The sequence below is a fragment of the Xanthomonas codiaei genome, from assembly GCF_002939785.1.
Taxonomy (GTDB): domain Bacteria; phylum Pseudomonadota; class Gammaproteobacteria; order Xanthomonadales; family Xanthomonadaceae; genus Xanthomonas; species Xanthomonas codiaei.
Window position 1 is genome coordinate 1 of record NZ_MDEC01000006.1, and the last position, 57,671, is coordinate 57,671.

At 66.7% G+C, this 57,671-nt stretch carries 45 protein-coding genes, 1 other RNA gene and 2 pseudogenes (1 of these 48 running past the window's edge); 25 read left to right on the forward strand and 23 right to left on the reverse strand.

What is annotated here, in order from left to right; genetic code table 11:
• Positions 1 to 33 precede the first annotated feature (33 nt).
• Both XcodCFBP4690_RS22680 and XcodCFBP4690_RS05830 read right to left on the reverse strand, forming a co-directional pair.
• The gene (locus XcodCFBP4690_RS22680) at positions 34 to 189 is read right to left on the reverse strand and encodes a hypothetical protein (protein ID WP_167394488.1); all 156 of its coding nucleotides are present in this window, start codon (positions 187 to 189) and stop codon (positions 34 to 36) included.
• Positions 190 to 1,107: 918 nt separating this feature from the next.
• Positions 1,108 to 1,332 (reverse strand): hypothetical protein, encoded by a 225-nt coding sequence (locus XcodCFBP4690_RS05830; protein WP_244183577.1) that lies wholly within the window; start codon positions 1,330 to 1,332, stop codon positions 1,108 to 1,110.
• Positions 1,333 to 1,526: 194 nt separating this feature from the next.
• Between XcodCFBP4690_RS05830 and XcodCFBP4690_RS05835 the strand changes: the two genes are divergently transcribed.
• The 3 genes from XcodCFBP4690_RS05835 (at position 1,527) to XcodCFBP4690_RS05845 (ending at position 4,767) form a co-directional block, all read left to right on the forward strand.
• Entirely contained in the window at positions 1,527 to 2,333 is an 807-nt protein-coding gene (locus XcodCFBP4690_RS05835) for a MipA/OmpV family protein (RefSeq protein ID WP_104540066.1), read from the forward strand.
• Positions 2,334 to 2,710: 377 nt separating this feature from the next.
• Positions 2,711 to 3,394 (forward strand): response regulator transcription factor, encoded by a 684-nt coding sequence (locus XcodCFBP4690_RS05840; RefSeq protein WP_208622705.1) that lies wholly within the window; start codon positions 2,711 to 2,713, stop codon positions 3,392 to 3,394.
• Positions 3,391 to 4,767 (forward strand): sensor histidine kinase, encoded by a 1,377-nt coding sequence (locus tag XcodCFBP4690_RS05845; protein WP_104540067.1) that lies wholly within the window; start codon positions 3,391 to 3,393, stop codon positions 4,765 to 4,767. The genes XcodCFBP4690_RS05840 and XcodCFBP4690_RS05845 overlap by 4 nt, the downstream gene beginning before the upstream one ends.
• Before the next feature lie 98 nt (positions 4,768 to 4,865).
• On the opposite strand, the gene XcodCFBP4690_RS05850 is transcribed toward XcodCFBP4690_RS05845, so the two are convergent.
• Positions 4,866 to 6,350 carry a GGDEF domain-containing protein gene (locus XcodCFBP4690_RS05850; protein WP_104540068.1) on the reverse strand — a complete coding sequence of 495 codons (1,485 nt, stop codon included), beginning with the start codon at positions 6,348 to 6,350 and terminating at the stop codon, positions 4,866 to 4,868.
• A 283-nt stretch (positions 6,351 to 6,633) separates the two neighbouring features.
• Between XcodCFBP4690_RS05850 and XcodCFBP4690_RS05855 the strand changes: the two genes are divergently transcribed.
• Positions 6,634 to 7,641 carry a zinc-dependent alcohol dehydrogenase family protein gene (locus tag XcodCFBP4690_RS05855; RefSeq protein ID WP_104540069.1) on the forward strand — a complete coding sequence of 336 codons (1,008 nt, stop codon included), beginning with the start codon at positions 6,634 to 6,636 and terminating at the stop codon, positions 7,639 to 7,641.
• A 4-nt stretch (positions 7,642 to 7,645) separates the two neighbouring features.
• Here the strand turns inward: XcodCFBP4690_RS05855 and XcodCFBP4690_RS05860 are convergent.
• Positions 7,646 to 7,713: non-coding RNA, sX9 sRNA (locus XcodCFBP4690_RS05860), on the reverse strand.
• Between the two features lie 395 nt (positions 7,714 to 8,108).
• On the opposite strand from XcodCFBP4690_RS05860, the gene paoA reads away from it, so the two are divergent.
• The 7 genes from paoA to XcodCFBP4690_RS05895 all read left to right on the forward strand — a co-directional run bounded on the left by paoA (position 8,109) and on the right by XcodCFBP4690_RS05895 (position 16,519).
• On the forward strand, positions 8,109 to 8,768 hold the full coding sequence (paoA, locus tag XcodCFBP4690_RS05865; RefSeq protein WP_279628095.1) for an aldehyde dehydrogenase iron-sulfur subunit PaoA: 660 nt from the start codon (positions 8,109 to 8,111) through the stop codon (positions 8,766 to 8,768).
• Positions 8,765 to 9,715 (forward strand): FAD binding domain-containing protein, encoded by a 951-nt coding sequence (locus tag XcodCFBP4690_RS05870; RefSeq protein ID WP_104540071.1) that lies wholly within the window; start codon positions 8,765 to 8,767, stop codon positions 9,713 to 9,715. The genes paoA and XcodCFBP4690_RS05870 overlap by 4 nt, the downstream gene beginning before the upstream one ends.
• Before the next feature lies 1 nt (position 9,716).
• Positions 9,717 to 11,924, forward strand: coding sequence for an aldehyde oxidoreductase molybdenum-binding subunit PaoC (gene paoC / locus XcodCFBP4690_RS05875; RefSeq protein WP_104540072.1), 2,208 nt, complete (start codon positions 9,717 to 9,719; stop codon positions 11,922 to 11,924).
• Positions 11,921 to 12,946 (forward strand): XdhC family protein, encoded by a 1,026-nt coding sequence (locus XcodCFBP4690_RS05880; protein WP_104540073.1) that lies wholly within the window; start codon positions 11,921 to 11,923, stop codon positions 12,944 to 12,946. The genes paoC and XcodCFBP4690_RS05880 overlap by 4 nt, the downstream gene beginning before the upstream one ends.
• 599 nt (positions 12,947 to 13,545) lie before the next feature.
• Positions 13,546 to 14,154 carry a nucleotidyltransferase family protein gene (locus tag XcodCFBP4690_RS05885; RefSeq protein ID WP_104540074.1) on the forward strand — a complete coding sequence of 203 codons (609 nt, stop codon included), beginning with the start codon at positions 13,546 to 13,548 and terminating at the stop codon, positions 14,152 to 14,154.
• A gap of 531 nt (positions 14,155 to 14,685) precedes the next feature.
• The gene (locus XcodCFBP4690_RS05890) at positions 14,686 to 14,901 is read left to right on the forward strand and encodes a hypothetical protein (RefSeq protein WP_104540075.1); all 216 of its coding nucleotides are present in this window, start codon (positions 14,686 to 14,688) and stop codon (positions 14,899 to 14,901) included.
• A 367-nt stretch (positions 14,902 to 15,268) separates the two neighbouring features.
• Positions 15,269 to 16,519, forward strand: a complete 1,251-nt coding sequence (locus XcodCFBP4690_RS05895; protein ID WP_104540076.1) for a DUF819 family protein — start codon at positions 15,269 to 15,271, stop codon at positions 16,517 to 16,519.
• A gap of 168 nt (positions 16,520 to 16,687) precedes the next feature.
• Here XcodCFBP4690_RS05895 and XcodCFBP4690_RS05900 read toward each other — a convergent pair whose 3' ends face one another.
• Positions 16,688 to 17,887, reverse strand: coding sequence for a Tle-like phospholipase domain-containing protein (locus XcodCFBP4690_RS05900; protein WP_104540077.1), 1,200 nt, complete (start codon positions 17,885 to 17,887; stop codon positions 16,688 to 16,690).
• 36 nt (positions 17,888 to 17,923) lie between these two features.
• On the reverse strand, positions 17,924 to 18,733 hold the full coding sequence (locus XcodCFBP4690_RS05905) for an ankyrin repeat domain-containing protein (RefSeq protein ID WP_208622701.1): 810 nt from the start codon (positions 18,731 to 18,733) through the stop codon (positions 17,924 to 17,926).
• Positions 18,734 to 18,928: 195 nt separating this feature from the next.
• Between XcodCFBP4690_RS05905 and XcodCFBP4690_RS05910 the strand changes: the two genes are divergently transcribed.
• Positions 18,929 to 19,633: an HAD family hydrolase gene (locus tag XcodCFBP4690_RS05910; protein WP_167394492.1), complete on the forward strand. Its 705-nt coding sequence runs from the start codon at positions 18,929 to 18,931 to the stop codon at positions 19,631 to 19,633.
• A gap of 805 nt (positions 19,634 to 20,438) precedes the next feature.
• Here XcodCFBP4690_RS05910 and XcodCFBP4690_RS05925 read toward each other — a convergent pair.
• Together XcodCFBP4690_RS05925 and XcodCFBP4690_RS05930 are read right to left on the reverse strand one after the other, a co-directional pair.
• On the reverse strand, positions 20,439 to 20,663 hold the full coding sequence (locus XcodCFBP4690_RS05925) for a YbdD/YjiX family protein (RefSeq protein WP_005926176.1): 225 nt from the start codon (positions 20,661 to 20,663) through the stop codon (positions 20,439 to 20,441).
• Complete coding sequence (locus XcodCFBP4690_RS05930; RefSeq protein ID WP_104540080.1) at positions 20,663 to 22,735, reverse strand: carbon starvation CstA family protein; 2,073 nt, start codon at positions 22,733 to 22,735, stop codon at positions 20,663 to 20,665. Before XcodCFBP4690_RS05930 ends, XcodCFBP4690_RS05925 begins: the two co-directional genes overlap by 1 nt.
• A 232-nt stretch (positions 22,736 to 22,967) precedes the next feature.
• Between XcodCFBP4690_RS05930 and XcodCFBP4690_RS05935 the strand changes: the two genes are divergently transcribed.
• On the forward strand, positions 22,968 to 23,822 hold the full coding sequence (locus tag XcodCFBP4690_RS05935) for a pirin family protein (protein WP_104540081.1): 855 nt from the start codon (positions 22,968 to 22,970) through the stop codon (positions 23,820 to 23,822).
• A gap of 156 nt (positions 23,823 to 23,978) precedes the next feature.
• Complete coding sequence (locus XcodCFBP4690_RS05940; RefSeq protein ID WP_104540082.1) at positions 23,979 to 24,410, forward strand: OsmC family protein; 432 nt, start codon at positions 23,979 to 23,981, stop codon at positions 24,408 to 24,410.
• A gap of 142 nt (positions 24,411 to 24,552) precedes the next feature.
• Here the strand turns inward: XcodCFBP4690_RS05940 and XcodCFBP4690_RS05945 are convergent, their stop codons facing one another.
• From XcodCFBP4690_RS05945 to nfi, 3 genes are all read right to left on the reverse strand, one after another.
• On the reverse strand, positions 24,553 to 25,014 hold the full coding sequence (locus tag XcodCFBP4690_RS05945) for a hypothetical protein (RefSeq protein ID WP_104540083.1): 462 nt from the start codon (positions 25,012 to 25,014) through the stop codon (positions 24,553 to 24,555).
• Positions 25,015 to 25,263: 249 nt separating this feature from the next.
• Positions 25,264 to 26,154, reverse strand: coding sequence for a pirin family protein (locus tag XcodCFBP4690_RS05950; RefSeq protein ID WP_104540084.1), 891 nt, complete (start codon positions 26,152 to 26,154; stop codon positions 25,264 to 25,266).
• A gap of 142 nt (positions 26,155 to 26,296) precedes the next feature.
• On the reverse strand, positions 26,297 to 27,004 hold the full coding sequence (gene nfi, locus XcodCFBP4690_RS05955) for a deoxyribonuclease V (RefSeq protein ID WP_104540085.1): 708 nt from the start codon (positions 27,002 to 27,004) through the stop codon (positions 26,297 to 26,299).
• Positions 27,005 to 27,107: 103 nt separating this feature from the next.
• Between nfi and gpmA the strand changes: the two genes are divergently transcribed.
• The 4 genes from gpmA to XcodCFBP4690_RS05975 all read left to right on the forward strand — a co-directional run bounded on the left by gpmA (position 27,108) and on the right by XcodCFBP4690_RS05975 (position 32,702).
• Positions 27,108 to 27,857, forward strand: a complete 750-nt coding sequence (gpmA, locus tag XcodCFBP4690_RS05960; RefSeq protein ID WP_104540086.1) for a 2,3-diphosphoglycerate-dependent phosphoglycerate mutase — start codon at positions 27,108 to 27,110, stop codon at positions 27,855 to 27,857.
• 141 nt (positions 27,858 to 27,998) lie between these two features.
• The gene (locus XcodCFBP4690_RS05965) at positions 27,999 to 28,313 is read left to right on the forward strand and encodes a hypothetical protein (protein WP_104540087.1); all 315 of its coding nucleotides are present in this window, start codon (positions 27,999 to 28,001) and stop codon (positions 28,311 to 28,313) included.
• Between the two features lie 289 nt (positions 28,314 to 28,602).
• Positions 28,603 to 30,705 (forward strand): M13 family metallopeptidase, encoded by a 2,103-nt coding sequence (locus tag XcodCFBP4690_RS05970; protein ID WP_104540088.1) that lies wholly within the window; start codon positions 28,603 to 28,605, stop codon positions 30,703 to 30,705.
• Between the two features lie 434 nt (positions 30,706 to 31,139).
• On the forward strand, positions 31,140 to 32,702 hold the full coding sequence (locus tag XcodCFBP4690_RS05975) for a phospholipase D family protein (protein WP_104540089.1): 1,563 nt from the start codon (positions 31,140 to 31,142) through the stop codon (positions 32,700 to 32,702).
• A gap of 48 nt (positions 32,703 to 32,750) precedes the next feature.
• Here XcodCFBP4690_RS05975 and XcodCFBP4690_RS05980 read toward each other — a convergent pair whose 3' ends face one another.
• The 8 genes from XcodCFBP4690_RS05980 to XcodCFBP4690_RS06015 form a co-directional block, all read right to left on the reverse strand.
• Positions 32,751 to 33,074 carry a hypothetical protein gene (locus XcodCFBP4690_RS05980; RefSeq protein WP_104540090.1) on the reverse strand — a complete coding sequence of 108 codons (324 nt, stop codon included), beginning with the start codon at positions 33,072 to 33,074 and terminating at the stop codon, positions 32,751 to 32,753.
• A 398-nt stretch (positions 33,075 to 33,472) separates the two neighbouring features.
• The gene (locus XcodCFBP4690_RS05985) at positions 33,473 to 34,606 is read right to left on the reverse strand and encodes a protein-glutamate methylesterase/protein-glutamine glutaminase (protein ID WP_208622702.1); all 1,134 of its coding nucleotides are present in this window, start codon (positions 34,604 to 34,606) and stop codon (positions 33,473 to 33,475) included.
• A complete protein-coding gene (locus XcodCFBP4690_RS05990; RefSeq protein ID WP_104540092.1) occupies positions 34,603 to 35,409 on the reverse strand; it encodes a CheR family methyltransferase in 807 nt (268 codons plus the stop codon). Before XcodCFBP4690_RS05990 ends, XcodCFBP4690_RS05985 begins: the two co-directional genes overlap by 4 nt.
• A 3-nt stretch (positions 35,410 to 35,412) precedes the next feature.
• The gene (locus XcodCFBP4690_RS05995; RefSeq protein WP_104540093.1) at positions 35,413 to 36,696 is read right to left on the reverse strand and encodes an EAL domain-containing response regulator; all 1,284 of its coding nucleotides are present in this window, start codon (positions 36,694 to 36,696) and stop codon (positions 35,413 to 35,415) included.
• Between the two features lie 25 nt (positions 36,697 to 36,721).
• Entirely contained in the window at positions 36,722 to 37,237 is a 516-nt protein-coding gene (locus XcodCFBP4690_RS06000) for a chemotaxis protein CheW (protein WP_104540094.1), read from the reverse strand.
• Positions 37,238 to 37,248: 11 nt separating this feature from the next.
• A complete protein-coding gene (locus XcodCFBP4690_RS06005) occupies positions 37,249 to 39,402 on the reverse strand; it encodes a methyl-accepting chemotaxis protein (RefSeq protein WP_146091846.1) in 2,154 nt (717 codons plus the stop codon).
• A gap of 91 nt (positions 39,403 to 39,493) precedes the next feature.
• Positions 39,494 to 41,497 carry a chemotaxis protein CheA gene (locus XcodCFBP4690_RS06010; protein WP_104540095.1) on the reverse strand — a complete coding sequence of 668 codons (2,004 nt, stop codon included), beginning with the start codon at positions 41,495 to 41,497 and terminating at the stop codon, positions 39,494 to 39,496.
• Positions 41,498 to 41,516: 19 nt separating this feature from the next.
• Positions 41,517 to 41,846 carry an STAS domain-containing protein gene (locus XcodCFBP4690_RS06015; protein ID WP_104540096.1) on the reverse strand — a complete coding sequence of 110 codons (330 nt, stop codon included), beginning with the start codon at positions 41,844 to 41,846 and terminating at the stop codon, positions 41,517 to 41,519.
• 657 nt (positions 41,847 to 42,503) lie between these two features.
• Between XcodCFBP4690_RS06015 and XcodCFBP4690_RS23390 the strand changes: the two are divergent.
• From XcodCFBP4690_RS23390 to XcodCFBP4690_RS06025, 3 genes and pseudogenes are all read left to right on the forward strand, one after another.
• Positions 42,504 to 44,336 (forward strand): annotated as a pseudogene (locus XcodCFBP4690_RS23390) (hypothetical protein); the annotation flags it as partial.
• Positions 44,337 to 45,071: 735 nt separating this feature from the next.
• Positions 45,072 to 45,461, forward strand: a pseudogene (locus XcodCFBP4690_RS23395) (hypothetical protein); the annotation flags it as partial.
• Between the two features lie 20 nt (positions 45,462 to 45,481).
• Entirely contained in the window at positions 45,482 to 46,141 is a 660-nt protein-coding gene (locus XcodCFBP4690_RS06025) for a hypothetical protein (RefSeq protein ID WP_430523607.1), read from the forward strand.
• Positions 46,142 to 46,317: 176 nt separating this feature from the next.
• On the opposite strand, the gene mfd is transcribed toward XcodCFBP4690_RS06025, so the two are convergent.
• The 3 genes from mfd to XcodCFBP4690_RS06045 form a co-directional block, all read right to left on the reverse strand.
• On the reverse strand, positions 46,318 to 49,785 hold the full coding sequence (gene mfd / locus XcodCFBP4690_RS06030) for a transcription-repair coupling factor (RefSeq protein ID WP_104540098.1): 3,468 nt from the start codon (positions 49,783 to 49,785) through the stop codon (positions 46,318 to 46,320).
• Positions 49,786 to 50,584: 799 nt separating this feature from the next.
• Positions 50,585 to 51,127, reverse strand: a complete 543-nt coding sequence (locus XcodCFBP4690_RS06040) for a GNAT family N-acetyltransferase (protein WP_047697449.1) — start codon at positions 51,125 to 51,127, stop codon at positions 50,585 to 50,587.
• A gap of 396 nt (positions 51,128 to 51,523) precedes the next feature.
• Positions 51,524 to 52,429: a 23S rRNA (adenine(2030)-N(6))-methyltransferase RlmJ gene (locus tag XcodCFBP4690_RS06045; protein ID WP_104540100.1), complete on the reverse strand. Its 906-nt coding sequence runs from the start codon at positions 52,427 to 52,429 to the stop codon at positions 51,524 to 51,526.
• A gap of 153 nt (positions 52,430 to 52,582) precedes the next feature.
• On the opposite strand from XcodCFBP4690_RS06045, the gene creB reads away from it, so the two are divergent.
• Together creB and creC are read left to right on the forward strand one after the other, a co-directional pair.
• Positions 52,583 to 53,287, forward strand: coding sequence for a two-component system response regulator CreB (gene creB, locus XcodCFBP4690_RS06050; RefSeq protein WP_208622703.1), 705 nt, complete (start codon positions 52,583 to 52,585; stop codon positions 53,285 to 53,287).
• Positions 53,288 to 53,336: 49 nt separating this feature from the next.
• On the forward strand, positions 53,337 to 54,785 hold the full coding sequence (gene creC / locus XcodCFBP4690_RS06055; protein ID WP_104540101.1) for a two-component system sensor histidine kinase CreC: 1,449 nt from the start codon (positions 53,337 to 53,339) through the stop codon (positions 54,783 to 54,785).
• Between the two features lie 120 nt (positions 54,786 to 54,905).
• Here the strand turns inward: creC and XcodCFBP4690_RS06060 are convergent, their stop codons facing one another.
• On the reverse strand, positions 54,906 to 55,718 hold the full coding sequence (locus XcodCFBP4690_RS06060; RefSeq protein ID WP_104540102.1) for a C1 family peptidase: 813 nt from the start codon (positions 55,716 to 55,718) through the stop codon (positions 54,906 to 54,908).
• A 437-nt stretch (positions 55,719 to 56,155) separates the two neighbouring features.
• Here XcodCFBP4690_RS06060 and creD point away from each other — a divergent pair, with 437 nt between their 5' ends.
• On the forward strand, positions 56,156 to 57,475 hold the full coding sequence (creD, locus tag XcodCFBP4690_RS06065) for a cell envelope integrity protein CreD (protein WP_104540103.1): 1,320 nt from the start codon (positions 56,156 to 56,158) through the stop codon (positions 57,473 to 57,475).
• A gap of 7 nt (positions 57,476 to 57,482) precedes the next feature.
• Positions 57,483 to 57,671, forward strand: partial view of a hypothetical protein gene (locus XcodCFBP4690_RS06070; RefSeq protein ID WP_104540104.1) — the 5' end (the start) only. The gene runs 231 nt beyond the window's last position; the window shows 189 of its 420 coding nt (coding positions 1–189); its start codon is at positions 57,483 to 57,485; the stop codon falls past the right edge of the window.

The window sequence follows — 57,671 nt, forward strand, 5'->3', positions numbered from 1 at the left end:
TGGCCGGACTCCACTTCGTCGTCTTCTCCATCCTCATGCTTGGAAATGCCGCGTCTCTATTTCAAAGTTCATAACACGCTCTAGCGTCAATATCGCGTCGGCCATTTCAGGGCTGCTGGCCAAATAAAGAGCAGGCTGCAGTTCAAGCGCTTCGACCATCTCAAACAATGCCTCGATGCTGATAGACATGGCTCTGGATTCATATCTGGGTATCCGCGCTGACGCCGTGTCTTTGTCCATGCCCATCGGCATGCCTACAGGGACCGAGCGCTGTTGTTCGAGGGTTGGGTCGATCATGGATGGAGCGGCAACGTCATTGCGGGACGCTCTGTCAGGCGTTTATGCGTCGAGCTGTCATGAGCCGCAGGAGCTTGTCTCTCGCTGCACGATTGGTACGACATCGATGCGGTTCTGCGCCTGCTCAACGCGATGCTTGCGGACCGTGCCCGAGCGGAGCGTTTTGCCTCGCTACACACGAACGATCAGATCGCATGGGTCATTGGCGCTCGGCAGTCTGCGCTCCAAGCGGCCTTCAAGGCGGGCGTGCTTCAACCCGGCGATGCTGGCGTTGCCGAGCAACAGGGCAGGGCCTTCGAGCATGCGGTCATGAAAGAACTCAGTCGGGGAGCGATGGGTGGTGTGTCCCCAGGGCAGCGACCTCTCGCCAGGCGATGGATGCGCAGCGGCAAGCGTGCTGATCAGTACCGGCGGCAGCTCCCGCCTGGTTGAACGGTCACTGACGTCCGGTCGAGGCCGGCGACCGGCGACCGGCGGGCGCGCTGGCTGTCGGCTGGGAGCGGTGACCAAACCGTCGCGAGCAGGCCTCGGGTGAGCACGGACAGCGCGCTCGGAACCTGAGTCTGCATGCCGATTGCGAGCGCCGGCCACAGCGCCAGGCGGTAAGCGCAGTCATCGTGGCGGCTCCAGGCCGACACGAGAACTTCGTGTGATGCGGGCGCGGCTTGTGTATCGCGCTGGAATCGTCTCCGCAGCTCACCGAAGCGTCTGCGCGGTACACGCGTAGGCCCTCACGCACCGCTGCATTCGATGATCCAGCGAGCAGGCTGACGCGCTCCGGTGAGCCGGTGATGGCTCCCGATGGGAGCCTCAATCGCGCTCGCCGCGCAGCACCGCCTGCAGAAAGGCAATCACCTGCGTCTGCCGCTGCATCCGGCTCAGTTGTGCGGCGGTCCAACCGCCCAGTTCGTGGATGGGGTCGTGGTGGAACCAGTGGGCCGCTTCGTGCAATGGCACGAGCAGGCCGGCCAGTCGAAGGATGGCGGCGTCCAGGCCGGGCGCCGGTGCTGGGTGCGAGGGCAGAGGGATGGGCATGCAGGGTCTCCGTGGCGGGGCAACCGTGCCACGACGATGTCGGCGTCATGTCGCAGGCCTGCGCTGGCGCTGCCGGTGCAACGCCGACATTTGGCCGACATCGCTGCGGCACGCTGCCGCCGCACCGCTGCTGCAGGCGCCGATCGTATCGTCCGCTGCGCCAGCGGGGCTCTCCTCCTCTCGAAGGCATGCCCATGATCCGTTTCCGTCTTGCGCTCGCTGCGCTGTTCGCACTGCCCGCCACTGCCATCGCCCAGACCACTCCGCAAACCGACCCAGCGTTGTCCGAGCAGGGGCCCTATCGCTGGGGTATCGGGTTCGGCGCAGTGGCCCTGGACAGCCCGTTCGCGGGCGAAGGCACGCGCATCAATCCGATCCCGCTGGTGCTGTTCGAAGGCGAGCGTTTCTTCTTCCGCGGCATCAGCGGCGGTGCCCATCTAGTGAACGGCAACAGCTTCGGCCTGGATGCCATCGTGGCGCTACGCCTGGATGGCGTGGATGCGAAGGATCTGGGCGCAGCAGAGCTTGCTCGCAACGGGATCGACCGGGCGTTGCTGGAAGACCGCGATCACGGCGTGGACGTCGGGCTGGCCGGCGTCTGGCGGGTTGGCGCTGGCGAGCTGGAGCTCACCGCAAAGGGCGATGTCACCGGCACCAGCGATGGGTACGAGCTGACCGCCCGCTACGGCTACGCCATCGATATCGGGCGCGGCCAGCTGACGCCGAGCATCAGTGTCAGTCATCTGTCCAAGGATCTGGCCAACTACTACTACGGCACGCGCGATGCCGAAGTCGCACGCGGGGTGGTGGACTACGCACCCGGTTCGGCCACGGTGACGTCGGTGGGCCTGACCTATCTGCGCCCGATCGGCCAGCGCTGGCAGTTGCTGACGCGCCTGCAGTACAGCGTGCTGCCGGGTGCACTGAGCGACAGTCCCTTGCTGGAACCGGATCGCGACGGTGTCGGCTCGGTCCTGGTCGGCGTTTCGTGGGGCTTCTGATGGCCGGGCGCATCCGGCGCATGCAGTGCCGTGTCACCCGGGACGCGTCGCCATGATCGGGGCCGCTCTGGTCTGTGTCCCGGCCCGATGGATTGCGGCGATGGAACACATCTGCCGATTTCGCGGGCAGGCGCGCGATGTCGCCGGCTGTCCATGCCGCTCCAATGGACGATCGATCCGGGCCTGTTGCTGACGAGGCCCGCAGTGGTTGCCCGTGGTGGGCGCACTGCACTGGCTGCTGCATGGCCGAGTGCAGGCGCTTGCTGACAAGATCGCGGCGGTCGGGCCTGCATGCGCTGGACCGCGTGCTGCGTATGATGTTCCCCTTCCCGAGAGTTGCCATGTCGATAACGCACCCGGTCGCGACCACGCAGGTTCTGCAAGTCCTCATCATCGAAGACAACCGGGCGCTGGCGGCCAATATCTTCGATTATCTGGAAGCCTGCGGGCACCGTCCCGATGCAGCACCGGATGGGCAATCCGGACTGAATCTGGCGATCGGCAATCGCTACGACGCGATCATCCTGGACTGGATGCTGCCGCGCATGGATGGCATGAGCGTGTTGCGCAAGTTGCGCGAAGAACATGCCTGCCGCACGCCCATCATCATGCTCACCGCCAAGGATCAACTGGAAGGCAAGCTGCTGGGTTTCGAGAACGGAGCCGACGACTATCTGGTCAAGCCGGTTGCGCTGCCGGAACTGGAAATCCGCCTGCGCGTGATGGTGAGCCGTGCCCGCGCCAGCGCAGCGGCCGGCAATGTGTTGCAGGTGCACGACCTGCGTTACGACCTGGACCGCCTGGCGATAGCGCGCGGAACACGCAGCGTGGTGCTGTCGGGCACCTTGCGCGGAGTGCTTGAACTGTTGATGCGCGAATCGCCACGGGTGGTACGGCGCGACCGGCTGGAGCGGCTGATCTGGGGCGATGCCTTGCCCGAGGGCGATCTGCTGCGCTCGCATATGCACGTGCTGCGGCGCGCGCTGGATCACGAGGGCGAGCAGAAATTGCTGCACACCGTGACCGGCACCGGCTATCGCCTGGGCGGGGCCGCCGAATGAGCCGCGGCACTCGCCTGCGCAGTCTGCAATGGCTGATCAGCGCCAGCCTGCTGCTGTCGTGCGTGGTGCTGGCGTTGGGGATGTCGGTCCAGGGCTTTTTGAGTCAGGAGTTGATCGAAGACCCGATCTGGCGGCAATTGCTGACGGTAAGCACGCAGAACCTCACCCGCCTGCCACCGGAAGACCTGCCGCAGGCGGTCCCGCGCAGCGGCCCGGTCAAGGGCTGGCTGCTGCAGCCGGGCGCGCCGCTGCCTGCGGACATGCCCGCGTTCTTCGCCGATCTGGCGCCTGGCTATTACGGCGAAGGGCAGCTGGATACACAGGGCGACCCGTCCCTGCTGGCGAAACTGCTGTCCATCGTGCGGCCGCACTGGGGGCCCTTCGCCGCCGACGCGGACAGTGTCCGTCACGACCGCACTTACTCGGCGTTGGTGACCGGCGTGCCGCAGGGACGGCTGGTCATGAGCATCGAACTGACCGCGCTGGAGGACAAGCAGAACGGCGGCGTGCAGCTCAGCGTGCTGTTCTTCATCTGCAACCTGGCGATGATCGGCTTGGTGATCTGGTGGCTGTTCCTGGGTTTTGCGCGCCCGGTGCAGGATCTCGCCAGACGCATGCGCCTGCTGGATCCGCTGCAACCGGCGCAGCGGCTGCCCACCGATTACCGCAAGAGCGAGCTCAACACCATCGCGCGCGAGGCCAATGCGCATCTGGAGCGTGTGGAGCGCGCGATCGAACGCGAGCGCAGCCTGCTGGATCAGGCCAGCCACGAGTTCCGCACGCCGCTGGCGGTGATTTCCGGTGCGGCCGATGTGCTGCACAAGCAGCAACTGCCCGAACGCGCGCAAGGGCCGCTGCACCGCATCGACGAGGCGGTGGACAACCTCACCCGCATCATGGAAGCGCTGCTCTACCTGTCGCGCGAACCGACACCTGCCGAGCGTCGGCAGGTAACCATCCTGCACGGGCTGCTGCCGGAGCTGGTGCAGGACCATCTGTATCTGGTGTCTGCCAAACCGGTGGAGTACTGCATCAGCGCGCTGCAGCCGCTCACGTTGCATGCGCCCGAATCGATGGTGCGCATCGCGGTCGGTAACCTGCTGCGCAACGCGGCAGATCACACCTATGTGGGCCAGATCGAGGTGAGTCTGCACGGCCATCGCCTGAGCATTCGCGATTCCGGCGATGGCTTCGATACCGCGCTGGCGGCGCAGCGCTACACGGCATCGTTGAAGCAGTCGGTCAAGCAGGGCGGTGGTGCGGGGCTGGGCCTGTTCCTCACCCGTCGGATCTGCGAACGCTTCGGGTGGCGGCTGCATCTGGAGTCCTCCACTACCCAAGGCACGCTGGCCATCATCGATTTTCAGCCGTAGATGGTGTGCGACACGCACCTCCATCGCACTCGATGCCTACGCACCGATCAGCGGGGGGGGCAGCGCGCGCGCCAGCGGATACCGGGCCCGCTGGCGACTCACGCAGAGGTCCGATCGCGCCCGCCCTGCTTGGCGCGATACAGCGCCGAGTCGGCGTCGTGCACGATGGCGTCCGGGGTGCGGGGAGCTTCGCCCGGTTCGAAGGTGGCAGCACCCACGCTGACGGTGACGTGCGCGCTGGTCGGGCTGGTCAGATGCATCAAGCCGAGCTCGGCCACGGCGCTGCGCACCGCGTTGGCCAGACGCAGCGCACCGGCGGCGTCGGTATGCGGTAGGATCATGGCGAATTCTTCGCCACCGTAGCGCGCGGCGACATCTTCGCTGCGGCGCGAGCAGGCGGCGATGGCACCGGCAATCAGGCGCAGGCAGGCATCGCCGTTCACATGCCCGTAGGTGTCGTTGTAGAGCTTGAAATGATCGACATCGATCATCAGGACCGCTAGCGGCGCCTGGTGGCGCACGGCATCCTGCAAGGCCTGCGAGAGCCGGTGGTCGAATGCGCGACGGTTGGCGATGCCGGTGAGCGCGTCCACCCAGGCCTCGGAGCTGAGCCGGTCCTCGTTGCGATGCATGCGACGCAGCTGCAGGTCCAGCCAGATGCCGACGCCGAGCAGCAGCGTGCAGCCGAGCGCGGCGATCACGATGCGCTGGCGGGCTGCTTGCCGCCAGCTTGCCAGTGCATCGTCCACCGAAACGCCGGTCAACACGGTCAGCGGATACGGACGCGCCGGCGCGAAGCTGGAGATGCGCTCCACGCGATCGATCGGCGAGCGATAGGTGACGGTGCCGTGCTTGCGTGCGCGCATGGCCACGTAGAGGGAGGTGCCGGCGATCGAAGCACCCACCACGCCCTGGCGGTCGGGCCGGCGTACCAGCACGATGCCCTCGTCATTGGTCATGCCGATGGTGCCATGCGGCCCCACGTCGAAGGTGCTGTAGTAGTGCTGGAAATACTTCAGCTGCAGCGTGACCAGCACCACGCCGGCGAATTCGCCATCGGCTGTGTTGAGCCGGCGGCTGAGCGTCATTACCCAGCTGCCGTCGGAGCGGCTGCGCACCGGCGGGCCGACCAGCGACAGCGCATCGCGGTGGTCGCGGTGATATCTGAAATAGGCGCGGTCGGCGTTGTTATGCGTTCGTGGCGTGCTGTCCAGCGACGAGCTCACCCAGCTGCCGTCGGCGGCATAGATGAAGATGCCATGCAATCGGTCCGAGCGACGTGCCTCGCGCATCAGGAATTCATGCATCGCTGCGCCCGCGCGGGCGGGGCCCTGGTCGTGTTCGACACGCGCCACCAGCCCCGACAGCACGGCATCGGCGATCGACAAGGTGTCGCTGGCATGCTGCGCCAGCGAATTGGACAGATTCGACGACTGTCTTTCCGCGCTGTGCAATGCGCTCGCACGCTCTTCGCGGATGGACCAATATTCGGACCCGAGCAACAGCATCCACGACACGACCAGCACGAAACACAACGCGATGCGCTGTGCACATTGCCGCCGCTGCTTTGCGCTCGAACTCACTGTGGCTCCCTGTCTGTCCAGCAGGGTGATGCAACCGGTGTGCCAGCCTACCCGCGCGTCTTGCGGCAAGTGCGTGCAGGCGCCGGCGCAGCATGCGGATCTGTGATTTGCGACTCACCAGGATGCAACAGCTCGGTTGGGCAACGCTCAGAAGAAACCTGCGAACCCCGCCATGCCCCGCGGCGCAGCACCCGCTCGCCGCGTCGATGCAAGCCAGCTCGACTGCATCCGCGTCACGGCATGCATGTTATCCAGGCATCAGGTCACACATCAGGAGCCCGCAATGCGCGCCATCCGTCTATCGCATCCCGCTGGCCTGAATGCCTTGCATTCGGTCGACTTGCCAGATCCGGGGCAGCCTGCCCGCGGCCAGATCCGCGTGCGCCTGCAGGCCAGTTCGCTCAATTTCCACGACCTGGGCATCGTGCTCGGGCAGATGCCGACAGCCGACGGGCGCATTCCCATGTCCGACGGTGCCGGTGTGGTGGAAGCGGTGGGGCCGGAGGTGGACGAGTTCGCGGTGGGCGATCATGTGGTGTCCACTTTCTATCCGCAGTGGCTGGACGGCGAGCCACTGCAGGCCGGGTTTGCGACCACGCCAGGCGATGGGGTGGATGGATATGCGCGATCTGCAGTGGTAACGGCCGCAACTGCGTTCACGCATGCGCCAGCCGGTTACAGCCATGCGCAGGCCGCCACCCTGACCACCGCCGGCGTCACCGCCTGGCGTGCGCTGGTCGTCAATGGCGGGCTGAAGGCGGGCGACACGGTGCTGGTGCTGGGCACCGGCGGTGTGTCGATCTTTGCGTTGCAGTTCGCCAAGGCCATGGGCGCCAGCGTGATCGCCACCTCCTCGTCCGATGAGAAGCTGGAAAAGGCGCGTGCGCTCGGCGCTGACCATGTCATCAACTATCGGCAGCATGCCGAGTGGTCCGCGCAGGTGCTGGAGATCACCGACGGCCGAGGCGTGGACCATGTGGTGGAAGTCGGCGGACCGGGAACGCTCGCCCAATCGATCCGCGCCGCGTGCGTGGGCGGGCATATCGCCCTGATCGGCGTACTGACCGGCGCTGCCGGCCCGGTGCCGACCGCCGAAATGATGGGCCGCCAGCAGCGTCTGCAGGGGCTGGTCGTCGGCAGCCGGCGGCACCAGCAGGACTTGGTACGCGCATTGAACGGCCTGCCGCTGCGCCCGGTGATCGACCGCGCTTACCCGCTGGAGGCCATCGCCGATGCATTCGCGCTGCAGAAGGCCGGCGGCCACTTGGGCAAGATCGTGCTGGAGTTCTAGGAGCGGCTGACAGAACGTGGCGAGCGATCGTCAGGTGGGCGCGGGGGAATCGGAGTGTAGGAGTGGGTACATGAGGATTCCGGGCAGCGGCCGCATCCGCCTGACGGCTGCGCAGCCGTTCTGTCAGCTGCCCCGAGGCACGCGCTGGTGTCGCGCCGGCACACGATGCGCGGCACATGTGCGCTGGTACCGCGCTGCCACACTGATGTGTTCCAGGTCCCGGCTTGCAGGTGACTGCGCACGTACCGCATGCAGCATCGCATCGACATGGAGGTACAACGACACAGCCGCACGATCCAATGATGAGCACGTTTCATAACCGCATGCAGACCTCAACTTCAATGCTGGTGCAGACGATCCCTAGAATCGGGTGACCCCAGGCTCGATCGCGCATGGCTGCACTCACGCGCCTGTGACCGGTGGCCCTGCACATTGATAAAGAACTGTAAAAGCCAGCATTGTTGGAGATGCCAGCCATGAGAGACATCAGGATGACCCGTCGCGAGGTATTGATCGCTGGCACGGCGTCCGCAGCCAGCGTTGCCGCAACCCAATCGATGGCTGCCACCGCTGCCAATGCGGTGGCGCAACGGCAGGCGGTGGAGCCGGCCAATACGTCCAGCCAAGTTGCGTTCGAGGTCAACGGCAAGCCGGTGAGGCTGACCCTGGATAACCGCACCACCTTGTTGGATGCGCTGCGCGAACATCTGCAGCTGACCGGCACCAAGAAGGGTTGCGATCACGGGCAATGCGGTGCCTGCACGGTGATCGTCGACGGGCAGCGCATGAATTCCTGCCTGTCGCTGGCGGTGATGCACCAGGGCGCCAAGGTCACCACCATCGAGGGTCTGGGTACGCCGGAAAAGTTGCATCCGATGCAGGCCGCCTTCGTCAAGCACGATGGGTATCAATGCGGCTACTGCACGCCCGGCCAGATCTGCTCGGCAGTGGCGGTGCTGGATGAGGTCAAGCGCGGCATTCCCAGTCACGTGACCGAAGACCTCACCGCCCGGACAAAACTCACCAACTCCGAGCTGCAGGAGCGCATGAGCGGCAATATCTGCCGTTGTGGTGCGTATTCCAATATCGTCGAAGCGATCAACGATGTGGCAGGAGAACGCGCATGAAGGCTTTCAGCTATGAGCGCGCCACATCGCCCGCCGATGCTGCGGCCAAGGCCGCGCGTCAACCCGGAGCCAAGTTCATTGCCGGCGGCACCAACCTGTTGGACCTGATGAAGCTGCAGATCGAAACCCCGTCGCATCTGATCGATGTCAATGGCTTGAGCCTGGACACCATCGAGGCGACGGCGGAAGGCGGATTGCGCATCGGTGCACTGGTGCGCAATACCGATCTGGCCGCCGATGCGCGCATTCGCCGGGACTATGCGGTGTTGTCGCGCGCGCTGCTGGCAGGTGCGTCGGGCCAATTGCGCAACCGTGCAACAACCGCAGGCAACCTCTTGCAGCGTACGCGCTGCCCGTATTTCTACGACACCAACCAGCCCTGCAACAAGCGCCTGCCCGGCAGTGGTTGCGCGGCGATCGGCGGCTTCAACCGGCAGTTGGCGGTGATCGGTACCAGCGAGTCGTGCATCGCCACCCATCCCAGCGACATGGCAATCGCCATGCGCGTGCTGGATGCCGTGGTGGACACAGTGCGTCCGGATGGGCAGACCCGCGCAGTACCGCTGGCGGAGTTCTATCGCGCGCCGGGCAGCACGCCGCACCTGGAGACGGTACTGGAGCGGGGCGAGTTGATCACCTCGGTGACACTGCCCAAACCGCTGGGCGGAACGCACGTCTATCGCAAGGTGCGCGATCGCGCGTCCTACGCGTTTGCCCTGGTATCTGTGGCTGCCGTCGTGCAGCGCGACGGCACCGCACGGGTCGGCGTCGGTGGCGTAGCGCACAAGCCGTGGCGCAGCGAGGCTGCCGAAGCGCAGTCGCGCCAGGGTGCCCGCGCCATCGCTTCGGTCTTGCTGGACGGCGCACAGCCCACCGAACACAACGCGTTCAAGCTGCCACTGGTCGAACGCACCTTGACTGCGATCCTGGCCGACGCGAGGACCTGATATGAAATTCGATACTCCTGCAGGTACCAACCCGACCGATCAACTCAGGATCGTCGGCAAGCCCGTGGACCGCATCGACGGGCCACTCAAGACCACCGGCCAGGCGCCGTATGCGTACGAGCATCACGATCTGCCCGGCCGTGCCGCCTATGGCCACGTCGTGGGCGCGGCTATCGCCAAGGGCACCATCCGCAGCATCGATCTGAGCGCAGCGCGCAGCGCCCCCGGCGTGCTGGGTATCGTTACTGCACAGAGCGCAGGAAAATTGCAGAAGGGCAAGCTCAATACCGCCAGATTGTTGGGTGGGCCGGAGATCCAGCATTACCACCAGGCCATTGCCGTGGTGGTTGCGGAGACCTTCGAGCAGGCACGCGCCGCCGGCCAGTTGATCAAGGTGGACTATGGGCGCCACGTGGGTACCTACGATCTGGAAAAGGCGCGCGGCGCTGCCAAGGTCGCCAAGTCCGGCGGCGCACCCAATAGCACCGTAGGCGACTTCGCGGGTGCATTTGGCGCGGCACCGGTGCAGCTGGACGCCGAATACACCACCCCGGATCACTCGCACGCGATGATGGAGCCGCATGCGTCGATCGCGATGTGGGAGGGCGACAAGCTCAGCGTCTGGACCTCCAACCAGATGATCGCCTGGGGCGCGCGCGATCTGGCCACCACGCTCGGCATCCCGCGCGAGAATGTGCGGATCATGTCGCCTTATGTGGGTGGCGGATTCGGCAGCAAGTTGTTCCTGCGTGCCGATGCGCTGCTGGCGTCGCTGGCCGCGCGCGAGGTCGGGCGGCCGGTGAAGGTGATGCTGCCGCGGCCGCTGATCGCCAACAACACCACGCATCGCCCGGCCACCATACAGCGCATCCGCCTCGGCGCCGGGCGCGATGGCAAGCTCACCGCGATCGCCCACGAAACCTGGTCCGGCGACTTGCCCGACGGCGAACCGGAGATCGCCGCCGCGCAGACGCAGTTGTTGTATGCCGGTGCCAATCGCCTGATCGCCACGCGCCTGGCGGTGCTCGATTTGCCCGAGGGCAATGCGATGCGCGCGCCTGGCGAAGCGCCCGGGTTGATGGCGCTGGAAGTCGCCATGGACGAGATGGCCGAGAAACTGCAGATGGATCCGGTCAAATTCCGTGTCGTCAACGACACCCAGGTCGATCCGGAAAATCCGCAGCGTCCCTTTTCGCAGCGGCAGCTGGTCAAGTGCCTGGAAGAGGGTGCCAAGCGGTTCGGGTGGTCCAGGCGCAATGCCAGGCCCGCCAGTACGCGCGATGGTCGCTGGCTGGTAGGAATGGGCGTGGCCGCGGCGTTTCGCAATGCGCCGGTGATGACGTCCGGCGCGCGCATGCGGCTGGAGCAGGGTGGGCGCGTGGTGGTGGAAACCGACATGACCGATATCGGCACCGGCTCCTACACCATCATTGCGCAGACCGCCGCAGAGATGCTGGGCGTGCCGCTGGACTGGGTGGACGTGCGGCTGGGCGACTCCAGCTTTCCGGCATCTGCCGGTTCGGGCGGGCAATGGGGCGCGAACAGTGCCACCGCCGGCGTCTACGCAGCAGCGGTGAAACTGCGCGAGGCCATTGCCGCCCGGCTCGGGCTGGACCCGGCCAAGGCCGAGTTCGCCGATGGCCATGTGCGTGCCGGCGGCAAGCGCATTGCGCTTGGCGATGCTGCCGCCAACGGTGCGTTGGTGGTGGAAGACAAGATCGAGTTCGGCGACCTGGCGAAGAAGCAACAGCTGTCCACCTTCGGCGCGCACTTTGTCGAGGTTGGCGTGGACATCGCCACCGCGGAAATCCGCATCCGCCGCATGCTTGCGGTGTGCGCGGCCGGCCGCATCCTCAATCCCAAGTCTGCGCGTAGCCAGGTCATCGGCGGCATGACGATGGGCGCGGGTGCGGCCTTGATGGAGGAGCTGGCGGTGGACAAACGCTTCGGCTTCTTCGTCAACCACGATCTGGCCGGATATGAAGTGCCGGTGCATGCGGATATCCCGCACCAGGACGTGGTGTTCCTGGAAGAGAGCGACCCGATGTCCTCGCCGATGAAGGCCAAGGGCGTGGGCGAACTCGGCATCTGCGGGGTGGCGGCGGCGATCGCCAATGCGGTCTATCACGCCACCGGAGTGCGCGTGCGCAATTACCCGGTCACGCTCGAGAAGCTGCTGCCGCACCTGCCCGAGTCGCTGCGCGCGTGAGCGCGGTGGTCGCACCGGTCAGGCACGCGGCACCGGCCAAGCCGGCGTGGCCCGCGTGGCCGGGCTACGCCTTGCATGAGGATCTGTTGCCGATCCTGACGGCATGGCAGCGCGCCGGGCAGCGCGTTGCGATGGCGACCCTGATCGATGTGCAGGGATCCTCGCCGCGGCCGCTGGGCAGCGAGATGGCGATCAGCGCCGATGGCAGGGTGGCCGGTTACGTGTCCGGCGGCTGCGTGGAAGCGGCGGTGGCGCACGAGGCCGCCGCCGCCCTGCGCGATGGGCAGCCGCGTTGGCTGGACTACGGCGAAGGCAGCCAGGTGCTGGATATCCAGCTGAGCTGCGGTGGACGCATCGGCGTGCTGGTGTGGCCGGTGCCGGATCTGGCGGAGTACTTGGCGCGCTGGCGCAATGCGCGCCAGCACCGGCGTGCATTCCATGTCGCGCTCGACCGCGTGACCGGGGCCGTACGCTATCCCGCCAGCGCCCAGGACGCACGTGCGAGCGAATTCGTGTGCGTGCATCGCCCTCCGTTGCGGATGGTGGTGGTCGGGGCCGATCCGGCGCTGTTGGTGCTGGTGTCGTTGGCCAGCCAGATGGGCTTCGAACTCCGCGTCTTGCGGCCGCACGGCCCCAGCGAACCGCCGCCAGGTCTGGCGCCGGAGCACTACGATCGCCGTGCGCTGGGCGATGCGCTTGCAGCTTTGCAGCTGGATGCGAACACCGCGTTGTACAGCCTGGCGCACGATGGCGAGATCGACCTGCAGGTCGCCTGCCGCGGCCTGGCGTCCAATGTCGCGTGCATCGGGATCCTGGGCAGCCGGCACAAGCGCCGGGCGCGCCTGCAGGCACTGCGCGCCCTGGGACACGACGACGCGGCGCTCGCGCGCCTGCGGCTGCCTGCAGGCTGGCGCATGGGGCGGTCATCGCCGCATACCATCGCGCTCGGCATCGTCGCCGAAGCCACGCATGCCGTGGCAGACGCGCAGGCCAGTTTCGTAGGCGAACAGGCGCACAGGTAACGTTCGGTGGGGGGGCTTGCCGCATCCGGTGCCCGCGTTGCTTCACGAACAGGCAGCAGACCTGTGCCCACGCCGCGCATCTGACGCGCCCGCCCGGCCACGATTCGACGGGAGCCTGGCCACGCGCATCCGGTGACGGTGTCGCTGCCGACAAACGGATCGTCGTGAGTGAGCTGCGCCAACGCCATTGCGCTCGATCCATGCTTCTCGCACATCTGCGCAACCCCTCCACTGATGTCTGCGAAGCCCGTGCGTGACAGCCGGCAGGACAGGGCAACACGAACGCAGAGCATGCTGGCGCTGCAGTCCGTGCGTCATGCGCGTACTACGCGCGCACGTGACGCAGCAGTGCCGTGTGCAGTCACCTCGCACGCACAGTCCGATCTCTACGCTGGGTCCGTCTCCACTGTGTAAGACGTCGGCATGTCTCTTGTTTCTGTCTCAAATGACGACGTGCTCTGCGAGCGATGCGCCATTGACTCGCATGCATCAGCCTGCCACACGCGCCGCTCGCGCGACCGCTCATGCTCTATGGCAGCCTCGGCCTTGTCACGACGCCGCAGGCAAGCGCACAGGTCCATGCAACGCGACCCTTGCGCATGAATAACGATCACGCGGCGTTGGTACTGGCGGCCGGTGCCGGACGGCGGCTGGGACGTTCCAAGCAATTGCTGATGCGCGATGGCGAAACCTTGCTGCGGCGTGCGGCGCGTATCGCATTGCAGACCGCGCCACGCCGTTGCGTGGTGGTACTGGGGGCGGACGCAGACAGGCTTGCCGAGGTGCTGCATGGCCTCGACGTGGAAGTGTTGACGCACGCGGACTGGTCCGACGGTATGGGGTCCAGTCTTGCGGCATTGCGCCGGCATATCCAGGGTGACGCCAGCGTGCGCCGCAGCCTGATCCTGGGCTGCGACCAACCGGCGCTGGACGCGCCGCACCTGCGCGCCCTGCTGGAGGAAGCCGATCGGGCCAGCTCCGGATGCGCCACCAGCGGCTATGCGGGCGTTCGCGGCATCCCGGCTGTGGTCACGCATGCCGCCTGGGCAGAGGTGGCGCTGACCGCAGACAGCGGCTTGCGCGGCCTGTTCTCAGGCCTGGATGTGGAAACCCTGGGCTGCATCAGCGCGCCGGCGCTGGCGCTGGATGTGGACACCCCCAGCGACCTGGAAGCGGCACGGCAGCGCGGCTGGGTGGATCGGGAGTGAGACGCAACGTCGGGTAGCGATCGGCGATACCCGGCAGCTTACGTCTCGGTACGGCGAGGCCCGATCAGGACCACAACACCAGGGCTTCCCTGATCACCAGGACATAGCCCACGACCATCGCGGTCTTGACCGGAAACTGGAACCTTCTGAGCAGATGCACGCGAAAACCCTCCCCCGAGGCAATGTCTATGAGCGCCGGTTTCCCCTGGCGCGCCGTCCACGCTCTGAATGACGGCCGCCTGTGACGATGTCTTCACTCCGTTTGTCGGAATGTAGCTCTGGATGTGACCTGTGTCACGTAAGAATTTTCCTACTTCGCCGCCAGTGTCCGCCCGACGGTGCCGCCATTAAGAATTATGCATGCTGGCTATGCCAAACGCGGAGCCTTCGGCCACTCTCCCGCGGCCCCTTGAGTAAGGGCACGTTGGCTTGACGACAACGCTGGTTTCCCCCGGATCCCCGGTGCGATGCGCTTCTCCCGCGCGGCGTCGCACCATCGTTCGAGCGCGGCACCTACTGGCTGGAGGCCATATGGACGAATCTCGCTACGTCGTACGCATCCATCCCGAGCAGGACGGCTGGTGGGTCACCCGCCCGCAATGGTCGCCGCTGCGCTACCTGCGTGAGCAGGGTGCCCTGGAAAATGCCGAGCTGATGGCCAAGCTGCATTGCCTGACCACCGGGCAGCCCAGCGGCGTGGTGCTGGATACGGCCGACGGCGAGCGGGTGGTGCGTCGCTACGGCTGAGCGCCGGTACTGCTGGCCCGCGTCGCTTGCGATGGCGGGCCAGCAGGGGTCTGGCCGTGGTCGGAAAGACGGTTTGTCCACTGTTGCCGCGGGTCTGCAACTGCTGGTCGGCTGGCGTGCAGCCGCCGGCCGCGAGCCACTGAGCGCTCGACAGCGCCATCTTTCGAACAGATACACCGCACTTTTCAGCGTGCTGGCGGCGCCCTGCCCAAGGTCCGGTAGCCGTTCGCGGACCCGGTGGCGCCTGTCACACGGGGCAGGGTGTGTCCAAGGGTTTGCGTGATCGTCAGGGTCGGTTAGATTCGCTGGCATCGGCCACCCTGGTCCGATCCGCATCGGCGGCCCTCCTGCCGGATCACCGCCTTTCGTGACTGCACCTGCGACCGCCCTGATCCAGAACGACATCGTGGTCTTCGGCCTGATCGCCGCCACCCTGGGCGCCGTATTCTGGAGCGCGTCGCGCGAGCACGGGCTCTGGCGTCGGTTCTACGCCGTGGTGCCGGCCTTGCTGCTGTGCTACCTGCTGCCCGGCATCTACAACACCGTCGGGCTGATCGACGGTGCCACTACCCGGCTGTACAACCCCATCGCCCGCGACGTGCTGCTGCCGGCCGCGCTGATCCTGCTGACCCTGAGCATCGATCTACGCGCGATCCTGGGCCTGGGCCCCAAGCTGGTGGCCATGTACCTGGGCGCGTCGCTGAGCATCATGCTGGGCGCCGTGGTGGCGTTCTGGGTGATGCGCTGGCTGCACCCGGCCACCGTGGCGGGCGATACCTGGGCAGGCATGGCGGCGCTGGCGGGGAGCTGGATCGGCGGCGGCGCCAACATGCTGGCGATGCGCGAGGTCTTCAACGTGGACGCCACCACCTTCGGGCAGTTCGCAGTGGTCGATGTCGGCGTGGGCTATGTCTGGATGGCGGTGCTGATCTTCATGGCCGGCCGCGCCCGCGCGATCGATACGCGCAGCGGCGCCGACACGCGCGCGCTGGATGCGCTGCAGGAGCGCATGGCGCGCTTCCAGGCCGAGCAGGCGCGGATTCCCAGCCTGACCGACCTGATGGTGATCGTGGCAGTGGCCTTTGGCGGCGTCGGCCTGGCGCATGCGCTGGCCAACCCGTTGGCCGCGTGGTGCAAGGCGCACCTGAGCTGGGCCAGCCAGTTCAGCCTGGACGCGCCGTTCGTCTGGGTGGTGGTGCTGGCGACCAGCCTGGGGCTGCTGCTGAGCTTCACCCGCGCACGCAACCTCGAAGGCGCCGGTGCCTCCAGGATCGGCTCGCTGCTGCTGTATTTCCTGATCGCCTGCATCGGCATGCAGATGGATCTGCTGGCGTTGCTGGACCGTCCCTGGCTGTTCCTGCTCGGCCTGATCTGGATCGCGGTGCATATCGCCCTGCTGTGGGGGCTGGGCCGCTGGCTGCGGGTACCGTTGTTCTACTTCGCGATCGGCTCCCAATCCAATATCGGCGGCCCGGCTTCGGCGCCCGTGGTTGCCGCTGCCTTCCACCCGGCGCTGGCGCCGGTGGGCGTGTTGCTGGGCACGATGGGCTATGCCACCGGCACCTACCTGGCCTATCTGGTCGGGATCACCTTGCGCGCGATGGCAGGTGCCGGGTAGCGATGCGGCAAAGCCGCCGCATGCCGTGGAGCTGTTCGACCGAACAGCTCCACGTTTCCGAGCGACAAGACACGCGCGGGCACCACGCTCGATTGCGATGCGAAGAATCCCCCGCGCCGGCAGTCGCCATGCTGCGAAGCCTCCTGCCTGCGCGCTTCGGCTGCCCGACTACTGCTGGAGCATGCGGCGCTGCTCTTCCTGCTGCTGCACAGGCGGCTGCTGGGCCTGCTGCTGATTGTGCTGCTGCAGCTGGCTGACATTGCCTTGCGCCGGCTCGTTGGCGGCGGAAGCCGTCTGCACATGGCTGCGCAGATGGGTGGGGTCGTCCATGCGTCCCTGCACCGCGATCAGGCTGTCGCCGGTGCGGTTGGGTACCAGATGATCGATCCGCTGCAGGCCGTCATTGCCCGCGCGTGCCGCCACGCTGGCTGCCGTGTTGATGAACGCGGTGTCGTCGCGCAGTCCGAGCCGCTCACGCTGGCCATCCAGCTGCACCACCGCATCGTTGAACAGCTGGCTGCCGGGCTTCAGGGCGGTGCCACGGGCCTGCTCCGACGCCTGCATGTCCTGCGCCTTGATGACCGAATCCATGCCATGCAGATCCAGGCGATGCTTGAGCATCATGCCGGGCACCAGGCGTTGGCCGAACGATAACGGGTCCGGCTCCGGCAACTCGATCTGATGGCCCGCCGCGTTGGGCATGGTCCACTTCAGCGGAATGCTGTCTTCCTGCAGATGGGTCAGGATTTCGTTCTTGACGTGATATCCGCGGATCAACTCGCTGCTGGCGTAGTCCTTGGCTGCCGATGCATCCAGACCCTGGCGTTCGAGCGTGCGGTCGTTGACGCCGGCCGCGTTGTAGGTCACGGCCGGGATGTCATTGACCATGGCCGAGGCTGCGGCCAGACCACCGCCCAACGAATGGCCGGAAATGACCACCTGATCGCCGAATGCCTGCCTGGCCTGGCTGCCGAGCTGGATTGCCGACGCGTATTGCGCGTCGTCGAACCCCAGGCCCTGGCCGATGTTGTGTTTCCAGTCCTTGCCTTCGTCGGTGCCGCAGAAGCCAAGTACCACCTGGCCCTGATCGTTGCGGTAGAACGCGGCATCGAAGCCGCTCTTGGCATCGTGCAGCAATGCCGGATCGATGCCGGCCTGCTGCAGCGCGCTGTCGTCCATGCGCGACCAGCCGTTGCCTAAGGGGGCGAAGGTTTCGGCGCCGCCCTCGCGGCGCTGGTTTGCGGTGGCGTAGAGGTCTTGCAGCAGTTCGGGAAACTGCCGGTCCTGCGGTTGGGGATGTTGCCCCCGCATCGATTCTGCGAATGGCGTGGATACGGGATTGGAAGACGATGTGTCTGGCGGGCTCATGCGCGGCTCCTTGCGTTCGTCGTACGGAAAGCGCGCTTAGCGGCTGCTTTCCACGGGAATGTCGTGTGCGCTCAACCATGCGCGCACGTCCGATCTGACCTGTTGGCCAGCTGCATTGAGCAGGCGATCCGGCGTGGTGAAGAAATACGCCTGGAAGGTCTTGTGTTGCGCATTGCGCACGCTGGGGTCCACACCGGCTTCGAGCAGTTGCAGTACCACGGGGCTGGCAGCGCCGCTCTGGGCCGCCACATGCAAGAGGCTGTTGCCGGTATGGTCGAGGCGCTGCACATCGGCGCCGGCATCGAGCAGCAGGCCGATCTGTGCATCGCGCTTGCTTTGCACCGCGCGGAATATCGGTGTCCAGCCGGCGCGCGCGCTGACCACGTCGATCGGCGCCTTGTGCTGCAACAGGATCTTAAGATAGTGCGGGTCCTGCGCCATTGCGGCCATGTGCACGACCGTTTCCTGGTCCATGCCAGGCAGCGACGGGTCTGCGCCCGCATCGAGCAGCGCATCCAGTGCATGGGGTTGTTCGTTCCAGATCGCCCATTCCAGCAGGGTCACGTTCTGATCGCCGCGTGCGGCGAGATCGACGGTGGGGGCGAGGGTCTTGATCCGTGCGACATCGCCACGTGCGATGGCACCGGCAATATCGGTCAGGCCCGGGTCGCGAAAGGCGACGGTATGGTCCTTGAGCGTAGCTGACATGATGGTTTGCTCCTTGGCACCGGGTGAAGCGGTGCATGAGACCGCGAAAAACGAGGTCGCAAGAACGAGCAGGGTAGGGAATCGCGTCTGCATCGAAATCTCCTTGTCCTGATCGCATTCCTGGTGATGCCGCGGCACGTCCCGCCGCGGCGCGGCCGATCCTACCAGTTGCAAGAATCGGGCGCGGTAAAATTTCGTAACCTGCGCCTGCAGCGTCGGTGCACGGCCCGGCTTGCTTGCCGGGCTGTGCAGCCACCCCGGGGGCGCCCGATATCTCTCACAGCATCACGCATGCGCCGCGGCACAGCCAACGGTCACAGGGCGGCCGGCATAATGGCGCTTTGCCAGCAGATGGGTGCGATGGGTTACGAGCTACTGATCAGCGACTGCGATGGTGTTCTTGTCGACAGCGAGATACTGGCCGACCGGGTGATGCGCGAGGAGCTGGCGGCCTTCGTGCCGGCCGAAGCATTGGAGCATCTGCTCGGCACGACGTTCGGGCAGACCACGCGTGAGGTGTTGCTGCGCGTGCAGGAACACTTTGCGGTACAGCTGCCGGAGACCTTGTTGGCACAGATCCAGGCGCGCAGCGAAGCCTTGATCAAGGCCGAGGTGCAGCCGATTGCCGGCGTGCGCGACGCACTGGAGCAGATTCCGTTGCCGCTGGCGGTGGCCTCCAACAGCCGCCGCCATAACGTGATCGCCTCGGTCGAACGGGTAGGGCTCACCGCGCGCGCGGCGGGGAACATCTTCAGTGCCGACATGGTGGAGCGGCCCAAGCCGGCCCCGGACGTCTATCTGTTGGCCGCACGCACCCTGGGCGTTGCGCCGGAGCGTTGCCTGGTGATCGAAGACAGCCCCACCGGTGCCACTGCCGCATTGGCGGCCGGCATGCAGGTGCTGGGGTTTACCGGCGCCAGTCATATTCCGCAGGGCCATGCCGACACCTTGCGTCGCATCGGTGTGCTGGCGGTGTTCGACGATATGCGCGCGCTGCCTGCGTTGTTCGGGCAGCTGGCGCAAAAACGCGCTGGCTGAAAGCTGCCGGCAGAAGGTCTTGGGCGCGGTGTCGATGGTGGCGGAATCGCGCCTCCTCGTTGTGCAACTGACTGGGCCAGACCGTCCAATCGACCTGCAATGACAGGGCTGTCGGGTCGTAGCGTGGCTTGGAGACCGTCAAAGGCTTGGTCCGTCGAGCGCGCGGTGCCCTCACCGCTTGCGGGACACGCCGCAAGTACGTCCCTGTAGGCTCGGTGGCGGCATCCATGCCGCCAACGGTCCCGCAAGCGGCGAGGACACCGCACCAGAACGTTGGTCGGTTGCTTTCCTGAGAGCGTGTTGCTTGGCTTGGGTGACAGACGAGACGTTTGTGGGTTGCGTGCTGAAAGCCCGTCTACCCTCGGCTTGCGATGGAGTGGTGCGACGCTGGTCGACGCATTGTGATGCGACAGACGCACCTCATGCACCGCTTGCAACCATGCACACCTGCCATCTCGATAGGTCCTTGCCCGCTCACCGTCGCGGGACCTTACGCGGCATGGATGCCGCGTAAGAGCCTACAGGGACGTACTTGCGGCGTGTCCCGTGATGGTGGGCGGGCAAGGGCCCTGCAGCGAAGTCGCAGACACACTGCTCTGCCGCGGATCTATCCGCAAAGCCGCAGATCAGCCGCTCTGCCTTGCGTCGTGTCCGGCGATGGTGGGCAGGCAAGAACCCTGCAACCAGGTCGCAGATCTGCCGCTTCAAAACTCAAGCCATCAACGCAACAGGGCGCGATTGGCATCGCGCCCTGTTGCGTTTTCGACTGCTTGATCAAGCGATCGACCAGTGAATCGATCGCCAATCAACAACAGCGGAACCCGCTCTTGCCACCGTAGCGCGCATCCTGGCGCTCGCGGAAAAACGCCGGGTAATCCATCACCGGCTTGTCGGGATGTTTTTCCAGCATGTGGCGCACGTAGTTGTCGTAGTCGGGAATGCCGCAGCACAGCCGCGCGGTCTGGATCAGGCGCCGCCAGATACGGCGATGCACCTGGTACTGGCTGGCCAGGACGAGTTGGGTACCCATTACAGGTCCGCCATCTGGTGGGGCTGCAGGGCCACGTACGGGGTTTCGCGGTCGCTGCGTTGCGGGTTGCGGCGTGCCACCACGATCGTCTTGATCGAGTAGATCAGGATCGCGCCCACCACGAACAGGAACAGCACCGTCAGCCCGGTGTTGACGTAGGCATTGGTGACGATCTGCTGCATCTGCGGCACGGTCTTTGCCGGTGCGGTGATGGTGTTGCTGGCGATGGCGGCCTGGAACTTGTGCGCCTGCGCCAGGAAGCCCTGCGCCGGGTTGCTGTCGAAGATCTTGATCAGCCCGGCGTAGGTCGTGCACAGCAATAGCCACAGCGCCGGCACGATGGTGACCCAGGCGTAGCGGTCGCGCTTCATCTTGAACAGCACCACGGTGCCCAGCATCAACGCGATCCCGGCCAGCATCTGGTTGGAGATGCCGAACAACGGCCACAGGGTCTGGATACCGCCGAACGGGTCGATCACGCCGGTGTAGAGCAGGTAGCCCCACAGCGCCACGCAGCCGGCGGTGGCGATGATGTTGGCGGCCCAGGATTCGGTCTTCTTCAGCGCCGGGATGAAGTTGCCCAGCAGGTCCTGCAGCATGAAGCGGCCTGCACGCGTACCGGCATCCACCGCGGTGAGGATGAACAAGGCTTCGAACAGGATGGCGAAGTGGTACCAGAACGCCATGGTGTCTTCGCCCGGCAGCAGCTGGTGCAGGATCTGCGCGATTCCCACCGCCAGCGTGGGCGCACCGCCGGCGCGCGCCAGGATGCTGTGCTCGCCGATATCGCGTGCGGTGGTCTCGAGCACCTGCGGGGTGATCGAGAAACCCCATTCGCTGATCTTGGCGGCCACCGCCACCGTATCGGTGCCGACCAGCGAGGCCGGGCTGTTCATGGCGAAGTAGATGCCCGGCTCGATGATCGAGGCGGCCACCAGCGCCATAATCGCCACGAACGATTCCATCAGCATGCCGCCGTAGCCGATGTAGCGCATATGGCTTTCGTTGGCGAGCAGCTTGGGCGTGGTGCCGGAGGAGATCAGTGCGTGGAAGCCAGAGACCGCGCCGCAGGCAATCGTGATGAACAGGAAGGGGAAGATGCCGCCCTTCCACACCGGGCCGTCGCCAGTGGAGGCGAACTGGGTCAGCGCCGGCATTTTCAGGTCGGGCATCACGACCAGGATGCCGATCGCCAGCGCCAGGATGGTGCCGATCTTGAGGAAGGTGGACAGGTAATCGCGCGGCGCCAGCAACAGCCACACCGGCAGCACCGAGGCGACGAAGCCGTAGCCGATCAGCATCCAGGTGATCTGCTTGGCGGTGAAGGTGAAGGCCGGGCCCCAGGTGGGGTCGGCGGCGACCTTGCCGCCCAGCCAGATCGCGGCCAGCAGCAGGATCAATCCGACTACCGAGATCTCGCCGATCTTGCCGACGCGGATGTAGCGCATGTACACGCCCATCATGAGCGCAATGGGCATGGTGGCGATCACCGTGAACATGCCCCACGGGCTTTCGGCCAAGGCCTTGACCACCACCATCGCCAGCACCGCCAGGATGATGATCATGATCAGGAACGCGCCGAACAAGGCGATGGTGCCGGGCACCTGGCCCATCTCTTCGCGCACCAGATCGCCCAGCGAGCGGCCGTTGCGGCGGCTGGACAGGAACAGCACCACGAAGTCCTGCACCGCGCCGGCAAACACCACGCCCACCACCAGCCACAGCAGCCCGGGCAGGTAGCCCATCTGCGCGGCCAGCACCGGGCCGACCAGCGGTCCGGCACCGGCGATGGCGGCGAAGTGATGGCCGAACAGCACATGCTTGTTGGTGGGGACGTAGTCCAGGCCGTCGTTGTTGGCGACCGCAGGCGTGGCGCGGGTGGGGTCCAGCTGCATCACCTTGTCGGCGATGAACAGGCTGTAGAAGCGGTAGGCGATCAGGTAGATCGACACCGCGGCGACGACGATCCATAACGCATTGATGTGTTCGCCACGCCGCAGTGCCACGGTGCCCAGGCAGAACGCGGCCAGCAGCGCCAGCGCGCCCCAGGCCAGCTTCGAGAACCCTTTCATGCATGCCCCTCGGAAACGATTCGCCCAAGGGTCCCCCCACGCTCGCCTGCGGTCAATGGCAGCCTCGAACGGCAGGGTAAAACTTTGGTCGTAGGGTGTTTGGGTGCAAGGTGCGCTAGCGCCATTGCGGCCAGGCCGGCGTTTGGAACGATCGGTTGCAACCGTCGCGATTGGGCGCTGCGCCATGCGCACCCATGATGTCGACCTCCACACACTGCACAGGGACACTGCAATGAGCACCCTCACCACACCGGCGCATGTGCTGCGCACCATCCGCGGCATGCCCACCTCCGACGGCGCCGGCGTCAAGCTGACCCGCGTGATCGGCACCCAGCAATTGCCCGAGCTCGATCCGTTCCTGATGCTGGACGAGTTCGGCACCGAACAGGCCGAGGACTATCTGGCCGGCTTTCCGAGCCATCCGCATCGCGGCTTCGAGACGGTGACCTACATGCTCGACGGGCGCATGCGGCACAAGGACAACCACGGCAACGAGGGCCTGCTGACGCCGGGCAGCGTGCAGTGGATGACCGCCGGGCGCGGCCTGATCCATTCGGAAATGCCCGAGCAGGAATCCGGGCGGATGCGCGGTTTCCAGCTGTGGGTGAACCTGCCGGCACGCGAGAAGATGACCGACCCCAAGTACCAGGAATACGCACCCGACCGCATCCCGGTGGCGCATCCGGCACCCGGCGTGACGGTCAAGGTCATTGCCGGCGCGGTGGATGAGGTGGTCGGGCCGATCGTGCAACCGGCGACCAGCCCGGTGTATCTGGACATCGCCCTGGATGCCGGCGCAGGGTGGGATTACCTGCTGCCCGAGGGCCACAACGCCTTTGCGTATGCCTTCGAGGGCGCGGTGGTAGTGGGCGAGGGCGATGCCGCGCGCAGCCTGCCGGCGCAGGAGCTGGCAGTGCTGGGCGGTGGCGAGCGCCTGGTGCTGCACGCCGGCGCCGAGGGCGCGCGCCTGATCCTGGTGGCCGGACGCCCACTCAACGAGCCGGTGATGCGGCACGGCCCGTTCGTGATGAACACCAAGCAGGAGCTGATGCAGGCCTTCGTCGATTTCCAGGAAGGGCGCTTTTGAGGCGTTTGAGTGGCGAAGCTGCATCGTCGCGCGTGCACCGGCAGGCGCGTCCTGCAGCACGCGCGCTACAGATCGCGCACAGCCGCTGCGGGATGCAGTTCGAGGGCAACCCAAAGCGGCAGCTGTCGTCAGCCGCCCTTGGATCAGGAGAACGTCATGAGTGACCGCCCCGTCAGTGTCAGCACCGGCAGCGTGCCGTACACCGTCACCATCCACGATGGGCAGCACCGCTGGTTGGGTGATGCCCAGCCCGCCAATGGCGGCGCCGATGCCGGGCCGGATCCGGAATCGCAGGTGCTGGGCGCCCTGGGCGCCTGCACGGCGATCACGGTGTCGATGGTGGCGGCGCGCAAGCAGTGGCCGCTGACAGGCGTGCACGTGCATCTGCACTACACCCAGCGCGGTGCGGGCGGGACGGAGATCGGCCGCGAAATCGTGCTGGACGGGGCGCTGGATGACAGTCAGCGCGCACGCCTGATGGAGGTGGCCGACAAATGCCCCATCCACCGGCTGCTGACCGGCGAGGTGCGCATTGCGACCCGGCCACAGATCCAGGCTGCGGCCGATTCCGCTGCTGTCACGCCGTAGGATTGCCGGCCCGGCCTCGCCTGGGGCATGCAGGTGCGAAGCGCCTGGTCTTGCATCCGGCCAGGGCGCAGCCGCGCTGGTTCACTCGGTTGCACCCGCACGGCACTGCCTCGAAGCGAGGCAGGGCCGCGAACTCAAGGTATCAGCGCTGCAAGGCCAGGCTGGCCGGCTGCAGGTTCATCGTCTGCACCAGCGATTGCATCGAGGTCAGTTCCTCGCTGTTGGCGCCGTCGATCCACAGCTGCGCATAGCGCTTCTTGCCTAGCTCCACCACGGTGACGCGGCGCGATTCCATGCCCGGGATCTCGCGGCCGCCCAGGTCGAGCTTGTACCAGTAGAAGTCCTCCTGCTGGATCTGGCCTTTTTCGGCGCGGCGATCGCGCGCCAGCACCATGGCGGGGTCGCGGGTGGTCAGCATCACGCCGACCACCTGGCGGCCCTCGGCGTTGACCGCCTTGCAGACCAGATAATCGGCACCGGCCAGTTCGTTCCACTGCAGTCCCGAGGCCGGTGGCAGCGGCGGGCAGACCGGCGCGGTCTGGGCGTGGGAGGTGGCGGTGGCCAGCAGCAGACTCAGGCCGACAACGCAGAATGCAGACTTCATCGAAGGTTCCCCGGCATTGGATGACGATGCGGGACGACGCCAACTCCGTGCCGCTGCAGCGCCTCAAGCTCCCCGCTTCAAGGCTGCCGTCCACGACGCGCGCTCCGCTCACGCCTGCATCACTACCACAGCTGCGCGAGCAAGCTCAAGCCCTGTCGCACTTGCACGCGGCACGCCTTGTGCAGTGCGGCACTTCCGTAACGAGACCTGGTGACCGATCGCGCGGGACGCCGCATTTCGCGCATGGTTTCAGGGGTAATCAACCGGCTTCGGGGCAGGCGTTTCCGGCAGTGGAATGAACTCCTGATCGTCGCCGGGAATGCGGCCGAAGCGCCCGGCCTGCCAATCGTCCTTGGCCTGCTCGATACGTTCCTTGGAGCTGGAGACGAAGTTCCACCACAGGTGACGCGGGCCATCCAGCGGCTCGCCGCCGAGCAGCAGTGCCTTCAGCGGGGTCTTGGCGCGCAGCCGGCCGCGGGCACCGGTGGCGGGCACGATCAGGTGGCGGGCGGGCACGTCGGCGCCATCCAGTTGCGCCTCGCCTTCGAGGATGTACAGGGCGCGCTCGGCGTGGCCGGTGTCCAGGTCGATCTCCGCCTCCGGCGCCAGGTCCAGCGCCACGTTGAGGGTGCCGCTGAACACCTGTACCGGCGATTCCTCGCCATAGGCGCGGCCGGCGATCACGCGCAGCCACACGCCATCGCGGCGCTGCTGCGGCAGGCTGGCGGCGGGGTGATGGTGGAACGCCGGCGCGGTTTCCTCGGCCGAGCGAGGCAGCGCGATCCAGGTCTGCATGCCATGCAACGCATGTTCGCGCGCGCGCTCGGGGCCGGGCGTACGTTCGGAATGGGCGATGCCGCGCCCGGCGGTCATCCAGTTGACGTCGCCGGGGCGAATCACCTGATCCGAGCCCAGCGTGTCGCGGTGGCCGATCTCGCCCGCCCACAGGAAGGTGACCGTGGCCAGGCCGATATGCGGGTGCGGGCGCACGTCGATGCCGTGCTCCGGCTCCAGTACCGCCGGACCCATATGGTCGACAAACACGAACGGGCCCACGCTGCGCGCCTGCAGGGTAGGCACCGCGCGCCGTACTTGCAGCCCGCCGATGTCGTGCACGCGTGGGGCGATCAAGGTGGTCATGGCGCTGGCTCGTGACGGAAGGGGAGCCAAAGCTTCGCACGCGACCTGCGCGCGGCGCGCGGCGTTGGCCAAGACGGAATGTTCTGACCGCCACGGTCGCGTCCGGCCAGGTGCCATGGGCCGGCCGTGCGCAGGGCACGTGTTACAGCAGGCTCGCCTGCGCAGGCAGCGCAATCTCGCCGCGGCGCGACGCCAGGCGATCTGCAAGGCGTGTCGGTTCCGGCAGGCGATACGCACGCAGGGTGCGCAAGGTCCAGTCGAGTGCGCCTTGCATGGAGACACGGTGACCGGGCGAGACGATCAACGGATTGCAGCGCGGCTTGCTGCGCAGTGCCCAGCCGATCTGCGTGCCGCCCAGCAGGATCGGGCTGTGGTCGCCGCGGTCGGCACCCGGCTCCACGAAGGTGCCGGCCAGCCGTTGTTTGGCCACGCCGATGCTGGGCAGCCCGGTCACCACGCCGAAGTGCGCAGCGATGCCGAGCCCGCGCGGATGGGCGACGCCCTGGCCGTCGACGAACACAAGATCCGGCGTGCGCGACAACAGCGCCAGTGCCTGCAGCAAGGCCGGCAATTCGCGAAAGCTGAGCAGGCCAGGCACGTACGGCATCGAGGTCGCCACGCGTGCCACCTGCATTTCCAGCGGCAACAGGCTCTGTGCGTCCAGCAACACGGCGGCCGCGCGCGTGGTCTGGCCGTCGTCCTCGAAACCGACATCGAAGCCGGCCAGCAACTGCGGCGTTGCGGCAACGGTGTCCTGCAGCACGACCTGCCGTGCCAGTTGCCGCTGCAACTGTCGCGCCTGGGTGACACTGCCGTCCCAACCGGCGAATACGGGAGCGATGTCGGGCATGGCGGCAGCATCGCGTGCAGCGCGTGGGCAGCTCGTGCACGCCAGCGATGCGCTGGCTGCCGCTACAATCGCAGGCTGATCGGCCCCCAATCGGAGAACCGTAGTGACCCGCAAACTCGTACTGCTGCGCCATGGCCAGAGCCAATGGAATCTGGACAACCGTTTCACCGGCTGGGTGGATGTGGACCTTACCGAGCAAGGCCGCCAGGAGGCTGCTGCTGCCGGCAAGCTGATGAAGGACGAGGGCCTGCAGTTCGACGTTGCCCATACCTCGGTGCTCAAGCGCGCCATCCATACGCTGCAGGGCGCCTTGAAGGAACTCGACCAGGACTGGCTGCCGGTGTCCAAGAGCTGGCGCCTCAACGAGCGCCACTACGGTGGGCTGCAAGGCCTGGACAAGGCCGAGACCGCGGCCAAGCACGGCGAGGAGCAGGTCAAGATCTGGCGCCGCTCCTACGACATCCCGCCCCCGGCGATGGACGTCGCCGACCCGGGCCACCCGTGCCACGACCGCCGCTATGCCACGCTGGACCGCAATGCCCTGCCGGGCACCGAGTCGCTGGCGACCACGCTGGTGCGCGTGCTGCCGTACTGGCACGACGCCATCGCGCCGCAGTTGAAGGCCGGCCAGACCGTGCTGGTGACTGCGCACGGCAACTCGTTGCGCGCGCTGTACAAGTACCTCAACGACGTTTCCAACGAGCAGATCCTGGAGCTCAACATCCCCACCGGCATCCCGCTGCTGTTCGAACTGGACGACAATCTGACGGTGCAAAGCTACCGCTATCTCGGCGATCCAGAAGCGGCCAAGCGTGCGGCCGAGGCAGTTGCCAACCAGGGCAAGGCCAAGTAAGCGCCGCTGCATGGTTGAAGCGCTGCGTGCGCTGTGCGCAGCGCCTGTCTTTTGCACGCTGCAAAGCGCCGCGTGCTGTAGTGAATGGAAGCGGTGCGTGGGCGTGATGCATGCTCCGCGCTGCCATGTAGGCGAGACACGATGTCCGGCAAACGTAAAACCCAGCAGATGACCGCTGTTTACTGTCGCGCGTACCTGGTGACGCTGGGCGTGCTGGTGGCAGGCGGCGCTTCCTTCGTCGCGGTGGCCGCTGGCGACATCTCCGACGCCGGGCTGGTGCTGGCGCTGCTGATCTGGGCGGTGGGCGTGCTGCTGCTGGGGTTCGGCATCGTCGGGCCGACGCGACAGATGGAAGCGTTGGCCGATGCGACATCCGGGCATGATGCAGCCCTGGTGCTGATGGTGTTGGCGTACCCGGTGTACCTGTTGATGGCGCCGTTCTACGCGCAGCGTTGACTGCATGCGATGGCGCGCGTTGCGCCGGGATGCAGGTATTAGGTGAAACAGGCGGTCGCGGCGTCAGTGGCAGACGTGCCAGCAGCCTGTCGTTGCACTGATGTTGGCGAAGGCGTGGTAGCGGACGTCATGGCGTTGCGGTGCCGCTGCGGTGATCTTGGTGTGGCCGGTTGCAGAGTAGCCGACGAAGAAGCGAGCGCGGTCTGATGCGCTGATCTTCGCTGGCGGCTCCCGACCGGTTGTCGACTTTTTTCGACCGCGCAGGCGCGGTCATGGTTTGGAGAATTCAATGACGTTGAACAAGTTCGCGCCGCTGTCGCTTGCGCTGGCCATTGCGGGCGCGCTGTCGGCCTGTGGTGCCTCCGACGATGCCCCCAAGGCCGCGCCCGCCGCGCCGCAGGCCGCACCGGCCAGGGTGGATGTGTCCAAGCTGGATGCGCCGATCGTGGCGTTCGGCAGCGGCGACCTGGATCCGGCCATCAACGCGTGCCAGGACCTCAACGGCTTCGTCAACGCCAAGTGGCTCAAGGCCAACCCGGTGCCGTCCGACCGCAGCAGCTGGGGCAGCTTCGAAGTGCTGGCCGAGCGCTCGCTGACCATCCAACATGCGCTGGTGGAGCAGTTGGCGCGCGGCAATCTGTCGGCCGGTTCGGTGGATGCCAAGATCGCCGACCTGTGGCGCACCGGCTCGGACGAGGCGGCCATCGACAAGGCCGGCATCGCCCCGTTGCAGCCGCAATTGCAGGCCATCGATGCGCTGGCCGATGCGCCGGCCATCGCGGCGTGGCTGCGCGACAGCTACGCCAAGGGCCAGGGCTTCGTGTTCTCGTTCGGTGCCAATGCCGACTACAAGAATTCCGAACAGATGATCGCCTACGCGGGGCAGGGCGGTCTGGGCCTGCCCGAGAAGGGCTATTACAGCGATCCGGCGCAGGCCAGGATCCGCGAGCAGTACGTGGCCTATGTCGCGCGCGTGCTGGAGTTGTCGGGCCTTCCCGCCGCGCAGGCGGCCACGCAGGCCAAGGCGGTGATGGCATTCGAGACGCGGCTGGCCAACGCCTCGCTGTCGCGGATCGAGTTGCGCGACCCGGCCAAGCGCTACAACCCGGTCGATGTGGCCGGCGCCAACGCGGTGACGCCGCACTTCGACTGGCAGGCGTTCTTCAGCGCGCTCAAGGTGCCGGCCGGGACGTTCTCGCTGAGCCAGCCCGGTTACTTCGCCGAGCTCGATGCGATGCTTGCCGACACGCCGGTGGACACCTGGAAAGCTTACTTGCGTTTCCACAGCATCGATGAAGCGGCGCCGTATCTGGCCAAGCCGTTCGAGCAGGCCAACTTCGATTTCTATGCGAAGACGCTGCGCGGCCAGCAGGACATGCTGCCGCGCTGGAAGCGCACCTTGAACGCGGTCAACCAGGCGATGGGCGAAGCGCTGGGCCAGCTCTACGTGCAGTCCGCATTCCCGGCCGAATCCAAGGAGCAGATGCAGCAGCTGGTGCAGAACCTGTCCAATGCGCTCAAGGCGCGGCTGGAACAACTGGACTGGATGAGCGACCAGACCAAGCAGCGCGCACTGGAAAAGTGGGCCAGCTTCACGCCCAAGATCGGCTACCCGGATCAATGGCGTGACTGGTCGGGCCTGGAAACGCGTGGCGATGGATTCCTGGCCAACATGCAGGCCGCGCAAGCATTCAACTACCGCTACATGCTGGACAAGATCGGCAAGCCGGTGGACAAGCGCGAGTGGCACATGACGCCGCAGGCGGTGAACGCGTACTACAACGCCACCCGCAACGAGATCGTGTTCCCGGCGGCGATCCTGCAACCGCCATTCTTCGATCCCAAGGCCGATCCGGCGCTGAACTACGGCGGCATCGGTGCGGTGATCGGGCACGAGATGATGCATGGCTACGACGACTCCGGCAGCCAGTTCGATGCCAAGGGCAATTTCGCCACCTGGTGGACCGATGCGGACCGCAAGCTGTTCACCCAGCGCACCGATCAGCTGGTGGCGCAGTTCGACGGCTATGAAGCCATCCCCGGCGTGCACGTCAAGGGCAAGCTGACCCTGGGCGAGAACATCGGCGACCTGGGTGGTTTGACGGTGGCCTACGATGCCTTGCAGATGGCGCTGAAGGAACAGCCCGATGCCAACAGGCAGATCGATGGCTATTCGCAGGACCAGCGCTTCTTCATGAACTGGGCCACGGTGTGGCGCCGCAACTTCACCGACGGCGAATTGCGAGTGCGCTTGAACACCGATCCGCACGCGCCGGCCAACTTCCGCGCCAATGGTGCGCCATCGAACATGCCTGCGTTCGCAAAGGCGTTCCAGTGCAAGCCGGGCGATGCGATGGTGCGCGGCGACAAGGAGCGTGTCGCGATCTGGTAAGCGCCGCGGTTCGAACCGCCGCGCGCGCTCCGGCGTGCGCGTCGCTGGCGGCTGCGGTGTGCAGCAGGCGCGTTGCCGGCGGTCTGGCCTGCACGCCGCACAGCCGAGCCTGTCGCGGCCGGTTGGACCATGGCCAACACGCGACCGTGAAACCAACAGGCCAGTACGGTGTCGGGCATGCGTCACGCGGATGCTGGCTTGCGGCCATCCTGGCGTTCGTTACCCGTGCCGTTTGCCAGGCCTGTTCGGCTGCGCCAGATCGTCGTCCTGGTAGTGGACAGGTGGGCGCGCATGCCGGACGGCGAGACTCGTGCGGCAGTCTGCGGTCCCGGCAGGAATGCCGAAACGCGTTTCAGCACGGGCGATCGCCCGTGCACATGGAGTTGCGTGGCCAAGCTCTACACTGCCGCGCTGGCAGGGCCCTGGGGGCGGCGGTGACCAAGCGGAACATCTTCAACTGGATCGGCATCGGCATGCTGGTGCTCGTGCTGGGCAGTGCGTTGTTGCTCTACGGCTACGGTCGTTTTGCCGACCGCCAGCGTGGGCAGGTCAGCCATGCATTGCCCGCCACGGCGGTAGCCACGTCCATCGACAAGGTCGTGGCGCCGCTGCAGCAGGCGCATGCCGCGCAGACCGGCGTGGTGATCGTGTCGGACAACACCGATGCCTTTGCGGTGCGCGCGCTCACCGCGCGTGCGGCCGGGCGCAGCCTGGATCTGCAGTACTACATCTGGCACGCCGATTTCACCGGCAACCTGTTGCACAACGAGTTGCTGCGCGCGGCCGATCGCGGCGTGCGCGTGCGGTTGCTGCTGGACGACATGAATATTCACGGCAGCGACTCGGTGCTTGCCGCGCTCGACAGCCACCCGTTGATCGAGATCCGCCTGTTCAATCCGACCCGCGCGCGCGAAGGCACGCTGATGCGTGGGGTGGAGATGGTGCTGCGCATGGTCAGCATCAATCGGCGCATGCACAACAAGGCCTGGATTGCCGATGGGCGGATCGCGGTGGTGGGCGGCCGCAACGTGGGCGACGAGTATTTCGACGCCGCGCGCGAGACCAACTTCATGGACATGGATGCGGCCGTGGTGGGGCCGGCGGTAGGCCAGGCCGAGCAGGTGTTCGACGCCTACTGGAACAGCCCCAACGCGCTGCCGCTGGCCGCATTGGTCACGGCCAAGCCGCAGGCGCTGGACGCACTGCGCGGCAGCCTGGATGCCGGGCTGGACTCCGCGCGGGCGCGGCCCTATGTGCAGCGCCTGCAACAGGCACCCAGCGTGCAGGCCTTGATGCAGGGCGATCGCGCGGTGCACTGGCTTGACCACGCACGCATCGTTTCCGATCCGCCGGAAAAGGCCGACGGCGCGCCGCCGCAGGCGGACTGGATGACACCGATACTGATCGGCGAGATGGCCCACGCGCAGCGCGAGTTGAAGGTGATCTCGCCGTATTTCGTGCCGGGCGAGGAGGGCATGCGCTGGATCGGCGAGCTGCGCCAGCGCGATGTGCGCGTCGACATCCTGACCAATTCGCTGGCCGCCAACGACGTGGTGGCCGTGCACAGCGGCTATGCCGACTACCGCGTGCCGTTGTTGCAGCAGGGCGTGCGCCTGCATGAGCTCAAGCCGATGGGCGAGCCCGATGGCAGCCTGTTCGGTTCCAGCGGCGCCAGCCTGCATACCAAGGCGTTCGTGGTGGACGATACGCGCGGCTTCATCGGTTCGTTCAACCTGGACCCGCGCTCGATGAACCTCAATACCGAGATGGGCTTGCTGTTCGAGGACCGCGCCGTGACCGCGGAGCTGGAGCGCCTGTACCGCCAAAAGGTGAGTGCGCCGCTCAGTTATCGGGTGACGCTGGAACAGGGTGAGCTGCGTTGGCACGACGATGCGGCGCAACCGCCGCAGGTGTGGGCACGCGAGCCGGCTGCCAGTCTGTGGCGGCGCAGTGCGGCCACGGTACTGGGATGGTTGCCGCTGGATTCGCAGCTGTGAGGGCTGCCGGCGCACGCCAGCGGCGCGCGTCGGCAGCGCAGGCCAATGTCAGTGCAGGCGGTCGCGTGGTGAGCTGTCAGGCGATTCAGGCGCGTTGGATGCATCGCCCTGCCAATGGCCCATCGCAAGCAAGGCGGCGCGTGCCTGTACCCATTCCGGATGAAGGCCAGGCTGCGAGTGCGGATCCTGCATGGCCAGCGTCTGCTGCAGGTGCTGCTGCCGGAAACGTTCTTCTTCGGTGGTGCCAGCCGGCGGCGCTGTCGTGGCAGCGCAGTGGATATGGGTACCTGCGTCGATGACGGGGTCGACGAATAGCGTGTCGACGCTGACCGGATCGATGAACAGGCTGTCGGTGAGATCGCGTGTGGCCATGCTGCACCTCCTGTCCCGGGACGGCGCTTGCCATCGCATCGGGTGACCCGCGCAATGCTGGGTCTTCAAGCAAGATAGCGGCAGCGGCGGTGGATCTTTAGGGCCAGGCGACCAAGGGTTTCCATGGCCCGGAAGGACGGATACCGCGCACACAGCCGTCCGGCGTGCGGCCTGGCGAGTGCCATGGGCAGCGGGCCGCCGCGCTGGCGATGCCCGGACGGCGCCGTGCCGGTGTCCTGCGCGCCGTGTCGTGACCGATGCGCCGATCACGTTATCCGGTACCGGTCCGACTGCGTCGCCAACCAGGCCCGGTGCAGTGCGGGCTGGCTGCGCACTGTGCGCCGGATGATGTTTGCCGGACTGCCGGCAATGCGGTCGCCACGACCGGTGGGCGATGCCTACTGCAACTGCGTGACGATCTCGCGCGCCATCGCGCCCAGCGGCAGGATGCGGTCGGCGCCGCCGCGCTTGATCGCTTCCTTGGGCATGCCGAACACGATGCTGGTGTGTTCGTCCTGGGCCACCGTGCGTGCGCCGGCCTGGCGCATTTCCAGCAGGCCGGCGGCGCCATCGTCGCCCATGCCGGTCATGATGATGCCCAGCGCATTGCTGCCGGCCGCGCGTGCGGCCGAGCGGAACAGCACATCCACCGACGGACGGTGCCGGTTGACCGGCGGGCCTTCCATCACCTCCACGAAATACTGCGCGCCGCTGCGCCGCAGCAGCAGGTGCTTGCCGCCGGGGGCGATCAATGCGCGGCCGGGCATCACCCGGTCGTTGTTGGCGGCTTCCTTGACCGCGATCTGGCACAGGCCGTTGAGGCGCGCGGCGAAGGCCGCGGTGAACTTCTCCGGCATGTGCTGCACGATGACGATGCCCGGGCACACCCGCGGCAAGGCGGTGAGCACTTCTTCCAGCGCCTGGGTGCCGCCGGTGGAGGTGCCGATGGCCACGATGCGCTCGGTGGTCTGTGCTAGCGCACGCCCGCTCTGGGCGGGAAGGATCACATCGGCGGTGTGCTTGACCTCGGCTTCCAGCGGCGCTGCGGTGACGCGCGCGGCCAGCCGCTTGACGTTGGCGCGTGCGGCGCTGCGCACCGTGGCCACCAGCTCATCGGCCGAATCGGTGAGGAATTGCTTGAGCCCCAGCCGCGGCTTGGTCACCACCGCCACTGCACCGGCGGCCAGCGCATCCATGGTCACGCGTGCGCCCTTCTCGGTGAGCGTGGAGCAGATCACCACCGGGGTGGGGCGCTCGCTCATGATCTTGCGCAGGAAGGTGATGCCGTCCATACGCGGCATTTCCACATCCAGCACGATCACGTCCGGCCACTGCTGGCGCATCTTCTCGATCGCCAGCAACGGGTCGGCGGCGGTGGCGATGACCTCGATGCCCTGCGCATCGTTGAGCACGCCCACCAATACCTGGCGCACCACCGCCGAATCGTCGACCACCATCGCCTTGATGGTGCTGGTGCCAGGTGTGGCGGCGGGTCGGGTGAACGCTGTCGGCACGACGGATCCTTGGCTCACGCTTTGCGGAAGATCGAGGGTGCCACCTGGACCAGATCGATGTCGAGTTCGCTCAGGCTCTCCGAATGGCCGATGCAGAAATAGCCACCCGATTTCAGGTTGGCCAGCACGCGCAGGATCACTTCACGCTTGGTCTGGCCATTGAAATAGATCATGACATTGCGCAGGAAGATCGCATCGAAGCTGCCCAGCGGCGGCAGCGCGGTGTTGAGGTTGGCATGCACGAACTGCACGCGCTCGCGCAGGCGCCGTTCCACCAGCAAGGTGCCGACGTACTCGCCCTGGCCGCGCAGGCAGTAGCGCTTGAGATACGGTTGCGGAATGCCGTCGATGCGCTGCAGCGCGTAGTGCCCGGTGCGCGCCTTGGCCAGCACGCGGGTACTGATGTCGGTACCCACCACCTCGAACGGGCGCCCCTGCAAGCTGTCGTCCAGCACCATCGCCATGCTGTAGGCCTCTTCGCCGCTGGAACTGGCCGCGCTCCAGCAACGGAACGGCAGCCCGCCACGGTGCTCGCCGGCGAGTTTGCGCAGCAGATCGAAATGCTTGGGCTCGCGGAAGAAATAGGTTTCGTTGGTGGTCAGCAGGTCGATCGCGGTCTGGATCTCCACGCGGTCCTGGCGGCTTTCCAGCAGCTGCAGGTACTGCGTGTAGCTGTCGAACTGATGCTCGCGCAGACGCTTGCCAAGGCGGCCGCACAGCATGGCCTTCTTGCCCGAGGAAATGCTGATGCCGGCCGCTTCGAAGATGAAGCGCTGGAAGCGGCCGAACTCCTGTTCGGTGATGGCAGTGGCGGTACTCATGATTCAGGCCACGTCCGCATCGGCGGAGAAGGAATCTTCGCTCAGGCGCGCGATGCGCACGGCGTGTTCGCGCCACCAGTCCGACAGCATCGGCCCGGGCATCGGCGACCCCATCAGATAGCCTTGCGCCAGATCGCAGCCCAGCTCGCGCAGCAGGCGCCAGTCGTCCGGGGTTTCCACCCCTTCGGCCACCGCGGTCAGCTCCAGCCGATGCGCCAGCTCCAGCGTGGATTCGAGCACGGTGCGCTGGCTGCGGCTGCGATGGGCGGCCTGTACGAAACTGCGGTCCAGCTTGAGTTCGGTGAACGGAATGCTGGCCAGGCGCTGCAGCGACGAGAAACCGGTGCCGTAGTCGTCGATGGACAGGCCGAAGCCGTGCAGGCGCAGCCGCGCCAGCATGCTTAGTGCGTTGGCCGGCTCCACGATGGCGCTTTCGGTGAGTTCCAGCACCAGGTCGGCCGGGCTCAGGCCGTTGTCGCCCAGCTTGGCGCACAGTTGCTCGAGAAAGTCCTCTTCGCCGAGCAAGCGGGGCGACAGGTTCAAGGCCAGGCTCAGCTCGAAGCCCTCGCCGCGCCACTCCACCAGCTGCGCGATGGCCTTGTCGATCACCTGCTGGGTCAGCGCATGGATCAGGCCCTCGCGTTCGGCCAGCGGGATGAAGCGGTCCGGCCCGATCATGTCGCCCTGCGGGCGGCGCCAGCGTGCCAGCGCTTCTACCCCGCGCAGGCGGCCGTCCTTCAGGTCGAGCTTGGGTTGATAGGCCACGCGGATCTCGCCGCGGCGCATGGCGCGGTCCAGGCGCGAGGCCGCCGCACCGCCGCTGGACATCAGCGGCGAGATCGCCGTCGGCGATGCGGCCGGCGCGGCAGCGCTGGATCTGGGTTCGCACTCCAGCACGGTGGCCAGATCCTGCAGGTTCATCGGTTTTTCGATACCGCCGAGCACGCGCACGCCGGCGCTGCGGCTCAGTTGCATCACCGCGTCGATCAATGCGCCGCCGCGTTGCGATACCACCACCACCGGCACGCCGTATTGGCCGCGTGCCAGCGCATCGAGCAGCTGCACGCCGTCCATGCCGGGCATTTCCAGGTCGATCAGCAGCAGCGACGGCGCGCTGGCGCGGCCCAGCCACTCCAGCGCGGCGTGGCCATCGGCGGCGCCATCGACCACATTGGCGCCAAGCTGGCGGCACAGCGCCATGGCGTGTTCGCGCTGGACCACGCTGTCGTCGACGACCAGCACCGGGCCGGCCAGCGTGCAGTTGCAGGAAAGAAGGGCGGGGCGCATGGGAATCCTTGCGTACAGGCGGCTGTCAGGCCGCCAGTGCGGCGGTGGGGAGCTGGGCCAGGGCATCGTGGCCCAGCACGGCATCGGCATCGAGCAGGATCACGAAGCGTTCGCCGATCTTGCCCATGGCATGGATGAAGTCGCGCGGGATGCCGGCACCGAAGCTGGGCGTTTCCACGATGTCCTCGGCTGCGATGTCCAGCACTTCGCTCACCGCATCCACCAGCAGGCCGAGCACCTGATGCCCGTCGCCATGGGCGATCTCCACGATCACGATGCAGCTGCGCTTGGTGATCGGGCTGGCGGTGCGGCCCACGCGCTGCTGCAGGTCCACCACCGGCACCACCGCGCCGCGCAGGTTGATCACCCCGCGCAGGGCCGGCGGCATCATCGGCACATCGGTAGGCACACGGTATTCGATGATTTCCTTGATGCCGAGAATGCCCAGGCCGAACATTTCCTTGCCCAACGAAAAGGTCAGGTATTGCTGCGGCGCCGTGGACGACGGCGCGCCGGTGACTGCGCTGCTGTGCGGTTGCATCGTCGGCTCCTTCAGAAACTGGCGAACTGCGATTCGTCGATGGCATCGGCGGTCGCGGCCAGCGCGCCGATCTGGCGCACGTTGGTGCGCCGCGCCGGTGCGTGGATGGCCGTGGCCTGGCTGGCCTGTACCACCCGACGCGGACCCGGACGGCTGGCCTGGCTTGCGCCACGCCCGCCATTGCCCAGCCGGAAGAAGCCCATCAACTGCTGCAACTGCTCGGCCTGCGCGCTCATTTCCTCCGAGGTGGCGGCCAGTTCTTCGGCGTTGGCCGCGGCCGACTGCGTGGTCTGGTTCAACTGGCCCACGGCGGTGTTGATCTGGCTGACGCCGGCGGTCTGTTCTTCGGAGGCAGCGGCGATTTCTTGCACCAGGTCGGAGGTGCGGCGGATCGAGGGCACCATCTCGCCGAGCACGCGGCCGGCGCTTTCGGCCAGATCCACGCTGGAACCGGCGACCTCGCCGATTTCCTGCGCGGCGATCTGGCTGCGTTCGGCCAGCTTGCGCACTTCGGCGGCCACCACCGCAAAGCCCTTGCCATGTTCGCCCGCGCGGGCCGCTTCGATCGCAGCATTGAGCGCGAGCAAGTTGGTCTGGTAGGCGATGTCGTCGATGATGCCGATCTTCTTGGCGATGTCCTTCATCGCCACCACGGTGGCGCGCACGGTGTCGCCGCCGTCGGCCGCTTCGCTGGCGGCCTTGGCGGCCATGCTGTCGGTGACGCGCGCGTTCTCGGTGTTCTGCGCGATGGAGGCGGTCATCTGCTCCAGCGAGGCGCTGGTCTCTTCCACGCCGGCGGCCTGTTCGCTGGCGGCCTGGGCCAAGGCCTGCGCGGTGGCGCTGACTTCCTCGGAGGCGCTGGCCAGGTTCTCGGCGTTGCGGTTGACCTCGTCGACGATTTCAGTGAGGCGGCTCATGGTGGTGTTGACGTAGCGCTGCATGTCGGCGAAGGCGCCTTCGTAGCGGCCTTCCACGGTGTGGGTGAGGTCGCCTTCGGCCATCGCGCCCATCACCTGGATCACTTCGGAGATGCTGCGCAGGTTGCCGCGCGCGCGCTCCACGGTCTCGTTGATGAAGGCCTTCTTGCCCGGCAGCTGCGCCAGCGGCGCATCGAAGTTGCCGCGGCCGAATTCGGCCATCACGCCCATGGCCAGTTTCTTCACCGCGATATGCGCACCTACCATCTGGTTGATACCGACCGCCATGCTGCGGAAGTCCCCATCGAAGCGGGCGGTGTCGATGACCACGTCGATGTCGCCGGCCTCGTGTTCGGCCGACATGTGGTTGATCTCGGCGATCAGCCCGGTGAGATTGCCGCGTACCTGTTCGATCGTCTCGTTGATGAAGCGCTTCTTGCCCGGCAGCAGCGGCAGCTGCGCGGTGAAGTTGCCGCGGCCGAACTCGCCCACGCAGGCGATGGCCTGCTTCTTCACCGCGATGTGGCCGGCGACCATGGCATTGATGCCTTCGGCCATACGGCGGAAATCGCCGGTGAAGCGCTGGGTGTCGATGACCACGTCGATATCGCCGGCATCGTGTTCGGCCGACATGCGGTTGACCTCGGCGACCATGCCGGTGAGGTTGCCGCGGATCTGGTCGACGATCTCGTTGATGAAGGCCTTCTTGCCCGGCAGCCGCTCCAGCTCGGCGGCGAAGTTGCCGCGGCCGAATTCGGCCACGCAGGCCATGGCCTGCTTCTTGACCGCGATGTGGCTGGCCACCATGCGGTTGATGCCATCGCCCATGGTGCGGAAATCGCCATCGAAGCGTGCCACGTCGATACGCGCATCGATGTCGCCGGCGTCGTGTTCGCGCGACACACGGTTGATCTCGTCGTTGACGTGGCGGATCCCGCTCTGCACCTTGCGCAGTCCGCGCAAGACATCGCTGGCCTGTTGCTCGCCGACCTGCGGCAGGGCGACATCGAAATTGCCGCGGGAGAAGGCGTCCAGGGTCGTGGTCGCCAACTCCAGCGAAGCGCCGGCGCGGCTGATGGCCCAGGCCAGCAGGGCGGCGCTGATCAACGCGGCGACCACGCTGGCAGCCAGCAGGGCGGCGTGCGATAGCGTCAGCGCGAAGCCGGCGACGATGACCAGGACGGGCAGGGCGACGGCAAGCGCGGCGGTGAACCACAACTGCGTAGCGATCGGAAGACGGTGTGACATGGCGGTAGCTTCCTGGGGTCAGGGAACAACGAAACGAACGATGCGATTGGCGAACGACGACGCCGGCGATATGCAGGGATGACGCGGGCGCTCAGGCGGCCAGCGCGTCCTGCGGCGGAAGCAATTGCTGGACCAGGCTGGGCACGTCCAGGATCAGCGCGACATCGCCGCTGCCCAGGATGCTCGAGCCGCTGATGCCCTTGACCTGGGCGAACACCTTGGACAGCGGCTTGATCACCGTCTGCCATTCGCCCAGCAGGGTATCCACGACCAGGCCGAAACGCTGCGTGCCCTGGCGGATCACCACGATGCTCTCGCGTGCCGGCGTCTTGCCGCCGAGCGCGAACAACTCGCGCAGGCGCACATACGGCAGCACCCGGCCGCGCAGGTCGATGTAGTCGCTGGCATAGTCGGGCGTGAACTCCACGCACTCTTCCACCACATCCAGCGGTACCACGAACACCGACTTGCCCACGCCGACCTGGAAGCCATTGATGATGGCCAGGGTCAACGGCAGGCGTACCGAAATGGTGGTGCCCAGCCCGGCGGTGCTGTCGATGTCCACCGTGCCGCGCAGCGCAGTGATGTTGCGCTTGACCACATCCATGCCGACGCCGCGGCCGGACAGGTTGGTGACCTTTTCGGCGGTGGAAAAACCCGGCTCGAAGATCATGGCGAACACTTCGCGGTCGCTGAGCTGGCGGCCGGGTTCGACCAGGCCGCGTTCCAGCGCCTTGGCCAGGATCTTGTCGCGATTCAGTCCTCCACCGTCGTCGGTGATCTGGATGACGATGCTGCCGGAGTCGTGATAGGCGTTCAGGCCCACGGTGCCGCGTGCCGGCTTGCCGCGCGCCACGCGCACTTCGGCCGGTTCGATGCCATGGTCCATCGCATTGCGCACCAGATGGGTGAGCGGGTCGCCGATCTTTTCCACCACCGACTTGTCCAGTTCGGTGTCTTCGCCGGCCACTACCAGTGCGATGTCCTTGCCCAGCTCGCGTGCCACATCGTGCACCACGCGCTGGAAGCGGCTGAAGGTGCCGCCGATCTTGACCATGCGCAGCTGCAGCGCGCTTTCGCGCACATCTTCCACCAGTCCTGCAAGGATCGAGGCCGACTCCAGCAACTGCGCATCGCCGCTGCGCTGCGCGTTGGCATTGGTGCTGGCCACGGCAATGATGAGTTCGCCGACCAGATCGATCATGCGGTCGAGCTTGTCGGCATCGACGCGAATGGAACGCGCATCGGCGCCGCCGCGTGCGCCGCCGTCGGCTGCCGCGCGCGGCGGCGTGGCGGCCGGCACCGCGGCGAGTGCGCTGGCCGGTGCAGCCGTCGCCGGCGCGCTGGTCACCACGGCTGCCGCATCGGTCGGTGCCGGCACGGCGGCGATCTCCAGCGCGCAATCGTCGCGCACGAACTCGAACACGTCGTCGATGGCGGCGCGATCGGCATCGCTGCGCAGCAGGATCTGGAAGCCGAGATAGTTGGCCTCCGGATCGAGCTCTTCGAAGGTGGGCAGCTGGCTGTAGTCGGTGCTGATCGATTCCACCGAACCCAGGCTGCGCAGATTGCGGATCAGCTTGAGCGGCGAATTGCCGAAGCGCAGCGCGTCTGCAAACAGCGTCAGGCCGATGCGCCAGTAGCCGCTCTGTTTTTCCGGCGTGGCGTGTTGCGCGGCGGCTGCGGTGACGCCACAGCTGCTGCCTTGCAGGTAGGTCTGCAACTGCGCCAAGAGCGGTTCGGCTTCGGCGGCCAGCGCGGCCGGATCGGCATGGCTGGGGTCGGCGGCGGTTTCCACCAATGCGTGGATGTGGTCGCAGCACACCAGCAGCAGCGCGATCAGTTCCGAACTCAGTGTCAGCGCTTCGTCGCGTACCAGATCCAGCACGCTTTCCACCACATGGGTGAAGCCCACCAGCTGCGGCAGATCGAATAGGCCGCCCGAGCCCTTGATAGTATGCGCGGCGCGAAAGATCGCGTTGACCGCATCCGGCGAAGACTCGCCGCGCTCGGCTTCGAGCAGGTGGCGTTCCATGTCTTCGAGTAGATCCCGGCTTTCGGCCAGGAACGTCTGCATCAGCTGATTCATGTCCATGCGCGCGTCACCGGGTCCGTTAGTGAAGTCGTGCGTCGAGACTTGCGACCGCATGCGGATACAAGGCTTCGAGCAGGCCGAGTAGTTCGATCACATCGACCACCGCGCGGCTGGAATCGGTGAGCGAGAACGGCCGTCCATCGGCCTGGATCGCCTGCTTGGTGGCCAGCAGCAACTGCAGGCCGGTGGTGTCGATCTCGCTGACTGCGCCCAGGTCCAGGTGCAGCCCACCCGGATGCGCCAGTGCCGGTTGCAGCAGCGGCTTGAGTTCGGCGGCGCGACGGATCGTCATCTCGCCCTCCAGGGCAAGCGTCAACGGCGCGGGGAAATCGGACGATAGGGTGGTCATGGGTGCCTCGAGCGATGCGGTGCGCAGCGTGCGCGATGACGCGGGGAAGGTCGCTGTGGCGTGATCGGCGTGGGCGGGGTGCGCACGCCGGGCATGCCGGTCTATGCAGGTATCGGCGCCCGGCCGGAATATTTAGGTCAAATTCAGCGCGATGACGGAAATGCGAAACCTGTCACTGCACGGGAATTAATTGCTCAGGTTTGTCGCAGACGGGCTCAGGGGCCAGATGTCCTGGACAGTCCCGGGGACAAAAGTGCCTGCAAGAGCCAGGCTCATGCTCGCGAAGTGCGCTGCCGCATCGGGATGATGCATCTGCCGCGGCGAACGCGAGCGATGCGATTCATCGCGCATCACCGCAGTCGTTGGCGGCATGGAGATCCTCAAGCCTGCGCAAGCAAGCGCAGCGATAGCTGCAGGCAGGCACTGCGTTGCCTGCGCTCATCACCGCGCTTGAGCCTGTTTTCATGGCGCCACGGCGCGGCGCAATGATGTGCGTCAGCCGGATACCAATGCCGCCAGCAGGCCGCATGTGGCGTTAAAGCGGTCCGCACCCTCGGGCGGCGGCAACTTGATGCGCAGTTTTTCCTGGCCATTCATCGCGTAGATCTTCGGCAGTTTCTGGATCGTCACGGCCACTTCGAACACCACGGATACTGCACTGCCGATGGCGTGGACAACCCCACCGCCACGCCCATCGTCGCCAGCTACCAAAAGGCCCGCGAACTCAGGTACCGGGCCACCACTGCCGCCGCCGCACTCGCTCTCAAAGATGCGCCTGCGCCCGCTGATCCGTATCGCCAGCCGGCCAACGCCACCGACCGCCCGAGCCTGAGCACCGCCGACTGGCGACACGATCCGGCAGACGGACAATGGCATCGTCTGGTCAAGACCGCGGTCTCCGGTGCCAACGAGCGCGGCAGCTACGTGCAGGAGACCGCCTTGCCGCCACGCGCGGCCGAACTGGAGGCGCAGGCGCAGGCCACCATCGCCTGCAACATCGCCAACAGCCCAGGGGCGATCGCCGCGCGTTATGAACTGGCCTACCACCGCAGCGGCTGGGCCGCCGATGGGCTGCCGATGTCGCCGGCCGTGCAGCAAGCGTTGCCGGATCCTGATGCGCTGACCGCCTCGGACGGTCAGCGCTACTACCGCAACATGGAAGGCCAGTGGACCAGCCACGGCGCTCCGCCCGATGCCAATCGCGTGCTGGAACTGGAGACCACGCGCGCCATGCTGCAGCCGGCGCTCGCCGAGCAGGCCCAGGCAATTGCCGCCATCCGGCAAATCCCGCCGTCGCCGCAGGACGTGCAGCGCGAGCAGACGCTGTACCGCTACCGCATCGTGGGCACGGAACTGCAGCCGCACTGGCGCGAAGCGATCGAGCTGGCGACACAGCGCACCCGCGAAGCGAAAGGACTCGCAGGCGATGGCGCCATGCAGCTGCAGCGGGGCCCCGGCGGTCAGTACGGCGCCGACAGCCCGATCGTCCATCTGCAGCGCGGTGCCGATGGCGTGGCGCGCATTGCAGCGGTCACCAGCACCGAGGACATCCGTCAGGCGCTGCAGGAGGTACGTGCGCAGCAACGGCAGCAGCCATCATCGCCCGACCAACCAGGCCGCCACGTCGCATCCGCGGCGTGCCCATCTGACGGCGCTGCCGATGCCGATACGTCTGGCGCCTCTGCCGCGTCCAGCCCGCAGTTGCTGCTGGATGTGCAGGCGCGCACGCAGGCCGCCCACGCGGCCCAGGAGCGTCAGGAACGCATCCAGCAGGATCGCCTCGCGCAGGAGCAGCATGCCGCGCAGGTGCGCGAACACCTTCAGCAGGCACCATCGGAGCACGACGACCGCGGCCGCGCCGAGCAAGCACTCCAGGCACGCGCGGTGTTGGCCGCTCAGCACGACACGCAGGAGCAACGCGAGCGGGCAGAGCGCCTGCTGCAGGAGCGCCAGGCACAGACCAGCCAGCAGCGCGAGCTCCAGCAGCGTGAAGAAAAGGACATCCAGCAGCGTCACACGCAGCACGCCCGACACCACGAGCAGGAGCAACGCAACACCCAGCGTGTGCAGCAAACCGATCTGGCGCGCGACGCCGAAAAGCACCAACAGCCGCCGCCGGAGCAGGACCCGCAGCAACGCGCATCGGGATTCCCTCAGGCCCAGGACGTCGAGCAACCGGTTCCCGCGGGGCAACACGTCCAGCGGGTTCAAGCGAAGGATGCGCCTCCTGGGCAGGCACAGGAATCTTCACTGGGCCACGCGGCGGCCGCTGAGGCACAGCGCGTCCCGCTGCAGGCCGCAGAGCAGGAGCAAGCAGCCGTCTCCCCTGCGCCATCGGAGCGCTTTGTCGCAGAGGCACTGCCAGTTCCGGCCCGGCAGCAGGCACGCGAGGACGCTGTACCGACCACACCCGACATGCCGGCCGCGCGCACGTCGCTGCTCGAGACCGAGACCGCACAGCAAGTCACGCTGGATGGGCCCGCACAGGAGTCTGACGCCCAACACGGCCGGAAGGCGTTTGCCCAGGACACGGCGGTGTCGCATATCACGCCCACAACCGCGTGGCGCGATGCGGACCTGCGCAACCCCGAACCGCAAGCCCCGGCCCCGCCGCAGGGGCCATTTCCTGCGGAGCCGCCGGACGCACAGAAACATCCACCACGGGTCGCGCTCATGCATCCGCAGGTGCCATCCACTGCGTCACTGGCCGACGAGCGCTACGAGACGGCGCCCGCGCAGGACCTGCAGACACGAGCGCCGACTGTAGCGCAGGAGCCAGCTCGGCCGCCTCCCTCCACCCGCTTGGAGGACACCACGGTGCGGTCACCGGAGGCAGGTGGCACCGATCGCGCTGTGGCGCTGCCCGAACATGCACACGCTGCGGTCCAGGCGCCTTTGGCATCGCAGGTCGCCGCCGCCGCTGTCGATGGTGCCGATGCGCCCGCCCGCCCCGACCCGGCGTCGCCAACGCCGCCGACGATGCGTGCACTGCGGGCGCAACTCGAGCAGGAGTTCGCGCGAAACGCCCGGATTGCCGAACAACGGCAGGCACGGGTGGCGCGCGGAGAACTGCCGTTCACAGAGCTGGAACTACGCGGCGAGCACGACCCCAATGGCGCCGTGGCGAAGGTGGACGCAGCCTATCCGCCGCGCGAGGCGATGGCACAAGGAAGTACGCCCGACACCGCCAGTGCTGCCACGACGCAGCCTGGCAACGCACACGGGGATCTGCAGCCGCCGCTGCACAAGGACATCAGCGCAACCCCGGACGTCAACGATCTGCTGTATGCCCTCCACTCCAAGAACGATCTGGCCATCGACGAAGCGCTCAGGCGGATTGCCGGCAACCCGGTCGCCAATGCGCTGGCCCAACGTGGCCGTGACCATCTGCAAGCCAATGCCCAGCAGGAGGCGCAGGAGCAGGTGACTGCACGTCAGGCGTTGGGAATGGACGTGACCGCGGAGGTACAGACCAGCCGTGGCCCGATGATGGTGTTGACGCTGCCGCAGTTTGCCACCGGCCCCATGATGCACTATGGCCCTCAAGGGGACGGCGGTGGCGGTGGAGACGGTGGCGGAGGTGGAGGTGGCGTAGGAGGCGGTGGTGGTGGATAGTCCACGCAAGATGCGCTGCATTGACGCTTTGGAGAGAGACGATGAACGGTCAGAACATTCCCGAACTGTTGCAAGCCAACGCCATCCTTGGGGCGTCGAATCAGAAGTTGCAGGAAACCATCGATGCCATGGCCGTGCTGATTGCGACCATGCAGCAACGCGACGACCGCATGCATGAGCAGGTGCGGCAGCAGTTGCAGCGGTTGCAGGACGCGGTCAACAGTGCCGATCTGCGGGTCAACCGGATGGTGGAGAGCGCGCTGCCGCGGCTGGTGCAACTGAGCCAGCAGGCGCTGGCCCCGGCGGTGGAGCGATTCGACGCGACACTGGCCGCGGCCGGGCAGAGGCTTGGGCAAACCACGCAGCGTTTTACGCATGCGCAACAGTCTCTCGAAACCACCGTCACGCGGCGCATGTGGGTCGCTTCAGTCAGCCTGCTTGCGGCAGGCGCCCTCAGCGTGATGGTGGCAGGCTACGCGCTTTACACCGCCAAGGCGGCGGCTGCCGAAGTAGCGCACTACCGTGCAGAAGTAGCGTATCTGGACAGGGTCATGCGCGCGGACCTGGTGCCCTGCGGCAAGGATCGGCTATGCGCGGTTTTCGAGAAGAAAGCCACACGCTATGGTGATCGCGCCCAATACCGGGAGATTGCACTGCGCGCTCCCGCGTCGCAGCCATAAGGGCGGCTAGAGCAGAGCAACGGCGCCTCGGTCTTGGATGTATGCAGACGGTGCGCGGCATCGAGCAGAACATGCCGCGCTTGGTTGCAACATCGCTGGTCTGCGCCAACGGCCATTTCCGATCATTCGCGGCTGCCACAGGCGTGCTGCCGGTGTGACGAGAAACGCCGCCGTCGTCAGCCCGGTGCCAGCGCCGCCAGCAGGCCGCGTGCGGCATTGAAGCGGTCCGCGCCCTCGGGCAACGGCAACTTGATGCGCAGTTTGTCTGGGCCATCCATCGCGTAGAGCTTCGGCTGCTTCTGGATCATCTGGATGATGGTCATCGGGTCGATCGAGGGCTTGGCTTCAAACACCAGGCGCCCGCCGTTCTCGCCCAGATCCAGCTTGCGGATGCCCAGGACATTGGCCTGCAGCTTGAGCTCGGCGATGGCGAACAGGTGTTTGACAGGGTCCGGCAACAGACCGAAACGGTCGATCATTTCCACCTGCAATTCGCGCAAGGCCTCGGCATCGCGCGCGCTGGAAATGCGCTTGTACAAGGTCAGGCGGGTGTGCACGTCGGGCAGGTAATCCTCGGGAATCAGCGAGGGCACGTGCAGTTCCACCTCGGCACCGCGCACTTCCTCGCCGGCATCCAGGTCGGGCAGCTTGCCCTGGCGGATGCTGCGCACCGCGCGTTCCAGCAGCTCGGTGTAGAGGCTGAAACCGACCTCGGCCATCTGTCCGCTCTGGTCCTCGCCCAGCAACTCACCGGCACCGCGGATTTCCAGGTCGTGCGTGGCCAGCGTGAAGCCGGCGCCGAGCTCGTCCATCGAGGCGATCGCTTCCAGGCGTTTTTCCGCATCGGATGTCATCGAGCGCCGGTCCGGCACCACCAGATACGCGTAGGCGCGGTGATGCGAACGGCCGACGCGGCCACGCAGCTGGTGCAGCTGGGCCAGGCCGAAGCGGTCGGCGCGGTTGATGATGATGGTGTTGGCGTTGGGAATGTCGATGCCCGATTCGATGATCGTGGTCGACAACAACACGTTGAAGCGTTGCTTCTGGAAATCCAGCATCACCCGCTCCAGCTCGCGCTCGGGCATCTGCCCGTGCGCGATGCCGATGCGCGCTTCGGGCACCAGTTCGGACAGATCGCGCTGCATGCGCACGATGCTTTCCACATCGTTATGCAGGAAGTACAGCTGCCCGCCGCGACTGAGCTCGCGCTGGAACGCTTCGCGCAGCAGGGTGTTGTCCCAGGCGGTGATGAAGGTCTGCACCGCCAGCCGGTTCGGCGGCGGGGTGGCGATAATGGACAGGTCGCGCAAACCGGCCATGGCCATGTTGAGCGTGCGCGGGATCGGCGTGGCGGTCAGCGTGAGCAGATGCACATTGGCGCGCATCGCCTTGAGCGCTTCCTTCTGCCGCACGCCGAAGCGTTGCTCCTCGTCCACGACGACCAGCCCGAGATCCTTGAACTTCACGTCCGGCTGCAGCAGCCGGTGCGTGCCGATGATCACGTCGATGTCGCCGCTGGCGACCTTCTCCAGTTCGGCCTTGATCTCCTTGGTGCTCTTGAAGCGCGAGAGCACTTCCACCTTCATCGGGTAATCGGCGAAACGGTCGCGGAAATTGCGGTAGTGCTGTTCGGCCAGCAATGTGGTCGGCACCAGCACGGCGACCTGCTTGCCGGCGCTGGCCGCGGCAAACGCCGCACGTACCGCCACTTCGGTCTTGCCGAAACCCACGTCGCCGCAGACCACGCGGTCCATCGGCTGGCTGCTGGCCAGATCGCGCAGCGTTGCATCGATGGCGGCCAGCTGGTCGCCGGTTTCCTCGAACGGGAATCCGGCCGCAAACGGCTCGTACATCGCGCGGTCCACCTGCAACGCCAGGCCGGCGCGCGCGCGGCGGCGCGCCTGTATTTCCAGCAGTTCGGCAGCGACGTCGCGGACCTTTTCGGCCGCCTTGCGTTTGGCCTTGGTCCATTGCTCTCCGCCCAGCGAGTGCAGCGGCGCGGTCTCGGCCGAGGCACCGGAATAGCGGCTGATCAGGTGCAGCTGTGCCACCGGCACGTACAGCCGATCGCCCTTGGCGTATTCGATTTCCAGGAACTCGCCGGGCATGCCGCCGGCATCGAGCACGATCAGGCCGCGGTAGCGGCCCACGCCGTGATCCTCGTGCACGATCGGCGCGCCTTCGGACAGCTCGCCCAGGTCGCGGATGATCGCTTCCGGTTCGCGTCCCACCCGGCGCGTGCGGCGCGGCTGGTTGGCCCGTTCGGGAAACAGCTGGCGCTCGGTGAGCACCGCGATCTGCGGGTCGTCCAGCGCAAACCCATCTTCCAGCGGCGCCACGGTAATGCCGAAACGCAGCGTTGTGGCGGCCAGGAACGCAGGCAGGTCGGCGACCACCTCCGGCTTGAGCTGTGCGGCGGCCAACACTTCCATCAAGGCTTCGCGACGGCCGGCCGAATCGGCGGCCACCAGCACGCGGCCCGGATAGTGGCCCAGGAAGGAGGCCAGCGCCTGTCCGGCGGGCGCGTCCTTGGCCGCCACCGGCAACGGCGGCAACGGCTGGTCGCCGAGCGCGGATGCCTCGTCGAGGCGCGGGTGGTCGGCTGGCCACACCTCGATGCGCGCCAGCTTGTTGAGCCGCTCGCGCAGCGCATCGGGGGACTGATACAGCTCGTCCGGCGGCAGCAGCGGGCGTTCCACATCGTGGCGACGCTGTTCGTAGCGGTGTTGGGCCTGGGTCCAGAACGCGTCGGCGGCGTTGGAGACGCCGGTGGCGATCACCGGCAGCACGCGCTTGTCCAGGTAATCGAACAAGTTGGCGGTCCTGTCGAAGAACATCGGCAGGTAATACTCCACGCCCGAGGGCGCGATGCCGGATTTCAGGTCCTGATACAGCGCACTGCGGCGGGTATCCACATCGAAACGTTCGCGCAGGCAGGCCAGCACGCGTTCGATGCTGGCATCGTCCATCGGCACTTCGCGGCCGGGCAGCATCTTGACCGCGTCCACCTTGTCCAGCGAACGCTGCGACTCGGGGTCGAAGGCGCGGATCGAATCGATGTCCTCGTCCAGCAGTTCGATGCGCAGTGGCGTGTCCGCACCCATCGGGAATACGTCCAGCAGGCCGCCGCGCACCGCGAAATCGCCCGGATCCATCACCTGCGGCACGTTGCGGTAGCCGGCGCTTTCCAGACGGCGTTTTTCCGCCTCCAGATCCAGCCGTTGGCCAACGGTGAGATCGAAGCTGCCGCCCACGATATAGCTCAGTGGCGCCAACTGCTGCAGCAAGGTCTGCACCGGCACGATCACCACGCCGCGGCTCAGGCCGGGCAGGCGATGCAGCGCTGCCAGCCGCTGGCTGATGATCTCCGGGTGCGGGCTGAACTGGTCGTAGGGCAGGGTTTCCCAGTCGGGAAACGGCACCACCGGCAGCGACGTCGATTCACCCAGCAGGGCATGCAGATCGGCTTCGATCTGGTGCGCGCTCTGGTTGTCGCGTGCGATCACCAGCAGCGGCCCGGCATGCGCCTCGGCAGCCCGCGCGATCGACCAGGCCAACGCAGTGGGAGACGACGGTGCGCGCCAGTAGGCGCGGAGCTGGCCGGACTTGGGCAGCGGCGGAGAGGGGTAGGTAGGCGACGGCATCAGCCGGCGATTTTATCAGAGCCCCCGCAATGCTCGGTCCATCTGGCGTGAAAGCGGGCAGTGGGCCATGCGCGAACAGTTTCGCCAGGTTCTGCTTGGCTTGCCGCTGCCGTGACCGGCCGAGGTTGGAGTAACAGCTGAGTGGGTCGAGTGCGCGGTGCCCTCACCGCTTGCGGGACACGACGTGAATCCGTCCGTGGAGGCTCGGTGGCGGCATCCATGCCGCCACACGGTCCCGCAAGCGGCGAGGACACCGCGCCAGACGGTTTTACGGGGCGCCTTGGTATGAGCCAAACACAGCGGGCGTCAGCGCAGCGATCCTCTCGGCGGGTTTCGCAGCGTACCGTCGAGGAACGCCGGGCCGCCGACTGGCGTGAAAGCGGGCAGTGGGCCGTGCGCGAACAGTTTCGCCAGGTTCTGCTTGGCTTGCCGCTGCCGTGACCGGCCGACGTTGGAGTCACAGCTGGGTGGGTCGAAGGCGCGGTGTCCTCACCGCTTGCGGGACACGCCGTGAATCCATCCGTGGAGGCTCGGTGGCGGCATCCATGCCGCCAACGGTCCCGCAATCGGTAAGGGCACCACGCCAGACGGTTTTACGTGGCACCGCGGTATCAGCCAAACACAGCGGGCGTCAGCGCAGCGATCCTCTTGGCGGGTTTCGCAGCGTACCGTCGAGGAACGTCAGGCCGCCCCGGAAAGTGGATTTCCCGTGATGCAGCAAAACATGAGCCCCGATCATCCAAGATAACCGCGATCCGCTTTCACGAATCCCAAATCCCGAATCCCGAATCCCAGCCCCTCAGGCATCCAACTCCAGCACCATCCGCACCAGCTCCGGCGAGTCAGGATGCGCCTGCGGCTTGAAGCCCAGCGATTCGGCCAGCTGCAGCATCGGCACGTTGCTCTGCAGCACGTCGCCGAACAGGCAATCGAGATATTTGCGGCGCGCCCACTTGACCAGCTTGCGCATCAGCTGCCGGCCCAGCCCCTGGCCGGCGACGAAGCTGCTGACCAGGATGGTGTACTCGGCCTGGCGGGTGCCCGGCACCAGCGCTGCCCGCGCCACCGCGCCGACCAGCGCTTCGCCCGGCGGCAGCTGCTCGGCGGCGACCAGCACGATCTCGCTCTTGGGGTTGGGATGGGTCAGGCGTTGCACCATCTCCGGGGTGATCTCGGCGGAGGAGCGCACGAAGCGCGCACGGATCTCCTCCGGTCCCAGCAGGCTGAATGCCCCTTGCAGCGGCGGGCCGTCCTCTGGACGGATCGGGCGGAGCAACAGGGTGCGGCCATTGGGCAGGCTGAAGTTTTCATGCCAGGGAGGCATGCGATTGCGGATGGCCATGACCGGTATTCCTTAAAGATCGGAAGATTCTGGCACCAGCTCGGCGCGCGACCGTGAATGAATCCGGTGCGTCGCTGAGAGCCAACGAGGGGTGGCAGTGCTTCCCACGCAACTGTAACGAGCCGAGCCGTGAGCCAGTCGTGAGAGTGCTGGGACCGGCGTTGGCAGGGGCGTGGCCCGTCGACGCGTGGCCTGCCACGCCGCACTGGCACTATCGCCGCGCAGCATCACCGCGGCCGCGCGGGCAGCCCAGCGGCCGGGTACACCGGTGGTGCCGTGCAGCGCATGCAGGGGAGTCTGCGTCAACTGCCTGGCGCGGTGACAGCCGGCAGCCGACCGCAGCACAGCGTCCAGCCGTTCCGGCTGCCATCGGCCACCACCACGGCCGGCGGCCGATCAGGCGTCCTGGCGCAGCCACTCCAGCCGGGTGGAGGCGCCGGGTTCGCCCAGATGCTGCTTCAGTACCGGCAAGGCCGGCGCCAGCACCTGGTCGAACTGCCAGGGCGCGTTGACGATCAGCAGCCCGCTGCCGGTCAGGCGCAACGGCGAGTCGTCCGGGCGCACCTGCAGCTCGGCCACCAGCACCGATTTGGCCGGCAGCGCGGCGGCCTTACGCATGAACGGCTGCAGGCTGCGACGCAGCTTGATCGGGTACCACACCATGCAGATCGCCTGCGGCCAGCGCGCCAGCACCTCGCGCACGCTGTGGATGATCTGCGGGTATTCGGCATCCTGCGCTTCGTAGGGCGGGTCGATCAGCACCAGCCCGCGGCCGATCCTGGTGTCGCCCGCGCGCGGCGGCAGGAAGGCGCGGATCGCCGCATAGCCGTCGCCGGCGTGCACGCGCACGCGGCTGTCCTTGTCGAACAGGTGCTTCAGTGCCTGGGCTTCGTCCGGCTGCAGTTCGCAGAACGCCATGCGGTCCTGAGCGCGCAGCGCTTGGGCGGCCAGCAGCGGCGAGCCGGGGTAATGGTTGAGCTGGATGCCGGCAGTGGGGCGCGCCGGCTTCTGCCCGGCGGCGGCGCGCGCGGGGAGCTGGTTGTCGGCCTGCACCGCGCGCAGGTAGCGCTCGACCACCTCCGGCAGGGTGGATGCGGCCATCAAGCGCATCACCCCCGCATCGGCTTCGCTGGTCTTGCGGCTTTCCTCGCCGCCGAGCGGGTAGCGGCCGCGCCCGGCGTGGGTGTCGAGCACGAAGAACGGGGTGTCCTTGCGCTTGAGCGAGTCGATCAGCGCCAGCAAGGCGATGTGCTTGAGCACGTCGGCATGGTTGCCGGCATGGAAGGCGTGGCGATAGTTCATCGCGGCAGTGTAAGCGGGCGCGGGGGTTTGCGCTGGGATGCGCGGTCGCCCGCGGTCTGCTGCAGCCGGCGCGGCCGGTGCCGGCGAAGGGCTGCGCTGGCGGGAACCTCGCGCGCGCTGCGTCGGCGCTATAGATCGTGCACGCCTGCGGCTATGCTGCGCGCCATGTCCGACACTCCCGTCCGCGTGCTCGTCGTCGAAGACGAGGCCGCCATCGCCGATACCGTGCTGTATGCGCTGCGCAGCGAAGGCTATGCGCCCGAACACTGCCTGCTGGGCCGCGAGGCGCTGGCGCGGCTGCGTGCCGAGCCGGCCGACCTGGTGGTGCTGGATGTGGGCCTACCGGACATCAGCGGCTTCGAGGTCTGCCGCAGCCTGCGCAGCTTCAGCGAGGTGCCGGTGATCTTCCTCACGGCGCGCAACGACGAGATCGACCGCGTGCTGGGGCTGGAGCTGGGCGCCGACGACTACATGGCCAAGCCGTTCTCCCCACGCGAGCTGGTGGCGCGGGTGCGGGCACGGCTGCGTCGCCGCAGCGTGGCAGCGGCGGCCGAACCCGGCTGGCAACCGCATGGCGCCTTTGCGATCGACCGCGACGGCAGCCGCATCCGCTATGGCGATGCCCTGCTGCCGCTGACCCGCTACGAATACGCGTTGCTGGCGGCATTGCTGCAGCGTCCCGGCGCCATCCTCAGCCGCGCGCAGTTGATGGACCGAGGCTGGGACGCCAGCGCCGACAGTGCCGACCGCACCGTCGACACGCATATCAAGACCCTGCGCGGCAAGCTGCGCCAGGCCGGCGTGCCGGCCGATCCGATCCGCACCCACCGTGGCCTCGGCTACGCGCTGGAGCTGTAGCCGATGATCTTGCGCAGGGCTGCGTGCATCACCCGGGCGGTGCGCTGAGATGCGGCTCGGGCTCAAGCTGTTCCTGGGGTTTTTCCTGATCGTCGGGCTGGCCGCGTTCTTCGTGATGCGGGTATTCGTCAACGAGGTCAAGCCCGGCGTGCGCCAGGCGATGGAATCCACGCTGGTGGATGCGGCCAATGTGCTGGCAGAAATGGCCGGCCCCGAGCTTGCGCAAGGCACGATTGCCAGCGGCAGTTTCGCCCGCCATCTGACGCAGGCGCAGCAGCGCGACCCCAAGGCCTGGGTGTGGCGCTTTCGCAAGAACAACGTGGACTACCGCGTCACCGTGACCGATGCGCGGGGCGTGGTGGTGTTCGATTCGCTGGGCCGCGATGTGGGCCGCGACAATTCGCGCTGGAACGATGTCTACCGCACCTTGCGCGGCGAATACGGTGCGCGTTCCAGCCCGGAGATCGATGGCGACCCCACCGCGACGGTGATGCATGTGGCCGCACCGATCTATGCGCCGGACGACCGCAAACGACTGATCGGCGTGCTGACCCTGGCCCAGCCCAATCGCAGTATCGATCCCTTCATCGAGGCCAGCCAGCGCAACATCCTGCAGCGCGGCGCCTGGCTGATCGGCATTTCCGCATTGATCGGCATCGCGATGACCTGGTGGCTGATGCGCGGCATCGGCCGGCTCAATCGCTATGCGCAGGCGGTGAGCGCCGGCATCCCGGTGCCGCCGCCCAAGCCGCGCGGCGACGAGATCGGCGACCTCGGCCAGGCGCTGGAAACCATGCGCCGCAAGCTGGAAGGCAAGGCCTACGTGGAGCAGTACGTGCAGTCGCTGACGCACGAGATGAAAAGCCCGCTGGCGGCGATCCGCGGCGCCTCGGAACTGCTCACCGAACCGTTGCCGGACGCCGACCGCCAGCACTTCGTCGCCAGCATCCGCGCGCAGGAACAGCGCCTGACCGAAACCATCGACAAGCTGCTGGCGCTGGCCGAAGTGGAACAGCACGGCTGGCTGCAGACGCGCGAGCGCATCGCCGTGTCCGGCCTGCTGCAGGCGGCGGTGGATGCCGTGGCGCAACGCGCTGCCAGCGCCGGGGTGCAGGTCGAGATCGATGCCGCAGGCCTGGCGGCCGGCAGCCAGGCCGTGCACGGCGATGCCTTCTTGCTGCGGCAGGCGCTGATCAACCTGCTGGAAAACGCCATCGCGTTCTCACCGGCGGGCAGCAGCGTGTCCCTGCGCACGCAAGTGCAGGACGCGCAGCTGCAGTTGCTGGTCGAAGACCGCGGCAGCGGCGTGCCGGACTACGCGATCGAACGCGTGTTCGAGCGCTTCTACTCGCTGGCCCGCCCGCAGACCGGGCAACGCAGTTCCGGCCTGGGCCTGCCGTTCGTGCGCGAGGTGGCGCGCCTGCACGGCGGCGAGGTGGCCTTGCGCAATCGCGAGGCCGGCGGCGCGGTGGCGGCACTGTGCCTGCCTCGTGGTTGAAGCGCATCGCGTGGCGTGCGCACCAGGCCGGCGGACGATTGCCGCAGCCTGGCAATTGCGGCATGCGTGGTGGCACATGCCGCATGTGGATCAACGATGGATCAAGTCGCGCGTGGCGCGTCAGTGCACCACGTCTGCCCCGGTGACGTCCTTGGCCACCACCGACCACGCCAGCTTGCCGAAGCCCTTGGTGCCCCACTCGGTGCCCCAGCTGTTTTCGATCAGCAATCCCTCGCTGTCGTAGCCCAGCGCAATCACTGCATGCCTACCCAGGAGCGGCGTGGTGATGTCGTAATCGACCTGGTTCTTTGGCGAGAGATCCTCGAAGCCTTGCCGGACATTGAAGCCGATCACCACCGGCGTGGACGCAGCCAACGCAAGCTTGATCTGCTCGATCAGGGCACGCCCACCGTTGCCGTTGCCCGAATACAGCACCGTGTACTTGCGGTACGGCGTCGGGTTCCTGGCCGCGTTGGCGCGGTCGGCGGCGGTGGGCGGGTTCTTCCAGTTGTAGTTGCCCCACGAATAATGCTGCTCGGTGTCGATGCCCTGCGCCAGCGCCACGTCTAACGGCGCTTCCAAGCTGGAACCGTCATCGACGCCGCCATTGACCTGGCTGTAGAGATACATCGGGGCAAAGCGGGTCTGCGCCTGTTTGTTGGCGTTGGCATACCAGCCGGTGAGGGTGTGGGCAGTGGCCCACGATACGCAGGAATTCACCTGGCCCTGGTCGCCCGGCGGGATCGCCCAGGCGGTCAGGTCCACCGTCGCAGGCAGCGATTTGGCGGCGCTCGCCGTGCCGAACAGCGGGGTGACCGGCTGCATCAACGACGAGGGTTTCAAGCCCATGCCGTGCGTTGCCGCCTGCGCGACAGCAGACGACAGGCTCAGGGACGCGAGCAGGCAGAGCACGAGCGAACGTTGGGTGTTCATGGCTGACAAACTCCAGGCTAAGAGAGGAATGCAGTCGACGCCGGGGTGGAGCCACGGGCGGCCAGCGGGCAGACGGATACGACGGCGCCGATGTGGCGCGCGCGAAGTGACGAACGTCTGGAAAAGGACGGGACTGGAAAGCCGTGCTCAGAACAACATGAAAACCGAAGATACGAACCTGCAGCATGCAACTGCAGGCACATCGTTGCGCCTGCCGCTGCCACGCGCAGTGGCGATGCGAAGTGCCGTCGAGTAAACGGAAGCAGGTTGCGGGCCTGGGTTGCAATTGCGCTGATGGATCTTCGTATTCCCTCAGTGCGTCACAGTGCCGGCGCGCAGATCAGCGCAGCGGCCACTTCACATTCGCTTCAAATTCGCCTCAAACCCCCATCACCGACACGGCGCAGCCTGAGCACCTCCCAGACTGAGGACGGTCGATGAAATCCCTGAAACTGTTGTTGCGCTTCGCCACCATCGGCGGGTTGATCCTGCTGTTGCTGATTCCCTTGTTGCTGATCCGTGGCGCGGTACAGGACCGTGCCCGCTACCGCGACGAGGCGGTGGAACGGGTAGCGCAGAGCAAGGCCGGCGAGCAGCAGTTCATCGCGCCGGTGCGCGTGCTGCCCTACACCGAGGAGGTCCAGGTGACCGAGCCGGACGAGCAGGGTAACCAGCGCAAGATGTGGCGCAAGCGCGAGGGCGCGCTGTTGCAGACCCCGCGCAGCCTGAAACTGAGCGGCGAGATGGTGCCGTCTGTACGCGAAGTGGGCCTGTACCGCGTGCAGGTGTATTCCTGGAAAGCGACGCTGCACGCCGAATACGAACCGCTGGACTACGCCGCCGTGCCCACCCGCGTCTACGGCCAGCCGCATCTGGCGGTGGGCATTTCCGATGTGCGCGGGCTGGTCGGCACGCCGCGGCTGCAGGTGGACGGGCGTGCGGTGGCGCTGCAAAGCGGTGCCGGCGCGCTGGCGGATCGGTCGGCGGGCGTGCACGCCGAACTGAGCCCGCTGGCCGATCCGCTGGCCGGACGGCTGCAGGCGGGCAATGTGGTGGACATGCAGTTCGTGCTGGACGGCACCCGCCGGCTGGCCATCGCACCGATCGCCGACAACAACGAGATCGCCTTGCGCTCCACCTGGCAGCACCCGTCCTTCGGTGGTCGGTTCCTGCCCAACGCGCCCAGCATCGGGCCGAAGGGTTTCGATGCCAGCTGGTCGCTGTCCTCGCTGGCGACCGGCGCACAGACCCAACTGCAGTCCAGCCAGTCCGGGCTGGACTTGCTGGAGGTGCGCCTAGTCGATCCGGTGGACGTCTATACCCAGGCCGACCGCGCCAGCAAGTACGGCATCCTGTTCGTGGTGCTGACCTTCGTGGCCTTCGTGCTGTTCGAGCTGATCAAGCGCCTGCCGATCCATCCGTTGCAATACCTGCTGGTCGGCCTGGCGCTGGCGATCTTCTTCCTGCTGCTGCTCAGCCTCTCCGAGCACATCGCGTTCTGGCAGGCGTATCTGGTGTCGGCGGCCGCGTGCATCGGGCTGCAGTTCTTCTACCTGTCCGGGGTATTGCGCAGCTGGGGGCGGGCAGCGGGATTCTCGGCGATGCTGACCGCGCTGTATGGCGTGCTGTACAGCCTGTTGATCTCCGAAGACAACGCGCTGCTGATGGGCTCGTTGCTGCTGTTCGGCATCCTGGCCAGCATCATGTGGGTGACCCGCAAGCTGGATTGGTACGAGCTTGGCAACAGCCTGCGCTGAGGTCGGCATGAGGACGCAGGGACAGGTGGTCCGGCGGGCGCAGCGGCTGCTGCCCGCCGGGATCGAGACGGTGGCGCTGCTTCCCGCAGCGCCACCGCTCGCGTGGGAATGCTCGGCGCTGTCGGCCTTGCCGTTGGCCGGGCAGGGGCGCCGCGGCGTGATCGGCCTGCGCTTGCGCCAGGGCACGGTACAGGCG

Coding starts and splice junctions, on each gene's coding strand:
- XcodCFBP4690_RS22680 (WP_167394488.1), bottom strand. CDS start 189: ATGTCTATCAGCATCGAGGCATTGTTTGAGATGGTCGAAGCGCTTGAA.
- XcodCFBP4690_RS05830 (WP_244183577.1), bottom strand. CDS start 1,332: ATGCCCATCCCTCTGCCCTCGCACCCAGCACCGGCGCCCGGCCTGGAC.
- XcodCFBP4690_RS05835 (WP_104540066.1), top strand. CDS start 1,527: ATGATCCGTTTCCGTCTTGCGCTCGCTGCGCTGTTCGCACTGCCCGCC.
- XcodCFBP4690_RS05845 (WP_104540067.1), top strand. CDS start 3,391: ATGAGCCGCGGCACTCGCCTGCGCAGTCTGCAATGGCTGATCAGCGCC.
- XcodCFBP4690_RS05855 (WP_104540069.1), top strand. CDS start 6,634: ATGCGCGCCATCCGTCTATCGCATCCCGCTGGCCTGAATGCCTTGCAT.
- paoA (WP_279628095.1), top strand. CDS start 8,109: ATGCCAGCCATGAGAGACATCAGGATGACCCGTCGCGAGGTATTGATC.
- XcodCFBP4690_RS05870 (WP_104540071.1), top strand. CDS start 8,765: ATGAAGGCTTTCAGCTATGAGCGCGCCACATCGCCCGCCGATGCTGCG.
- paoC (WP_104540072.1), top strand. CDS start 9,717: ATGAAATTCGATACTCCTGCAGGTACCAACCCGACCGATCAACTCAGG.
- XcodCFBP4690_RS05885 (WP_104540074.1), top strand. CDS start 13,546: ATGAATAACGATCACGCGGCGTTGGTACTGGCGGCCGGTGCCGGACGG.
- XcodCFBP4690_RS05890 (WP_104540075.1), top strand. CDS start 14,686: ATGGACGAATCTCGCTACGTCGTACGCATCCATCCCGAGCAGGACGGC.
- XcodCFBP4690_RS05900 (WP_104540077.1), bottom strand. CDS start 17,887: ATGAGCCCGCCAGACACATCGTCTTCCAATCCCGTATCCACGCCATTC.
- XcodCFBP4690_RS05910 (WP_167394492.1), top strand. CDS start 18,929: ATGGCGCTTTGCCAGCAGATGGGTGCGATGGGTTACGAGCTACTGATC.
- XcodCFBP4690_RS05925 (WP_005926176.1), bottom strand. CDS start 20,663: ATGGGTACCCAACTCGTCCTGGCCAGCCAGTACCAGGTGCATCGCCGT.
- XcodCFBP4690_RS05930 (WP_104540080.1), bottom strand. CDS start 22,735: ATGAAAGGGTTCTCGAAGCTGGCCTGGGGCGCGCTGGCGCTGCTGGCC.
- XcodCFBP4690_RS05935 (WP_104540081.1), top strand. CDS start 22,968: ATGAGCACCCTCACCACACCGGCGCATGTGCTGCGCACCATCCGCGGC.
- XcodCFBP4690_RS05940 (WP_104540082.1), top strand. CDS start 23,979: ATGAGTGACCGCCCCGTCAGTGTCAGCACCGGCAGCGTGCCGTACACC.
- XcodCFBP4690_RS05945 (WP_104540083.1), bottom strand. CDS start 25,014: ATGAAGTCTGCATTCTGCGTTGTCGGCCTGAGTCTGCTGCTGGCCACC.
- XcodCFBP4690_RS05950 (WP_104540084.1), bottom strand. CDS start 26,154: ATGACCACCTTGATCGCCCCACGCGTGCACGACATCGGCGGGCTGCAA.
- nfi (WP_104540085.1), bottom strand. CDS start 27,004: ATGCCCGACATCGCTCCCGTATTCGCCGGTTGGGACGGCAGTGTCACC.
- XcodCFBP4690_RS05965 (WP_104540087.1), top strand. CDS start 27,999: ATGTCCGGCAAACGTAAAACCCAGCAGATGACCGCTGTTTACTGTCGC.
- XcodCFBP4690_RS05970 (WP_104540088.1), top strand. CDS start 28,603: ATGACGTTGAACAAGTTCGCGCCGCTGTCGCTTGCGCTGGCCATTGCG.
- XcodCFBP4690_RS05980 (WP_104540090.1), bottom strand. CDS start 33,074: ATGGCCACACGCGATCTCACCGACAGCCTGTTCATCGATCCGGTCAGC.
- XcodCFBP4690_RS05990 (WP_104540092.1), bottom strand. CDS start 35,409: ATGAGTACCGCCACTGCCATCACCGAACAGGAGTTCGGCCGCTTCCAG.
- XcodCFBP4690_RS05995 (WP_104540093.1), bottom strand. CDS start 36,696: ATGCGCCCCGCCCTTCTTTCCTGCAACTGCACGCTGGCCGGCCCGGTG.
- XcodCFBP4690_RS06000 (WP_104540094.1), bottom strand. CDS start 37,237: ATGCAACCGCACAGCAGCGCAGTCACCGGCGCGCCGTCGTCCACGGCG.
- XcodCFBP4690_RS06005 (WP_146091846.1), bottom strand. CDS start 39,402: ATGTCACACCGTCTTCCGATCGCTACGCAGTTGTGGTTCACCGCCGCG.
- XcodCFBP4690_RS06010 (WP_104540095.1), bottom strand. CDS start 41,497: ATGGACATGAATCAGCTGATGCAGACGTTCCTGGCCGAAAGCCGGGAT.
- XcodCFBP4690_RS06015 (WP_104540096.1), bottom strand. CDS start 41,846: ATGACCACCCTATCGTCCGATTTCCCCGCGCCGTTGACGCTTGCCCTG.
- mfd (WP_104540098.1), bottom strand. CDS start 49,785: ATGCCGTCGCCTACCTACCCCTCTCCGCCGCTGCCCAAGTCCGGCCAG.
- XcodCFBP4690_RS06040 (WP_047697449.1), bottom strand. CDS start 51,127: ATGGCCATCCGCAATCGCATGCCTCCCTGGCATGAAAACTTCAGCCTG.
- XcodCFBP4690_RS06045 (WP_104540100.1), bottom strand. CDS start 52,429: ATGAACTATCGCCACGCCTTCCATGCCGGCAACCATGCCGACGTGCTC.
- creB (WP_208622703.1), top strand. CDS start 52,583: ATGCTGCGCGCCATGTCCGACACTCCCGTCCGCGTGCTCGTCGTCGAA.
- creC (WP_104540101.1), top strand. CDS start 53,337: ATGCGGCTCGGGCTCAAGCTGTTCCTGGGGTTTTTCCTGATCGTCGGG.
- XcodCFBP4690_RS06060 (WP_104540102.1), bottom strand. CDS start 55,718: ATGAACACCCAACGTTCGCTCGTGCTCTGCCTGCTCGCGTCCCTGAGC.
- creD (WP_104540103.1), top strand. CDS start 56,156: ATGAAATCCCTGAAACTGTTGTTGCGCTTCGCCACCATCGGCGGGTTG.